Below are 57,022 nucleotides of genomic sequence, written 5' to 3'. Positions count from 1 at the left end.
CTCCCGTGGATCGCGCGCGCCGCGCTTTCCCTGCGCCGGAACGAACCGAGGGCGCTCGCGCGGCTGGTGCTCGCCTGCGCCCCCGCGGTGCTCACCCCACCCGGCGGCGTGCTGGCCGCGCTCACGGCGATCGCGCTGGCCGGACCTCGAAAGCTCGGTCACACCATCGGTCTCGCCGTCGTGCTCAACCTGCCGTGGCTCGTCCCGACGCTTCTGCGCGACGGCGGCACGCTCTCCGATCCTGCCGGGGTGGCCGCCTTCAGCGCACGCGCGGAAAGCTGGGGCCCGGCGATCCTGAGCGTGCTCGGGCTCGGCGGGATCTGGAACGGCGACGTCGTCCCCGGCAGCCGGGCCGCGCCGATGGCCCCGGTGCTGACCCTCGTCACGGTCGCCGTGGCGCTGGCCGGGCTCCGCCCGTTGGCGGGGAGATGGGGGACGCCGCCGGCGAGAGCGTTGCTGCTGCTGGGAGTTCTCGGCGTCGTGCTCGCCGCGCTGGCGACACTGCCGCTCGGCGAGCCCGTGCTTTCCTGGGCCATGGGCCACGTTCCCGGTGCGGGACTGCTGCGAGACGCGCAGAAATGGGTTGCCTGGTGGGCGCTTCCGGTAGCGCTCGGGTTCGCGCTCGCGGTCGAAGCCGCCGCCGCACGTCTGCGGACCGGGTCGGCCCGCATCGCGCTCGCCGTGGCGGCCGCGCTCTTTCCCTTGCTCACCATGCCCGATCTCGCCTGGGGCGGTTGGGGAAGGCTCGAAGCGGTGCGTTACCCGGAGGACTGGAACGCCGTCCACCGGGTGCTCGCGGAAGACGACCGGCCCGGCGACGTGGTCGCGTTGCCGTTGTCCACGTTCCGGAGTTTCGCCTGGAACGACCACCGGACACAACTGGACCCGGCGCCGCGGGCGCTGCCCGAGACCGTTCTCGTCGACGACACGCTGCGGGTCGGCGGCGAGGAGATCTCCGGCGAGGATTCCGGAATGGACCGTGTCCGCGCCGCGGAGTCGCCGGAAGACCTGTCGGCGGCGGGAATCGGCTGGATCCTGGTCGAACACGGGACGCCGGGTCGGGTCGACCCGCGGTTGCTGACCGGCGCGGAGCCGGTGTGGTCCGGTGACTGGCTCACCCTCTACCGCACTCCCGGTGAACCCGCCGTGACCGGGACGCGATCACCGATCCCCGTGGTGCTGGCAAACGGAGTAGCGCTGCTGTCGATCGCCGCCGCACTGTTGTGCCTTAAGTTACCGGTGCGTACATTGAGCCGACGCAGGAATTCCCTGTCGCGGAAGGAGTAGGTCTTGGGCACCCTCATCGGCGCGGCCGCCGCCGTCATCATCGGGCTCGCAACGGCCGCAGGGGGGAGTTACGCGCTGACGAACTCCGCCGATCCGGACGCCGCGCCCCAGGTGCAGGCGAAGATCAAGGAACAGTTCAACCCGAACTCCAGCCCAGAGCACGTCATTTACGGCAACCGCTGAGCCGATGTCCCAGCTCGCCTCCGACCAGGCCGGCCGGGTCGTCGGGCTCTACGGCGACCCCACCGTTTCCTGGAGCATTCTCCTGGAGGCGAGGCTGTCTTCGGTACTGACGCCGGAAAAGGCGCGGATGCGGCTGGCGGTCGCGGTCATGGAGCGGCCGTGGCTCGGAGCCGCTCCCGAAGTCGAAGCCGTTCCCGGGAAAGAACTTCCGGCGATCCGCGATCGTTTCGCCGAGGCGCCGTACGAACGCGGCGCGCCGTTGCTCCGGGTCGCGGTCGGCATCGACGAGCCTGTCGTGCTGATCGCCGCGCACCACGGCGCGCTCGACGGTCTCGGCCTGCTCGCCGTCCTCGGACTGGTTCTCGACATCCCCATCTCGTCCGCCGCCAAGGGAATCGGCACACGCACGGCGGATCGGTCCTTTCTCACGTCCGCCTTCCACAGGCTCGCTGAAGCGCTTTTCGCGCCCCCGGCGAGGATCACCCCGGAACGAGCCGAAAGTGGCAGAGGGGACGTGTTCAGCGCCAGGATCCTGCCTCGCTCACGGCTCGGGTCCTCGGCTTTCGCGGCGGCCGCCGCCAACCTGACCGAGACGTGGAATGCCCGGCACGGTGAGAAAGCCGACAGGGTGGTGGCCGCGGTCGGCGCCTCGTGGCGAGGCGGCGCCGCACCCGAACCCCTGCACGACAGCGCGTTCTTTCGCCTGCGGCTCGGCCGGAAGCCCACGGTCGCCGAAGTGGGCGCGCTGCTGGCCACGCAGCCGCCGGAGCCCGATTTCCCCGCCCGCAGCAGCAGGATCGCCCGGTTGGGCACGCGGCTGCTGGCGGGCAGGCTCGGTTCGACCTGTCTGGTTTCCAACCTCGGTGTCGTTTCGGCCGCGGACGCGGTCACCTCGATCGCGTTTTACCCCGCCGCCAGCGGCCGCTCAGGAGTGGCGTTCGGCGCGGTGACCGTCGGGGAGACGAGCACCGTCACCGTGCGCGCACGCCGCAAGGACTTCGACGACGCCGCCACGGCCGGGCTGGCCGACGGGATCGTGGAAGCCCTGCGGCGTCTGTGTTTGTAGGTGAACCCGCGTCCGCGATCGACGTCGGCAGGGCGCGAGCTGGTCTTTCAGGTCACGCAGGTGGTGAAGGCGCCCTGCCACCGCGATAGCCGGGGCCTTCGGCCGTGGCGGGTTCACGCGTATGGTCACCTTGCCGGACAAACCTCAGCTCCGCCAACAGGCGTCAGGACCCTGGGATGGGGGACGGCCACCCCGGCCACGTCGCGCACGAGTGATTCGAAGCGGCTCACGCTGTGCTCCCAGTCGAACAGGCTCGCCCACGTGACGCCGGCCCTGCCCATTTCGTTCCGCCGTACCCGGTCGGCGAGCAGTCCGTCCACTTGCGCGGTGAAATCGGCGAAGTCGTCGGCCAGCAGCCCGGTCTTGCCCTCCACAATGGATTCGGCCACCCCGCCCGCCGCCCGGTAGGCCACGGACGGCACGCCGTGCGCGGCGGCCTCCATGATGACGATTCCCCAGCCTTCCTTGACCGACGGGCACAGGTGCAGCCAGGACCGTTCCAGGATCTCGTGTTTCTCGTTCTCGTCCACCCAGCCGTGCAGCCGCACACGGTCCTCGACGCCCCTGTCGCGGGCGTGCTCGCGCAAGACCTCTTCCCAGGGGCCCTGGCCCACGATCTCGAGCCGCAGCGTCGGCCAGCGCCGCGTCAGTTCCGCGACGACGTCGATCGCGTGCTCGATCCGCTTGTGCGGCACCAGCCTGCTGACCGCGACCAGCGTCGGTTCGGTCTCCCGGACCGCCTTGCCGCGCGGGGGAGTGTCCAAACCGTTGGGTACCACGGTGATCCGCGAGCCTTCGATGCCGAGGCCCGTGAGTTCGCCTTTGGTGATCTCGGAAACCGTGACGTAGCGGCAGTGCCGGAACAGCCACGGCGCCAGCCGTGACTCGATCCACCAGCCGATCCGGCCCAGTGTCTCGCCGAGCGCGCTGATCCACTGCTCCCGGTGGACGTGGTGCACCAGCACGAGAACCGGGCAGCCCGCCACGAGCCTGGCGAAGAACGGCATTCCGTTCTGTACGTCGACGACGAGATCGGCGTGTGCCTGCCGGATCGCCCTGAGCGCGTGGAGGTAGACACCGAACTTGTTGCCACGGCGGCGATAGCGGACACCGTCGCGCCATTCCCCGGCGTTCGCGCCCGGATAAGCCGCGCACTGGATCTCGACCCGGTAGCCGGCTTTGGCGAGTCCCTCGGCCATCCGCTCGACGTACCGCTCGGAGCCGCCGCCCTCCGGATGCCCGGTGTCGCGCCAGTTGACGAGCAGCACACGTGGCCTTTCCATCGTGGTTCTCCCAACCTGTTGGCGACAATGCTAGGTTACCGGTGCGTACACGGTAGATGAATCATTCTCGGAAAGCGATGGTTCGATGGTCGGTAATCGATCGGTGACTCCTGCAACGATGCCTCATCGCGCCACTTTGCGTAGATCGGTGACGTTGTTCCGGGCTTTTCTCACCGAGCAGACGGATCCGGACGGTTTCTACTCGGTGCTCGCCGAGGATTCCGTCCGGCAATTGGCGCGGCACACTCCGTTGGACGGCCGGACCATCGTCGACGTCGGCGGCGGTCCTGGCTATTTCTCCGACGCCTTCCGTGCTGCCGGTGCCACGTACCTGGGCATTGATCCCGACGTCGGAGAGTTGACGGCGCGGGGCGAGGCCGGTGAGAACATGGTCCGCGGCAGCGGGACGAAACTGCCGGTGCGCACCGGATCGGTGGACATCTGCTATTCGTCGAACGTCCTCGAACACGTTTCCGAACCCGACGTCATGCTGGCCGAGATGTGCCGGGTGACCAAACCCGGCGGAACGATTTTCGCCTCGTTCACGCCGTGGTATTCGCCGTGGGGCGGTCACGAGACGGCGCCGTGGCATTTCCTCGGTGGCCACTACGCCCGGCGGCGTTATCTCGAAAAGAACGGGAAGGAGCCGAAGAACAAATTCGGGGAGAGCCTTTTCGCCTTTTCCGCCGGCGCGGCCATCCGGTGGGGGAAGGCCGCGCCGCTCGCCGATCTCCAGGAGGTCTACCCGCGCTACCATCCCTCCTGGGCCCAGTGGATCGCACATGTCCCCGGAGTCCGGGAAGTCGCGTCATGGAATCTGGTGATGGTGCTGCGCAAGCGTCAGTGACGCGAAGGGGAAGGGCGCCGCTTCGCCAGCAGGAAGACCCCGAGCGCGAGGAAGACCGCGCCGGCGATCCCGAGCACGATCGGCCCGGTACTTCCGATGAAGTCCAGCTTGCCCTTGTTCTCGCCGACCTGCTTGACCATCGCGTCGACGGTCGCGTCGGTGAAGGTCAGCTTGCCGTCGAAGACCACCGTGGGGGTGGGGTTCGCGGCCGACCGGAGTTCCTGGTGCGACCGCTGCTCCTGCTTGACCTGGATCCCGGTGACCGGCTCGATCCAGCTGGTGATGGTGCCCTGGTAGAACTGGCCTGCCTCGACGGAGTCCCCGGTTGCGCCGATGAGCGAGCCGGGCACCTTCTTCGTGGAGATCTTCGTGTCGGGGATCTCCTGGACGAACCTGTAGACCTCGACGCCCTTGATGTCCTCGACACCCTTGAACCGGGCCTGGACGGCGCGGCCGGTGTTGTCGTCGTAGACCTGGTAATCCTTCTGCTCGGTGTCGAAGGGGAACTTGAAGTTCAGGCCGGGCTGCGGCTTGTACTCCTGGATTTCCTCGGGCTTTTCGCCTTCCTTTTCGGGCTTCTCCTTGAGTTTGGTGACGAAGCTGCTGTTGGCCGAGCACTTCGCCTCCTGGTCGCCGCCCGGCGGCACGTAGCCTTCCGCGGTGCGGCGGTCGAAGCAGACCTGACGTTTACTCGCGCTGACCACGGTCTGATCGCTGGTGTCGACGACCGACACGGCCAGCAGCCACACGGCGACGTCCGTGCCCTCCCGCATCTCCGGCGGCGCGAAGTTCGCCGCCACGTGGGCGGTCGCCCTCAACTTGGCGTCGTCACGGATCTCCGTGACGGTCTTGCCGTCTTCGGTCTTCACCGCGAGCACCTTGGACGCGGTGCCTTCGAGGACCGACGTCGATTCCTGGTTCAGTGGCACCTTGGCGAGTTCGGGTTTCACGTAGGTCGGCAGCAATACCGCGCCGGCGACGGCGAACACCCCTAGGGCCAAGAAGATCAGGCTCAACGTTCGTCGCAACGGTCCTCCTGGTGAGACCACGGAAACATCCACATTACCCATCGGTAATCGGTCGCCAGATAGTGGCTCGCGGGCCGGTCAGCGTCAAAGGTGTGACCCACGGTCACAGGCAAGCCGTGCGACCGGAAGGCGGTACGGGCGCCGCCATTCGGCGCAGGCAGCCAAACATGTTTGTTCTCGGGAACAACGTGAGCGGGACCACCATCGGACGACTTCCGGTGCGTGGAAAGGAACTCTGTGCCGCAGGACCCGAACGATCCCCGCGCGCTGGACATCGGCGCCTACTCGGATTCCATCACCGACGTCGAACTCCGCGACGCGGTCGCCGACGTCGCCGCGCTGCTTTCATTGCACGGCAACGTGATTCGCGATCTCGACGCCAGGAGATCACGGTGGCGTCCCGGGCGGCGGTCCCCGCATCCCGACATCGTCCTGTCCGCGGCCGGGCGCCGTCCACAGTGGACGAGGTCCGCGAATCCCGAGGTGACCCTGCCGGTCGCCACGACCGCGCGAGGCCGCACCCTCGCGGTGCGGCTCACCGCGAGGCCCGGTCTCGGGCACACGCTGCTGGACCTCGCGAGGATCATCGACGCCGACATGGCGCCGGAGAGACGGGTCTAAGCATCCGCCAGGCGGACCGCCTCCAGTGCGACGTAGAGTTCGCCGACGTCGACCGGGTCGGACAGGTCGCGCCTGGTCAGCTCCTGCACCCGGCGCAGCCGGTACCGGACCGTGTTCGGGTGGACGATCAGCCGGTCCGCGGCTTCCTTGGCCGAGCCGTGCCCAGCGAACCACGCGACCAGTGTGTCGAGCAGGACCTGCCGTTCGGGCTTGGGCAGCACCAGGAGCCCGGCCAGTACCGAGCGCAGGACGTCCCGCGACATCTCCGGCGCGCTCGCGACCAGCGTGGTGACCGGGGAGTCGCCGAAGACGGCGACCCCGGCGGCGCCGGTGGCCAGCGAGCGGCGGGCGATCCGGGCCCGGTGGACCGCGTCCGGTACTTCGAGGAACCCGTTGAACGGCCTGCTCATCCCCACCGCCAGCGGCAGGGTGCCCAGGACGTCGCGCAGCCGCCGGACGTCCTCGACGCGGTCGATCACCACCAGCCCGACCTCGGCGCCCGGGCGCCAGGCCGACTTCCAGCGCCGCGCCCGCAGCAGGGCCTCGACACCGGGCCGTTCCTCCGGCTCGACGGCTTCGGTGACGACGGCGACGAAGGTGCCCGCGGCCGGGAGGTCGAGTTCCTTCGCGGCGTTCTCGAGTTCGGCCTGGGTGGCGAACCGGCCTTGGAGCAGGCCGTCCAGCAGGGCGAGCTTCTCCTGGGAGAGTTCGGCGGCGACCTCGCTGTACGCCGTGGTCAGCGCGTCGGAGTAGAGATCGATGGTCTTCCACACGTTGGAATTGATCTCCACCGTGCGCGCGGGGTTGATGAATCCCGGACCCGCCAGTTCCAGCAGTCGTTCGTAGACGAAGATCCCGCCGATCCGGAACGCGCGGAGCACGGACGGCAGCGGGATACCCTGCCTGGCCTGGGCCAGCCCGGTCTTGCGGGCCGCGTCGAGCGGCAGCCCCCGCCCCTCGACGAGCGCGGTCAGCGCCCGCTCGAGATTCGCCCGGCAGACCTTCCGCAACTCGTCCGGCGCGGTGCTGTCCACCTGGTGGTAGAACTCGTCCTCGTCGCTGAGCAGCCGGGCGAGGCGGTCACTGAACTCGGGCAGCCGGGTGAGCATCGCCTGCATGAGCACACGCTGCTCCCTGGGTGCGGGAGTAGCGAGAGCTTCGGTGCCCATCCGTCAACTCTAACCCGCTCGAGCGGCCGCTTTTTGTCACGATACGACGAAAGGGCGCTTTCAGGTGCTGAGCGCGGCTGACAAACGGGAGGGACGCTGCCGGACGAGGACCCCCGTCGTCCGGCAGCGCCCGAGGTGGCCCGAGATCAGTGGTTGATCTTGAACCACGGCTGCGACCAGCCGAGATAGGTGTAGTTCCACGCGTTCTTGATCTCCGAGATCGTGGTCTCGGTGAAGCTGCCGGGGCCGTGGATGTCGTTCGACAGGAACTTGCCGCCACCGATGGAGATCATCGTGTGCCCGGTGCCGCCGTTGCTGAAGAACGCCAGCCCGCCCGCGGGGACCTGGGTGTCGCCGGGGTGCTTGTACGAACCCGGGATCTGGGTCCAGTGCACGTAAGCCGTTTCCGAACCGCTCGCGGTCCAGCCGTAGGCCCACGAGTTGATCCGGTCGCACCAGCGGTAGTAGTCGGGATCGTTGTTGGTGTGCACGTGCGCCTTCGCCCACGCGACGGCTTCGGCGCAGGTCCGGGGGTTGCCGGTGCCCGCCGTGGAGCAGGAAAGGGTGCTGCCGGCGCAGTCCGGCGCGACCCGGCCGTCCGAACCGGTGTAGACGTAGGCGTCGCTGATGTAGCCGCCCTTGGACGGCACGTAGTCCCAGATGTCGGTGGTGCCGTACTTCCCGGTCACCGTCGAGCCGTTCGTCTGGCAGTCGATCGTGACGGCGGTGCCGCTCGCGACGGTGCCGACCGAACTCGCGCTGGTGCTCGGGCTCGATCGCACGGTCACCGCCACCCCGGAGTCGGTGTTCACCGTGCCCGACGCCGCGAGCGCCTCGCCCGCGCCGCCGAGCATGATCGCCCCGGCCAGCGCGATCGTGCCCACCGCGCCTCTGACGATCCTCGATCGGATCTTCATCTCTGTCCTCCAGTGGTTTCCCCGAATAGGAGGACAGGATGGGGGATCCTCGTACAAGGGCCGTACAAGAAATCGATCGTCCGAAGTGGACGGTTCTATGCCGGGACGAGCTCCGGTTCGGGGACTTGTCCGACGATCGGGGCATCACTCGCGTAACGGGCGTTTCGCTCGGTGAGCAGGACCCGCAACCGTGCGACCGCCCGGAACTGGGCAGCGCGGACCGCTCCCGCGCTCGGCAGGCCGAGCCGTTCGGCCGTCTCCTCGGCCGAAAGACCGAACACGAACCGGAGCGCGAGCACCTGCCGGTGCGGCATCGGCAATCTCGCCAGCAGGACCCCGGCCTGCAGCCGGTGCTCCAGCCGTTCGATCTCGTCCGGGCCGCGGCGGGCCCAGGACGTCAGCCCGTCGCCGATCTCCGGGACGGAGGCGACCGGCTCGCGGGAGCGGTGCCGGTGCAGGTCGGCCACCTTGTGCCCGGCGATCCCGAGGACGAACGCGAGGAACCGGTCCGGGCGATACCGGTAGCGGGGCAAGGCGATCAGGACCGCCTGCAACACCTCCTGCGCGCAGTCCTGTGCGTCGCAGGCGCCCGCTCCGGTGCCGCCGAGCCTGCTCGCGCAGTAGCGGAACACGTGCGGGGTGAGAAAACCGGCCAGTTCCCGGATCGCGTCCGGATCACCGGCCACGGCCGCCCGGACCAATCTGCTGTCCGGGTTGGGCAGCCGTCCCGCCGTGGCGGCGGCACGGGAGTCCGCGGGTACCGTCGAGGGCGCTACCTCGTCCAAGTCTGCACTCCTGGTTCGGGGAACTGTCCGCCAAGGTGCGCCCGTCATCGGGGACTGGGACTTCGTGCGCGGTTGACCACCTTGCCGTTCCGTGGAGGGGATGTCCACACGACAGGCCGGAAGTCATCCGAACCGCGCAATGTCTACTGTGGACGGTGAAGGGGTGGCACCTTGAAGCAGGACAGCACCGGGGGATAGGCGGTGGTGTCGGTGCTGAGGAGATCCGACGTCCAGACGAGGCAGTGCGCGAGCACCCGGATCCGCTGGTCGAGATCGGCGTTCTCGCAGGCCTCGCCGATCTGGTCGGCGCAGGTGTCCCGGTCGTCGCGGACGCTGGCGGCGATGGCGCGGACGATCGCGGCCACTGCGGGGTCGAGTCTGTCGGGACGGACCGTCAGGCCTGTGGGATCCCGCAGGCGGAGGGTGAACGGTTCACCGATCCGCAGCGAACGACGACGATCCTTGGCCGCCAAGGAGAAGGTGTCGACCAGTCGTCCGACGACGTCGCCGAGCGCAGGTCCTCGCCGGGTGGAGGAGGCGATGGACACCAGCGCGGTGGCGAGCCGATCGGCTTCGCCCGATCTGGTGAGCGAAAGGAGATCGCGGGCGACGGTGTGTGCGCGCTTGGCAGTGGGTTTCATGTCGGGCCCCTCGTTCGTCGTGCCGCCATCCGATACCCCACAGGGCGACGGCTAAACATGAAGGTCCGTCGGATTGGCGCGGGTGGGGGCGCGGGTTGGGCCGTTCGGCCCAGGGGCTGAAGGGACTTTCCCCGCATGCGACGCGACGAAAGGGCCCTTGACCGCGTCACATGCGGTGAAGGGCCCTTTCGGCCTAGCGCGTGAGCAGGTCTCGCAGCGCCTTCACTACCTCCGACGGCGATTCCTCGGCCATGAAGTGGCCCGACGTGACCGTCCGGTGGTCCAGGTCCGTCGCCCACGCCTGCCAGAGCGCGACGGCGTCGTAGCCGAGTGCGGCGCCCCAGTCCTGCTGGAGCACGGTGAGCGGCATGGTGAGCCGGTTGCCCGCCGCGCGGTCCGCCTTGTCGTGCTCGACGTCGATGCCCGCCGACGCGCGGTAGTCGGCGACGATCGAGGTCACCGCGTTCCGTGACGCCTCCAGGTACGCGGCCCGGACGTCGGCGGGGATCGCGTCGCCGCGCCGCGTCCACGCGTCGAGGAAGTGGCCGAAGAACACGTCGGGCGCGGCGGCGATCAGCTGTTCGGGCAGTCCGGGCGGCTGAGCCATCAGGTAGAGGTGGAAGCCGACCGCGGCGCCGGTGCCGTGCAGCACGTCCCACATGTCCAGCGTGGGCAGCACGTCGAGGATCGCGAGGTGGCTCACCTCGTCCGGGTGGTCGAGGCCGGCCCGCAGCGCAACCAGTGCTCCCCGGTCGTGCCCGGCGAGGGCGAACCGGTCGTGGCCGAAGGCCTTCGCGACGGCGACGACATCGGCCGCCATCGTCCGCTTCGAGTAGGTCTCGCCGGTGTCCGCGGGCTTGTCACTTCCGCCGTATCCTCGCAGGTCAGGGCAGAGGACGGTGTGGTCGGCCGCCAGATCCGCCGCCACGTGCCGCCACATGAGGTGGGTCTCGGGGAAACCGTGCAGCAGCACGATCGGGCTGCCCGTCCCGGCGACGGCGACGTCGAGTGACACGCCGTCCGCGACGGGCACCCGCTGGTAGTCGAATCCGGTGATGCGCATGGGTACCTTCCTGGTCGTTCCGTGATGACCGCCAGCGTCCCCGGCCCGGATCAGCACCCGGTCAGCGGCGGCCGAGCGGCCGGGGCGACGATGATCACCGTCGGTGAAGAGGGAGGTGACGATGAGGTTCGGGGTGCTCGGCCCGCTCGTGGCCGAGGACGCGCGAGGGGACGTCGGGCTCAAGGGCCCGCGGCACCGGGCGGTGCTGGCCAGGCTGCTGATCGCCCGCGGCCGGGTCGTACCGGTGGAACGCCTGGTCGACGATCTGTGGGAGCGTCCGTCCGAGGGTGCGGTCGGTGCCGTCCAGACCTTCGTCGGCGCCTTGCGCCGCGCGCTGGAGCCGGATCGCGCGCCCCGTGAGCCCGCGCGACTGCTCGTCACGGTCGCCCGCGGCTACGCCCTGCGCGCGGATTCCGTCGACGCCTGGGATTTCGAGGCCGCCGTCACCGCGGCCCGTGAACTGCTCGATGCCCGCAGGGCGGACACGGCACTGTCGCGAGTGGACTCCGCGCTCGCGCTGTGGCGTGGTCCCGCGTACGCCGAATTCGCCGAAGAGGGCTGGGCACGTGGCGAGGTCTCCCGCCTGACCGAACTCCGCTCGCTGGCGGGCGAACTCCGTGCCGAGGCCCTCCTCGCGCTCGGACGGGCCGCCGAGGTGATCCCCGAGCTGGAACCGCGAGTGCGCGAATATCCGTTGCGGGAGAACGGTTCCCGGCTGCTGGCGCTGGCGCTCTACCGCTCCGGGCGGCAAGGCGACGCGCTGGCGGTGTTACGCACCACTCGCGAACTCCTCGCCGACGAACTCGGCATCGATCCCGGCGCCGCCCTGCGGGACCTGGAAGCCGACATCCTGGCGCAAGCGCCCAGACTGGCATCGTCCGCGCCCAAGATCGCCGAACGGCCACTGGTCGGGCGCGACGCGGAACTGGCCAGGCTCGAGGAAGCCGTGACACGGTCGCGGCTGGTGCTCGTCTCCGGTGACGCCGGGGTGGGGAAGACCGCGCTCGCCGAGGCGTTCTCCGCCCGCCTCGCCGCGCGCGGCTGGACCACGGCCTGGGGGAGCAACCCCGACGACGAGGGCGCGCCGCCGGCCTACGCCTGGACCCGGATCCTGGCCACGCTCGCCGACGCCGGGTACGGCGTGGCGCCGGCGGCGGAGCCGGTGACCGAAGATCCCCTGGCCGCGCGCTGGCGATGGCATCGCGCCGTCGCGTCCTCTCTGTCCGCTGCCGCACCACTGCTGATCGTCCTCGACGACCTGCACTGGGCGGGTGAGGAGACGCTGGCGTTGCTGACCTCGGCGCTGGCCGAGCCGGTGCTGATCATCGCGACCTATCGCGGCACCGATCCGCCCGCACGGCTGACGGACTTCCTCGGCCGGGCCGCACGCCACGAGCCGACGCGGATCTATCTCGGCGGCCTGCCCGAGACCGAAGTCGCCGGCCTGGTCAGGGTCACGACCGGGGAAGAGATCGACCCGGACATCGCCGCGGTGATCCACCGGCGCAGCGGCGGGAACGCCTTTTTCGTCCGTGAACTCGCCCGTCTGCTGGCCGCCGAGGGCCCGGCCGCCTTGGACGCGGTGCCGCCGGGAGTCCGCGACGTCGTCCGGCACCGGGTGGACGCGTTACCGGACGAGGTCCGCGGAGTGGTGCGGCGGGCAGCGGTGATCGGTACGGACGTCGATCTGGACGTGCTCGAGACCCTGGTGGGGGAAACCGCGCTCGACGCGGTCGAGATCGCGGCCCGGCGCGGATTTCTGACCGAGCGCGCGCCGCACCGGTTCCGGTTCGCGCACGCACTCGTGCGGGACACGCTTTACCACGATCTCTCCCGTTCGCGGCGAGCCCGCGAGCACGGCGCGATCGCCCAGGTGCTGGAACTTCTTCACCCGGACGACGTCGATGCCCTGGCGCACCATTTCCTGCTTTCGGGGGAGCACGACGACCGGGCCGCACAGTACGCGCAGGCCGCCGCCGAGCGGGCCGAAAGTCGTTTCGCGTCGACCGAAGCGGCGAGGCTCTGGGACGCCGCACTCGCCGCGTATGACCGATCCGGCGCCTCCGGCACCGGGAAGCGGCTGGAGCTGATCATGGGCAAGGCCCGCGCTTCGGCCGTCGCCGGTGGTCTCGGCCGGTCGCGGCGGTATCGGGCCGAAGCGTTGGAGCTGGCGGAGAAGCTGGACGATCCGCTGTCGACCGCGCGGATGATCGGTGCCTTCGACGTCCCCGCCATCTGGACCGAAAGCGACGACAGGGAGCTCGCTTCCCGGATCGCGGGCGCCGTCGAGCGGACCCTCGCCGCGTTACCCGCCGAACGCGTGGCCGAGCGGTGTCGTTTGCTGGCCACACTCGCCGTCGAACTGCGGAACGCGGGCGGACAGCGTGCCCGCGAGGCGGCCGGGAAAGCCGAGGCGCTCGCCCGCCGGCTGGAAGACCCGGCGCTGCTGGCGTTCGCGCTCAACGCCCGGTTCCTGCAGTCCTTCGACCGCGCGGGGCTCGCCCCTCAGCGGGCCGGGATCGGCGCCGAACTGGTCGACCTCGCCACGCGCCACCGGCTGGTCACGTTCGAGGTGCTCGGACACCTCGTGCTTTTGCAGGCGAAGAGCGCGCTCGCGGATTTCGCGGCCGCGGACCGGCACGCCGCGTCGGCGGACGAGCTCGGTGAGAAGTACGGCCTTCCGCTCGTCGGCGTGTTCACCCGGTGGTATCGCGCGATGCGGACCGCGATGACCGGTCCCGGCGGGGAAGCCGCCTATCGCGCCGCGGCCGCGGGTCTCGCGGGAACGGCCATGCCCGGAGTGGACAACGGGATCCTCGCGCTCGCCCTGTTCTGCGACCGGATCCAGCGAGGCTTGCCGCCGGAAGCACGGGAAGAGGACTACGGCGCTTACGAAAGCTGGTGCCGCCCGGTGCTCCCGATCCCGGACTCGCCGCGGGACCTGCTGTACGAGGCCCGCACCTGTCTGCATGCCGTCGTCGCGATCGAACTCGGTGACCGGACGGCGATGGAACGCCTGTACGCCGAACTCCTGCCCGCCGGGGACGAGATCGCCGGGGCAGGGAGCGGGATGCTGACTCTCCGCCCGGTCGCGTACTACCTCGGTGAGCTGGCCACCGCCCTCGGCCTGCGAGAAGCGGCCGCCGAGCACTACCGGAAGGCGCGGGCCATCGCGGTGAAAGCCGGTTCACCGCATTGGGGTTAGCTCACTGCTCCCGCATCGCGCGGCGGATCTCTGCCAGCTTGTCCTTGGCGGCCTTGTCACGGTCGGCGATCTTCTTGTCCAGCGAAGCGACGTCTTCCTTGCCGCCGAGGCCGGCGAGTTCGGTCGAGCCCAGCGAGGTCGTGTACCGCTGCTCGATCCGGTCCCGCACGTGGTCGAACGAAGGCACGCCGCTCTCGCTGTAATCCGGCTCCGGGACCTCGACCGGCGCCGTAGGGGCGTCTTTGACGATCTCAGCCTCGACGATCTCGGCGTCGATCACTTCCGGCTTCTTGTCCGGGCTGTTCTCGGTCATCGTCCACTCCGTCCTGCGTGCCACGGCACGGCTTCGGTCATCAACCCGAGCATGCCCGAAACCAGCCGCATCTGGTCGACCGTGCGGATGTCGGCTTCGACCAGCCGCGGCGAGCAGACCACGATCGCGAGCGCCTGCGCCCGCGAGAGCGCCACGTTGAGCCGGTTGCGGGAGAGCAGGAAGTCCAGGCCACGCGGCAGGTCGACCGCCGAGGACGAGGTCATGGTGGTGATCACCACCGGCGCCTCCTGTCCCTGGAACCGGTCCACGGTGCCCACCCGCACGCCGGGATGTCCGGCCTGGTCCAGGGCACGGGCCACGACCCGGGCCTGCAGGTTGTACGGCGCCACGACCAGGATGTCCTCGTCGCCGAGCGGCCGGGGCTCGCCGTGATCGGTCCAGGCGCGGCCGTGGAGTTCGGCGACGAGGGCGGTGACCGCCTCGGCCTCCTCGACCGACCGCGTCGTGTTGCCGTGATGGTCGACTTCGGCGAGGTACAGGCCCGCCTCGACGCCGTCGATCGCCCGTTCGGCCGCCGAGGGATGCGAGTGCAGGCGGCCCGCGTAGGACAGCCGCGACACCGGAGCACAGACAGCCGGATGCATCCGCCGGGTCTCGTCGAGGAAATATCCGAGCTCGGCCGGGATGATGTCCGCCTCACCGATCAGGTGCCCGAGCGCGGACGCTTCGGCGCCCGCGGGATGCGTGCCCTGCACGACCTGCGGCAACTGCTGCGGATCGCCCAGCAGCAGGAGGTTCTTGGCGCACATCGACACCGCGAGCGCGTCGGCGAGGGCGAACTGGCCCGCCTCGTCGATGATCAGCAGGTCGAACGGCTCTTCCCGGATCGCGGCGTTCGCGAACGTCCAGGCGGTCCCGCCGACCAGATGGCCGGTGTCATGCTCCTCGCGCCATTTCACCAGCGCGGGATTGGTCTTCGGCTGTTCCCACGGCGCGGCCGGATCCGGCGTCCGCTTGGCGCGTTTGGCGCACGGCAGATCCGGCGCGTTCTTGAGCGCGGCGGACAGGACGTTCTCCACGGCCTTGTGACTGGTCGAGGTGACGGCGATCGTCTTGCCCGCGCGCACGAGTTTCGCGATCAGCCTGCCGGCCAGATAGGTCTTGCCCGCACCCGGCGGGCCTTGGACGGCGAGCGCGGAGCCGTCGAGCGCCTCGACGGCCTCGATCACCGTGCTCACGAGATCCGTCCCTGGTTCGGGCAATGTCCGGTCGTCGCGCAGCCGAGGCGTCGTCCGCCGGAGCAGGTCGACACCGGGATGCGCGGGCAGCACCGGCAGCGTGTCGACGACGAGGCGGGCGAGGTCCGCGACAGCGTCGTCCTTGGGCGAGGGGCGGACCGGGCTTCCGGGCAGCACCGCGACCGGCCGGTCGGCGGTGGTCTCGTCGGGTGGGCAGCTTTCCTCGAGGGTCAGTTCGACGGCGGTGGCAGAGACGACCTTGGCGTCCCGCGCGGCCGCCCCGTACCGCAGGCGGACGTCGTCGCCGGGGGCGAAGGGATGCGGCCGGTCCGGGTCGCAGCGGAGCACCAGCGAGCGTTTCGCCTTGCGGACCCGGCCCGAAGGCGGCACCCATTCCCCGGCTTCCCACGAAATCGGGACGGTGCAGGCGTTGTCGGTCTCCAGATCACCGAGCGGGGCGGCCAGCTGGCGGAAGTACTCCCACCACGCCGGATTCGTCTCCCTGCGGTGGTAGCCGACGGACGCGGCGAGCAGCGCGCGGGCGCGGTCCTCACCGGTGAACCCGGCCGGATCGTCGGGCAGCCCGTCCAGCAGCGGATCGACCAGCGCGGCCAGTTGCGCGGCGCGTTCGGCGCGTTTCTGAGCGGCGACGTCCTCTTCGGTCTGCCGGAGCAGAGCGTCCACATCGGACTCTTCCGGCGGCTCGGCGAGCGCGATCCCTTCCTCCACGCGGATCTTGTGGAGGAACTCGAACAACCGCAGCGTGGAGACGCAGTCGTATTCGTTGTAGTCGCTGATCCCGCGCAGCACTTCGTCCGCGTGCTCGGTCTCGCCGGAAGCGGTGAGCGTCAGGTATTCCTCGTAGGCCTCGATACTCGACACCGCCGTCTTGACGTCGCCGTCACGGGCTTCGGGCATGTAGAGAGGTTCGAGGTACTTGATGGAGTACGACCGCTGCGACACCCGGAGTGCCTTGCGCACCACGGAATACAGGTCCACCAGACCGCCGCTGCGCAACAGGTGGTCGACGGCGTCCTCGCGGGTCCCGTGCACGGCGGCGAGCCGCTTGATCGCGGTGACCTCGTACGGGGCGTAGTGGTAGACGTGCGAACCGGGATGCTCGGTGAGCCTCGCGGTGGCGAAGTCGACGAACTCTTCGAAAGCCCGCTTCTCCTGTGATCGATTGTGCGCCCAGAACGGCGTGAACTTCGTGCCGTCGTCGTCGGTCACGGCGCCGAAGAGGTATTCGAGCCCTTCACCCGCCAGTGCGTACGGGTCGCCTTCCATGTCGAAGAAGACGTCACCGGGCGCGGGCGGTGGCAGCTCGGCCAACGCGTCCGGATCGATGACCTCGTAGGCGATCTGCCCCGTGGCGTCCTGCCGGACCTGGATCGCGGCCTGGGCGCGCAGCGTGGTGAACGACGTCGCCGAGATGTCGCGCGGCCGGTCTTCCGGTGCGGCGGCCGCGAGCGCGTCGATGGTGCCGAGTCCCGCGGCGACGAGTTTGCGCCGCTGGTCGCCGCGCATCCCCGCGACCAGCGAAAGATCGCGATCGGCTTCGCGGGCGCTCGCGCAGTGCGCGGCATAGGAGCAGCCGCCGCACGCGGGCCGCTCGTCGGCCCACAGCGGGACCGGCAGGGTCGGCGGCCGGTTGCGCAGCCGGGCGCGGAGCCGGTCCACCAGCGGGAGGAAGTCGTCGACGCGGAACGAACGCGTGCTGTGATCGCCGAGCAGCAGGTGCATCCGCGGACCGGCGGGCCAGCCCGCCCGGCGCAGGGCGTCGGCGTACGCGGTCAGCTGGACGACCGCGGCGGGCTTCGCGTGCCTGGCCAGCTTCGTGTCGTAGACCTCGTAGCGGCCTTCGTCGTCACGCATCAGGAAGTCGGCCCGGCCGGAGAACTCGCCGTCGTGGAAGACCGCCTGGTAGATCACCGGGGCACCGGCCCGTAACGCCTCTTCGGTGGCTTTCGCGGCGACGACCGGGTCACGTTCGTCGATCTCGACGACGGCGCTCCGCTCGCCGCGCAGCTTGTCCAGCGTCGCGGCCTCATGCGCGCGCCCGTGCGTCACCGCCAGCTGATCCGGCCCGGAGCCAGGCCGCGGCGCTCCCGGCAGGCCGGCGGCCAGCGCCTGGTTCAGGAGGCTGCGGTGCTCGCATTCGAGCAGGTCGGCGAGATCGGACGGGGTGTACATCGCCCGGGAGTCTTACACGGACTCCCGGAGGGACGGGCCCGGCACGCCGGAGTCAGCCCGAGGTGTGGTCGAACGTCAGGTGCGAGGTGATCCGGTAGCGGTCGCCGCGATAGATCGAGCGGGTGTACTCGATCACGCGGCCGCCGGCGTCGCGCGTGGTGCGTTCGAACAGCAGCGCGGGGGAGTGCTGCGGGACACCGAGCAGACCGGATTCGTCGGCGTCGGTGACGGTCGGTTCGATGATCTGCACGGCCGTCGCGGGAACGATCTCGTAGCGGGTGCGGAGCAGTTCGTAGAACGAGCCGGACTCGAAGCCCGCGGCCGTGATGTCCGGCACGAGGTCCTGGGGGACCAGGATCCGCTCGATCGCCATCGGCGCCTCTTCGACGACGCGGACGCGGGTGACGGCCACCAGCGTGTGACCCGGGGAGACCTCGAGCCGTTTGCCGAGCCGGGCGCCCGCCGGTGTGGTGGCGAAGTCGATCACCCGGCTGGTCCAGTGGCCCTCGGCGGGCGGGGCGAACTGCTCGCCGCCGGTCGCGGGCACGAGGTCCTGGGAGATCTTGCGCGGCGCGGTGAACGTGCCCCGGCCGTGCTCACGGACCACGAGACCGTCGCGTTGCAGTTCGTCGATCGCGGCCCGCAGGGTAGGGCGCGAGACGCCGATTTCGGTGCTCAGCGCACGTTCCGAAGGCAGGACCTCGCCCGGCTGGCGCCGCTCGATGAGCTGGCGTAGCCGATCCTTGACCTCTGTTCGCCGCATGATCACAGCCTACCCAGTGGTCGGCGTGAATTGGCTGGTGGACAGGTTGTCTAGACCTATTGACTTTACCACTTCCTGAAGCGACGGTGAAAGAAACTGACCAGTGGTAAAGGAGACGACGATGTCGAACACAGGGAAGTTCCGCTCCGCCGCCATCGCCGCGTTGTCGGTCGCCGCACTGGGGCTGGCGCCGGGTGACGCTGCCGGAGCGGCCGGTTGCGGGGCGTTGTTCGACGATTTCCACTACACCTCGTACACCGACGGACTCCTTTCCCAGCACGGCTGGCAGGTGCGCTCCGGGGCCGGCGGCCCTGGCGTCGGCGGTGCGCGCTGGGCTCCGGAGGGCATCACGTTCCCGACGTCCGGCGGCGACAAGGTGCTGCAGCTCGCCTCCGCCACCGACGGCACGCCCGCGGGGACGACGCAGACCGAGATCATGCAGCCCGAGCGGCGGTTCTTCGAAGGGACGTACGCGGCACGGATCCGCTTCTCCGACGCGCCGGTCTCCGGCCCCGATGGCGACCGGATCAACCAGACGTTCTTCACGATCAGCCCGCTCCGCTACGACAACGACCCGATCTACAGCGAGCTGGACTTCTCGGAGTACCTGCCCAACGGCGGATGGGGCGAGGCAGGGCCGGTGAACTTCCAGACCAGTTGGCACACCTACACGCCGGACCCGTGGTATGCCAGAACAAGAGCGGCAGCCAGCGCCGCAGCATCGACGGCTGGCACTCCGTCGTAGCGACCGTGTCCGACGGTCATGTGCGGTACTACATCGACGGTGCCCTCGTGGCCGACCACGACCGCGGCGGACCGTTCGACGTGTACCCGCGGCAGGACATGTCCTTGAACTTCAACCAGTGGTTCATCGACCTCACGCGGCACAGCGGTGGCACGAGCACCTACCTCGAACAGGTGGATTGGGTCTACTACGCGAACAACGAGGTCCTGACGCCGGAAGCCGCCGCCGAACGGGCCGCGTCGTACCGGTCCTCGGGTGTGCGGTTCACCGACAATCTCGCCGGCTGTTAAATGTGAGCGGGGTTCTGCGGGAGAACGAGGAGTGCGGTGGACGAGCGGGATCGGCTGGCGGAACGGTTCGAGGAACACCGGGCCAGGCTGCGGGCGGTGGCGTACCGGATGCTGGGCTCGACCGGCGAGGCCGAAGACGCCGTCCAGGACACGTGGCTGCGGCTCAACCGCACCGACGCGGGGGAGATCGAGAACCTCGGTGGCTGGCTGACCACGGTGGTGGCGCGGGTGTGCCTGAACGTGTTGCGCTCGCGCGACCACCGGCAGGAGGAACCGCTCGACGACCGGCTTGCCGAACCGATCGACTCCTCGGCCGATCCCGCCGCCGATGCGGTGCTCACCGACTCGGTCGGGCTGGCGATGCTGGTCGTCCTGGAAACGCTCGCGCCCGCCGAACGGCTCGCGTTCGTCCTGCACGACATGTTCGCGGTGCCGTTCGACGAGATCGCCCCGCTGATCGAGCGCACCCCGGCCGCCGCGAGACAACTCGCGAGCCGCGCCCGGCGCCGCGTCCAGGGTCGCTCGGCCGCCGCGGAACCGGACGTCGCGCGGCGGCGCCAGGTCGTCGACGCCTACCTGGCCGCCGCACGGGGCGGCGACTTCGAAGCACTTCTGGAACTGTTGCATCCCGATGTCGTTCTTCGCGCGGACAAGGCGGCGGGCCCCTCGCGCGAGCCGATCTTCCTGCGGGGTGCCAGTGTGGTGGCTCGCGGTGCGGCGGCCGCTTCGGTGCGGGCGGCGGTCACTCGGTTGGCGCTGGTCAACGGCGGCGTCGGTCTGGTGATGGCCGACGAAGGACGGCCTTCGGTGGTCCTCGCGTTCACGTTCGCCGACGGGAAGATCAGCGAGATCGACGTCATCGCGGACCGGGAACGGCTGCGGGGGCTGGACTTGGTGATGGTGGACTGATTCCGGGTTGCGGTTCGGTCGCGAACGAGCATCGAGGACTTCGCCGCTCGGATCGAGCCGTTAACGGTCTTCCGTCGTGGTCCGCCTTCTTTCGCGTTCCGGCGGCTGGCCGGAGTGGCCCAGGTCGCCGCGGTCAATGAGCAGTTGGTGTTGCACAACCGGCTCACGCACAGCCTGAAAGCCGCGCAGAGGGGCCGAAGACTCGTGCAGCACCTGCGCTTTCAAGTGGCCGATCCGGAAGCGGGATTCCCGGTGGAGTCCGATTTGAACGAGGACGTCGTCGAGACGGCGGGACTCGTGCACGACATCGGCCACCCGCCGTTCGGCCACATCGCCGAGGAGGTCCTCGACCAGCGTCTCAATCTGACGCGGGCGACGCTGAACACGATTTTCAAGTACCGGTGTCTCAAACCCCGTGGCTCGTGCAAGACCACCGCGTTGCGGACTGATCGTGGTTACGGTGACAAATGGAGTGCCTATCAGACCGAGCGGGACGATTTCTTGTGGGCGCGGGAGAACAGCCGCGGAGAGCTGAGATCCGCGAACGCGGTCCTGATGGACTGGCCCGATGACATCAGCTACGCGACCCACGATCTCGAGGACTACTTCCGGGCGGGTCAAGCTCGGACTCCGCCGTTTGAAGGAGCACAAGGGATTCGACGAGACTCGCTTTCGGAATGAGCTCGACACGGTCATCGACGAGTTCGGCGAGCACCTGCACTCACAGTGGTTCTCCGTGATCGACAGGCCGGCGCCGGCGATCCACCAGGAAGGTCAGAAGAGGATCATCGGCTCGCTCTTCGATCGCTTGTTCACGTGCCTCGAGAAATCGCCGAGCAGTCCGAAGATCCCCATCCAGCTCCGGGTGATCTACCGTGACATCAAGCGTGACGATGAGGCGAAGGGGACCTTCGAGGAGAACAGGGAGGCCCGCTGCGCCCCGGGCGGTCACCGACTACATCTGTCTGCTCACCGAGGCACAGGCCGTCGGTCTCGGGGAGCGGTTGACGGGGCGGTCGCAGAGTTCGATGTTCGGTCCGTGGTTCAACTGAGTGAGGGCATGCCGAGGGGCCCGTCGCCGGTGGTGGACGGCGGGCTCTCCGGGTTCAGTTGTGGATTGTGTTGCGGCGGGGATTTTGTAGCGGGTCGAGGTACTGCGGTGGGATGAACTCGGGTCGGCCGTCGGCGGTCATGCGGACTTTCCAGCCGGATTGTCCGTGGATGACCATGTGGTGGTAGCGGCACAGCAGACACAGGTTGCTCAGGTCGGTGTCGCCGAGTTCGCTCCACGGGAGTAGGTGGTGGGCTTCGCAGTGTTTGGGTTTCCGGTGGCAGCCGGGGAATGCGCAGCCGTGGTCGCGGAGGTTGAGGGCTCGGCGTTGTGCTGGGGTGACGGTGCGGGCGGCGCGGCCGATGTCGAGCGGCTCGCTGTCGGAGCCGAGCACCGCGGGGATGATCTTCGCGTCGCAGGCGAGCATTCGCGCGTGCCGGGCGGTGATCTGGGAGACGCCGTCCACGCACGCCGTCCCCAGTCCTGAGGTCAGGGTGTCGAGGGGGATGGTGACGACGATGGTGGTCCGGTCCCCGGAGAGGGTGGGGGCTTTGTCGTTGGTCATGGCGTAGTGGATGGCGTCGAAGAGTGCGTCGCCGTGGCGTTCGGCGGGGGTGCGGGAGTCGTGGTTGCCGTCGTCGTCGACGGGTCTTCGTTGTCCCCAGGTCTCGAACAGGGCGTTCGCGCGAGCCCCGAACTCGGGGTCGAGCAGGCCGTTCAACCGCCACCAGCCGTCATCACGTTTGCGGAGATACACCTCGCGCGACGGGGGTTTCAGGTCCTCGTCTTTCGGTTCTTTCCCGTCGGGATCCATACGGGCCAGGAGTTCCGCCCCGGCGTCGATGATCGCTTGCGGGCCGGCGTGGCGGGCCAGGTTCACCAGGATCTGTTCCGCCCCCGCCCGATCCTCTGCCGACACCTCAGGCGGGATTTTCTTCAGCACCGCCAGGATCGGATCCAGTTGCTGATGGCCGAGTTCGCCCTCGGACGCGGAAGCACCCGCGAGTGGAGCGAAAGCGGGTGCGGGGGTGCCGTCCAGATTCCGGCTTTCGTTCAACGCCAACGCCCGTGTCACGGTGTCACGTGCTTCTTTGGGGGTGATGCGGGCGGTCTCGGCGAACCAGCCCGCCGTGGAGCCGTGTCCGTACAGCTCCATCGGACCCCGGGATTCGATCTCGACCAGGAGCTGCCCGACCTCCGCCAGCGCCTGTCGTGCCACCGACAAACGCTCGACCACACCGTGCGCGAGCTCCCGCGCACCGGCACGCCACACCTCCTGCGGCGGTTCGAGGATTCGTCGACTGGACACCCCGCCATAATACCAGTGAATCGAACGCATATTCGATCCAGGAAAAACTTTTCCCGAAGGTGGAATTAAGGTGTTTCGCATTCAAAGTGCGCGAATAACACTCTTGGGTGAGGGGTGGGGTGGTCGTGAGTCGGGTTCTCTTGGGGGGGGGGGTACTTCAGGCGGCCCGAGCGGCGGACCGTGGCGATCCTCGTGAGTGGTAAGGACGGTTCTAACCGTCCTTACCACTCACGAGGATCGCCACTCCGCCACGCCGGAAACCCGCCTAAGGTGACCGTGACGCCGCAGTCACTCCCGGGAGGCAGGCATGTCGTTGTTGGCCCAGCTGAACACCGCGATCACCACGGGCGCGATCGAGGTCGTCGACCTCACCGCCCCGTTGAGCGCGAGCACCCCCGTGCTCCAGCTGCCGGAGCCGTTCGCGAACACGATCCCGTTCGGCCTGGAGGAGATCAGCCGGTACGACGAACGCGGACCGCGCTGGTACTGGAACAACATCCACACCGGTGAGCACACAGGGACCCACCTCGACGTCCCCGTGCACTGGCTGTCGGGAAAGGACGGCCACGACGTCTCCGAAGTGCCGCTGCGCACGCTGGTCGCCCCGGCCGTGGTGCTCGACGCGTCGGCCCGCGCGGCCGAAGACCCGGACTTCCTGCTCTCCACGGAAGACATCCGCGAGTGGGAGCGCGTGAACGGGCCGCTGCCCGACGGCGGCTGGCTGCTCTACCGCACGGGCTGGGACGCTCGTTCGCACGACCAGGACACCTTCCTCAACAACGACGAGAACGGTCCGCATACGCCGGGCGTCTCGGCGGAGTGTGCCCGCTGGCTCGCGGAAGAGGCACCGATCACCGGGTTCGGAGTGGAGACCGTCGGCACCGACGCGGGACAGGCGCTGAGCCTCGAACCGGCCTTCCCCTGCCACGAACTCCTTCTGGGCGCGGGAAAACACGGCCTCACCCAGTTGCGGAACCTGGCGAGCCTGCCGCCGACCGGATCGCTGCTGGTCGTCAGCCCGCTCCCGATCGTCGGCGGATCCGGCAGCCCCGCCAGGGTCTACGCGCTGGTCGAGCGGGCATGAAGGTCGCGGAGCTGGTCGGCCGCACGCTGGCGGATCTCGGCGTGGGTGCCGCGTTCGGGGTCGTGGGCAGCGGCAACTTCGAGGCCACCAACGGGTTGCGGGCGGGTGGGGTGCGGTTCGTCGCGGCGCGGCACGAGGGCGGCGCGGCGAGCATGGCCGACGCGTACGCGCGGATGAGCGGCCGTGTGCCGGTGCTGAGTCTCCACCAGGGTTGCGGGCTGACCAACGCGATCACCGGGATCACCGAGGCCGCCAAGAGCCGGACACCGATGATCGTCCTGGCCGGTGACACCGCGGCGTCGGCGGTGCTGTCGAACTTCCGGATCGACCAGGACGCGCTCGCGGTCGCCGTCGGCGCCGTGCCGGAACGCGTGCACGGCGCGCCCACCGCGGTCGCCGACACCGTCCGCGCCTACCGGACGGCGGTGCAGCAACGCCGGACTGTCCTGCTCAACCTCCCGCTCGACGTCCAAGCGCAGGAAGCTCCCGAAGCGGTCCCGGCCCCGGAAATCCCCGGGCCGGCGCCGGTCCGGCCGAGCACCGAGGCGGTCGCGAAACTGGCCGACCTCCTGGCCGAAGCGCGGCGGCCGGTGTTCATCGCCGGACGCGGCGCGCGGGCGAGTTCGGTGCCCCTCCGGGAACTCGCGGAGGTCTCCGGCGCACTGCTGGCGACCTCGGCGGTGGCACACGGGCTTTTCCACGGCGATCCCTTCTCACTCGGGATCTCGGGCGGCTTTTCGTCACCACAAGCGGCGGACCTCATCGAAAACGCCGACCTCGTGATCGGCTGGGGCTGCGCGCTGAACAGGTGGACCACCCGGCACGGCACGCTCCTCGGCCCAGCCGCCCGGCTGGTCCAGGTGGACGTCGAGGAGGCCGCGCTCGGCGCGCACCGGCCGCTCGACCTCGGTGTCGTCGGCGACGTCACCAGCACCGCCGCCGACGTCCACGCGGAACTCGACAGGCGTGGCCACCAAATGAGCCGCGAAGCCCCCACAAGCACCCGATGGAACGACGTCCCGTATAACGACCTATCCGGCGGCGGAAGGATCGATCCGCGCACACTCAGCCGTCATCTCGACGAAATCCTGCCCGCCGAACGCGTGGTCTCGATCGACTCCGGCAACTTCATGGGCTACCCGAGCGCGTACCTGTCCGTTCCCGACGAGAACGGCTTCTGCTTCACCCAAGCGTTCCAAAGTATCGGGCTCGGCCTCGGAACGGCGATCGGCGCGGCGCTGGCCCGGCCGGAGCGGCTGCCGGTGCTCGGGGTCGGCGACGGCGGGTTCCACATGGCGGTTTCCGAGCTGGAAACCGCCGTACGGCTGCGGATCCCGCTCGTCGTCATCGTCTACGACGACGCCGCGTACGGCGCTGAGATCCATCATTTCGGCGCCGCGGACATGACCACGGTCCGGTTCCCCGACACCGACATCGCGGCGATCGGCCGCGGATTCGGCTGCGCCGGTGTCACCGTGAGGTCGGTCGAGGATCTGGTCGCCGTCACGGAATGGCTCGACGGGCCACGGGACGCACCGCTCGTCATCGACGCCAAGATCGCCGACGATGGCGGCTCGTGGTGGCTCGCCGAAGCCTTCCGACACTAGAACGCGCTACACGCCCCAGTCCGGCCGCAGCGGCATGCCCGCGTCACCGTCCGGGCCGACCTTCACCCCGAGCACCTGGTGCAGTTCGATCTCCCGCCGCTCGAAAGCGAGCCGGCACGCGGCCATGTACAGCGCCCAGACGCGGCTCCGCCCGGCGCCCGCTTCGGCGACGGCCTCGTCCCAGTTCGCGTCGAGGTTGGCGCACCAGGCGCCGAGGGTGGTGGCGTAGTGCTCGCGGAGGTTCTCCGAATGCCGCACCTCCAGCCCGCTGTCGTGCATCGCGGTGGCGATCTCCCCGACGGACTCCAGTTCGCCGTCGGGGAAGACGTACCGGTCGATGAACCCGCGCGACCGGTGCGCCACCGAGGTGTCCGGGTTGGTGATGCAATGGTTCAGCATGCGCCCGTGCGGTTTCAGTTTCCCGGCGAGGAAACGGAAGTACGACGGCAGGTTGCGCGCGCCGATGTGCTCGGTGAGCCCGATCGACGACACCGCGTCGAAGTCCGTCTCGGTGACGTCGCGGTAGTCGAGGTGCTGCACTTCGGCCCGGTCCGCGAGCCCCTTGGTCACGATGTCCTTCTGTGCCCATTGCGCCTGCTCACGCGAAAGGGTGACGCCCAGCGCCTCGACGCCGTAGTTCGCGACGGCGTGCTCGACCATCCCGCCCCAGCCACAGCCGACGTCCAGCAGCCGCATCCCTGGCCGGAGCCCGAGTTTCCGGCACACCAGGTCGAATTTGTGCGCTTGCGCCTCTTCCAGCGACGCGGCGGCGGACGGATACGCGGCGCAGGTGTAGGCCATCGACGGGCCGAGCACCAGTTCGTAGAACCGGTTCGAGACGTCGTAGTGGTTGGAGATCGCGTTGCTGTCACGCGCTTTCGAGTGCCGCAGGCCGTCGACGGTGCGTTTGAGGCGGCTCGGCAGTTCTTCGGCGGGCGGGGCGACGCGGCGCAGGTGCGTGGGCCCGAGTTTGCGCAGCAGCCACAACCGGTCCGCCGGACTGAGCTGATCGACCTGGGCCACGAGCGCGCGCAACGCGGAGTAGAGATCGCCGTCCACGTCGAGAGCGCCGGCGACATAGGCGCGGGCGAGACCGAGGTCGCCAGGGGACGACATCAGGTACGTCAGCGCCAGGGGCGACCGCACCCGGATCGACACCGGCGCGTCCGCCGGGCCGCTCGTGCTGCCGTCGTAGGCGGTGATGGACACTTCGGCGCTCGGACCGAGCAACCGCTCGAAGATCTTCCCGACGGTGGTCGTCTCAGCCATGGTCGTCTCTCTTCTTCCCGGACCCGATCACCGCCGCCGCACGCACTTCGCGTACAGGTCGAGGAGGCGGCCGTCCGGGTCGTAGGCCGTCTTCAGTTTCCGATAGGCGTCACCGTTGTACAGGCGCCAGAACTCGTCTTCGGAATAGAAACTGTCGGAGTACAGCGATTTCCGCCCGCCGAGCCGGGTCACTTCGGCCTCGATCAGCCGATTGTGCGTATCCGGCGCCTCTCCGGGGTCCAACGGCACCGCCGACCAGAATCCGAAGTTGACGTACAGCGTGCCGGGGTCCATTTCGTACAGTGGCGAGTTCACGCCGCCCGGTCGCTGCTTCAGCGGGCAGATCCACACCGGGCTGATCGGGATCTCGCGGCGGAAGAACTCCAGGAACTCCGCGGCCCGCGAAAGCGGTACTTCGATGTCCTGGACGACGGTCTCTTCCGGAGGAAGACGGCGCAGCCTGAGCAGCTTCGCGGCGATCCCGAACCGCCGGTCGAGAGCCACCACCTTCCAGTAGACCGAAGACCGCAGCAGCCGCCTGCCCAGCAGCAGCCGGGGGAGCCGGTGCTGCACGCCGAACGCCCGCGAGCACCAGAACCAGTCCGTGTCCCAGCGCCACAGGTAGTCCCGGGCGCTCAGGTGGTCGGTCCCGCGTTCGCGGATCGACTTGTAGTAGATGCCGAGCCAGGTGTAGTCGCTGGTCGCGGGCGCCGAGGCGGTGAACGTGCCCAGCGTCAAGTACTGCTCGCCCGGCCCGAAGACCGTTCCGTCCACGAAGTCGGCCGACCCGTCACGGCAGGCCTCGCCGAGCGCCGCGAAGTACTCCTCGGGGTCTTCGTACCGGATGTGGTCGAGCCGCACGTACGGTTTGACCGGCTCCAGTTCGATCTTCAACCGCAGTGCGTAGCCGAGCGTCCCGTACGAGTTCGGGAAGCCGTGGAACAGGTCGCTGTGCTCGTTGTCCGGCCGCGCGACGACGATCCTGCCGTCGCCGGTGAGCAACTCCATCTCCAGCACCGACTCGTGCACGAGACCGTTGCGGAACGAAGACGACTCGATGCCGAGGCCGGTGACCGCGCCGCCGAGCGTGATCGTCTTGAGCTGCGGCACGACCAGCGGCATCAACCCGTGAGGCAGGGTCGCGTCCACGAGTTGCTCGTAGGTGACCATGCCTTCGACGTCGGCCGTGCGCGCCAGGGGATCGACGTCGAGCACGTGCGTGAACCCCGAGACGTCCAGCCCCGGTGTGCTGGTCGCCGTCCGCGCCCGGAACAGGTTCGACGTCCGCTTCGCCAGCCGGATCGTGCCGTGGAGATCCGCGAGCTGTGCCCGGAGCGCTTCGGCTCGCGCTTCGTGTTCGGCGAACCGGACCAGCCGCGCCGTCGCCCGGGTACCGCTGTCGCCGCTAGCCATTCCTGATCGCCATCGGTTCATCGTGCCCCACCGAACCGCCTGGCGCAGCCCTTGATTTCTACCTGAGCCGGTGCAGCGGGACGGCGTTCGCCATGGCGGTGAAGCCCTTGTCGCCGGGATGGAGATGATCGCCGGAGTCGTACTCGGGTTTCATCCGCTGCGGGTCGGCGGGATCGCGGATCACCGCGTCGAAGTCGATGTAGGAGTCGAAGAGCCTGCTGGTCCGGATGAACCGGTTGACCGCCTGCCGGGTCTCTTCGAGTTGCGGCGTGTACGAACCCCAGCCCTTCCACGGCGTGATCGTCGCGCCCAGCACCCGCAGGCCGCGGTCGTGTGCCCGGACGGCGATCTGTTTCAGCGCCGAGATGATCTTGTCCGGATCGGCCTGGTGCGGGGTCTGCTGGATGTCGTTGATGCCCTCGAACACGATCGCCGTCCGCGCGCCGGACTGGTTCAGCACGTCCCGGTCCAGCCGCGCCAGCGCGTTGACCCCGGCGTTCCCGCCGTCGAGCAGCAGCCGGTTCCCGCTGATCCCGGCGTTGAGCACGCCCAGCCGCGCGCTGATCTTGTCCGCCAGCTGATCCGGCCAGCGCAGGTTCGCGCCCCAGGTCGAGTTCGCCCCGTCGGTGATCGAGTCGCCGATCGCCACGACACTGCCCCGCAGTCCCGCGCCGCGGACGTCCACTCCGGACACGTAATGCCAGACCGCGGTCTTTTCCGGGAACGCCGCCGCCGACTCGTCGGCCGCCTTGTCGCCGTCACGGGTGAAGTACGAGTTCTGCATCGCCAGCGGGTGATAGGTGACCGGACCCGACGGCGTCGGCGTGTACGTGGTGACCAGGAGGTCGCCGTCCCTCGGCACGGTCAGCGCCGCGCCGTCGCTGACGATGTCGGCGCCCGGCGGCACGGTGATCTCGCGGTCGCCGCCGAAGGTCAGCGTGCGCATCGTGCCGGGCACGGCCTGCGGGGTGTCCGGGCCGGCGGCGACCGCGACGGTCACCCGGCCGAACAGCACCGGCGTCCGGCCGAAGGCGTTGGACAGCCGCACGCGCACCTCGTGCCCGCCGGCGCTGGTGTGCACGATGTTGCGGATCGAGAAGTTCGGGTAGCCGTTGTCGGTCCCGGCCACCCCGGCCGCGGGCGCCGCCGCCCAGGTGCCCACCCAGCCGCTCGTGGCGGCGCTCTCCACTTGAGCCGGAGCCGCCGCGGCGACTCCTGGTACGACACCCAGAAACAGGATTCCCGCCACGGCGAGATGCTTCACGCGCATGTCAGTTTCGCCTCCACCCAGTCGGCTCCACTCATCGTCAGTGAATCACCGACGGCCGGTCAACGTCCTGGACAGGACAGGTTTCTGTCGGAGGTGGCGGTTAGCCTGAACGCCATGACACCTGCCGCTCTCGCGAAGCTCTGCCTCGGCCTCCCCGGTGCCCGGGAGGAGTTCCCGTTCGGCGAGGACAACAGCGTGTTCAAGGTCGTGGGCAAGATGTTCGCGCTCAGCCCGCTCAAGGCGAAGCCCTTGCGGGTCAGCCTCAAATGCGAGCCCGATCTGGCGGTCCGGCTGCGCGCGGAGCATCCGGCGATCGCCCCCGGCTATCACCTGAACAAACGGCACTGGAACACCGTCCGGCTGGACGGTTCACTGACCGACGACTTCGTGCGGGAGATGATCGAAGACTCCTACGACCTCGTCGTCGCGGGCCTGCCGAAACGGGAACAAGAGAAGCTGAACTGGGTCGCGCTCAGCCAGGAATGAGCGCCGGAGGTTTCATCCGGATTTCATCCGACCGTGCCCGCCCGGCCTCCTACCGTGGGCGGAGGCGGGTGCCGCCCGCCGCACGATGACGCGCTTCCCGGGACTTCCTAGGCTGATGCCGTGCTGGAGATCTTGCGGGACCGGTTCCGGGCACGGGTGCAGGCCAGTCTCACCCGGGCCGGGCTGAGCCTGCCGTGGTGGGGGGCGTTGTGCGCCAGCGCGGTGAGCTTCGTGTTCACGGTGGTCGCGCTGATCCAGCGGGACGCCCTCGTGCCGCCGGAGCCGATCGCGCTGGCAGGCCTGATCGTGATCGCGCCGTCGCTGATCTGGGTGACCACCGACTGGATCATGCCGTGGGTGCGGATGACGGCGCTGATCATCGCCGCCTCGGTCCTGCTCATCGAGCCCGTGCTTCCGGATTTCGCGCCTTTGCTGCTGCTGGTCGCGGCCACCGAAGCGGGCAGTGTCCTGCGGACGACGTGGGGGATCGCCCTTGTCACGGTCGCGGGCGAGGCGGTCTTGGTCGTGGCTGGGATCTGGGGCGGGCTGATCGGCGGGCCGGTGTACATGGTCGCGATCCTGCTCGGCCTCAGCGGCGGGCTCATGGTCCGCTGGTACACCAGGGTGCTGGACGCCGAACGCGGCAACCGTGACGCCTCCCGCGACAAGGCCCTGCTCGCCGAACGCCAGCGCATCGCGCGTGAGGTGCACGACGTCGTCGGCCATTCGCTCAGCATCACCCTGCTGCACCTGACCGGAGCCCGGCACGCGTTGCAGCAGGACCGTGACGTCGACGAGGCGATCGAAGCGCTCACCGAAGCCGAGCAGGTGGGACGGGCCGCGATGGCCGACATCCGCCGCACGGTCGGTCTGCTCGCCGATTCCCCGTCGGGCAGCGCCCCGCTGCCGGGGGTGGAGGACATCGCGACGCTGGTGGAACGCACCCGCAGTGCCGGTCTGGCGGTGCGCTATACACAGGAAGGCGACCTCGGCCGGGTAGGCGCCTCGGAAGGATTGGGCCTCTACCGGATCGTGCAGGAATCACTTGTCAACGTCGTCAAGCACGCCCCCGGCGCGACCGCGGAGGTCCGGCTGAACGCCGGCCGGTCGGGTTTGAAGCTCATCGTCAGCAACACCCTCCCCGCGACCGTCCGGCGCGCCGCCGAGGACGGTTCGGGACTTGCGGGGATGGCCGTCCGCGCCGCCCAGCTCGGCGCCGATCTCAGCGCGGGGCCCAGCGGCAGGCAGTGGATCGTGCGGGTCACCGTGCCGGGAGCCAAGCCGTGACCGCCGCCGAGATCCAGGTGCTGCTGGTCGACGACCAGGAGCTGGTCCGATCCGGGCTGCGGCGCATCCTGCGGCGCCGTGACGGGTTCGTCATCGCGGGGGAATGCGGCGACGGCTCGGAAGTGCCCGCGGCGCTGGCCGCGCACGAGGTCGACGTCATCGTGATGGACCTGCGGATGAAGAACGTCGGCGGCGTCGAGGCGACCAGGCGGCTGCGGCGGTCCGGTGGGCATCCGCCGGTGCTCGCGCTGACCACCTTCGACGACGACAACCTCTTGGCCGACGCGCTGCGGGCGGGCGCCGCCGGGTACGTCCTCAAGGATTCCCCCGCCGAAGACCTGATCCGGGCGGTGCGGGCGGTCGCCGCGGGTGACGCGTGGCTCGACCCCGGGGTCACCGGCCGGGTGCTCGCCGCCTACCGGCAGGCCGCCGGGAACGGCAGCGGCGGGCGTTCGCCGGAACTGCTGACGCCGAGGGAACAGGACGTGCTCCGGGCGATCGGCCGCGGGCTGACCAACGCGGAGATCGCCGCGGCACTCGTCATTTCGGAGGTGACCGTGAAAAGCCACATCGGCCGGATCTTCACCAAACTCCAGTTGCGGGACCGGGCGGCGGCGATCGTCTACGCGTTCGACCACGGGATCGTGGTGCCGGGCTAGTGCGGAACGAAGGGGGGATCATGTCGGATTCGAAGCTTCGGTTCGAGGTGCTCGGCCCGTTGCGGGCCTGGTACGGGGAGACCCGGCTGGACCTCGGTCCGGTCCGGCAGCAGGCCGTGCTGGCCGCGCTGCTGCTGCGCCCGGACGTGACCGTCAGCCATTACGAACTCACCGACGGGCTCTGGGAGAAGCCGCCGGAGTCGAACGTGCTGCCGGTGTACGTCCGGCGGCTGCGGCAATGCCTGGACACCTCGGGGCGGAAACCGCGGGACTCGGTGATCGTGTCCGACCGCGGCGGCTATCGGTTCGCCAGCGATGGGGTGCGGCTGGACGTGGTACGGCTGGAGGAGGTCGCCGCCGTCGCGGCCACCGCCGAGGAGTCGGGCGATCTCGTCGCCGCGGTGGACACCTTCGCCGACGCGCTCCGGCTGTTCCACGGCGAGCCGCTGACGGGGCTGCCCGGCGCGTTCGTCCATGGCGAGCGGCGACGGCTGGAGGAACGCAGACTTCTGTTGCTGCGCCGGAAATTGCGGGCACAGCTGAAACTCGGCCGGTTCGACGAGGTGATCGGCGAGCTGTCGGCGCTGGTGTCCGCCGACCCGCCGAGCGAGCCGCTGGCCGCGTTGCTGATGCGGGCGCTCTACGGCGGAGGACGGCAGGCGGAGGCGCTGGAGGTGTTCACCGACGTCCGCGAGCGGCTGGTGGACCAGCTCGGTGTCGAGCCGGGCGAGGAACTGCGGCAGGTGCAGGAAGCGGTGCTGCGCGGGGACGAAACGCTGCTCGGCGTCGCGCCGCGCAAGGAACCGTCACGCCGGATCCGCAACGAACTGCCCGCCACCAACGGCGAACTCGTCGGCAGGGACCGGGAACTCGCGCTGCTCGTCGAGGACGGCGATCCGGAGTCGGTCGCGGTCGACGCGGTCGACGGCGTCCCCGGCGCCGGGAAGACCACGCTCGCGGTGCGCGCGGCCCACCGGCTCCGCGAGTCCTATCCAGACGGTGCGTTGTTCGTGGACCTCCACGGCTACACCGAAGGCCGTGAGCCGGTGACGCCGGAGCGCGCGCTACGGCGGCTGCTGCGCGCGGTCGGGGTCGAAGACGGGGCCATGCCGGACGATCTCGACGAACTGGCCGCGTCGTGGCGGGCGGCGACCGCGCAGCTGCGGTTGCTGCTGGTGCTCGACAACGCCGAGTCCGCCGGGCAGGTGCGGCCGCTGCTGCCGTCCGGGCCGGGCAGCCGTGTGCTGGTGACCAGCCGCCGTCGTCTGTCCGGTTTGGACGCCGACCGGCGCGTTTCCCTCGGCGCACTGGGCCTCGAAGCGGCCGAACGGCTGCTCGGCCGCATCGTGGGAGCGCCGAGGGCGGAGGGGGAGCGGTTCGCCGTGCGCGCGCTCGCCGGGCTGTGCGGGCGCCTGCCGCTCGCGCTGCGGATCGCGGGCGCCCGGTTGCAGAACCGTCCGATGTGGACGTTCAAGGACCTGGTGGACCGGATGTCGGACGACGAGCGCAGGCTCGGCGAGCTGACCGCCGAGGACCGCAGTGTCGAGGTGGCGCTGCGCCTGTCCTACGAGCAGCTGCGGCCCGCCGAGCAGAACGCGTTCAGTGTGCTCGGCCTCTCGCCGACGGCCGAATTCGACCGGCTCTCGGTCGCCGCCCTGCTGGACTGTTCGCCCGCCGAAGCCGAGCGGCGGCTGGAAAGCCTGGTCGACGCCAGCCTCGTGCAGGAGCCTGCGAGCGGTCGCTACCGGCTGCACGACCTGGTGGCGGTCTATGCCCGGCGGCTCGCCGGGGAAATGCCCGAAGAGGCCGCCGAAGCGGCACGGAAACGGGTGTACGGGCTGTATCTCGGCGCCGCGCGCCGGGCGAGCGAATGGGGTGTCGCGCGGTTCCCGGTGGAGTCCGGCGGATCGTTCACCGGGCAGCGTGACGCTTCCGCCTGGCTCGACGCCGCCGGTGACCTTCCGGAGGTGGTGACCCAGGCGGCCGAAGCCGGGCTGGACGACCTCGCGTGCTCGATCGCCGAGGGCCTGGTCGACTATCTCGCGCGCCAGCAGCGCTACCACGAATGCCGGACGGCGCTGCAGATCGCGCTGCCGCTGGCAGAACAGGCCGGAGACGAACGCCTGGTCTCGTCGCTGCGGTTCTGCCTGGGCTACGCCTACGCCATGCAAGGACAGCTGGACCGTGCGCGCGGCTGGTTCGACGACGCGCTGCGGGCGGGGCAGGCCTCCGGTGACCGCGGGGCGGAGGCGCGGGCGCTGGGCGGGCTCACCATGGCGGACCTGATCGCCGGACGGCACGAGCTCGCGCTCCCGGGGATGCGGCGGGGGATGGCTCTGGCCGAGGAGGTGGGGGACAGCTGGCTCGCCGAACGATCGCTGTCCGCGCTCGCCTATCTCGCCTACCTGCGGGGCGAGCACGAAGAAGCGCTCGTCCATCTCGGCCGCGCCCGTGAGCTGAGCGAGGAGATCGGCAGCCCCGGGATGCTGGCCAGGGTGCTGTGCCACAGCGGTACCGTCCGGCTCGAAATCGGCAGGTTCGCCGAGGCCGCGCTGGATCTCCGGCGGTCCGTCGAGATCGCCGAGGAGACCACGGACGGTCTCCTGACCGCGACCGGCCTCGCCCGGCTGGGCGCCGCGGAACTGGAACTGGGGAATCTCGACGCGGCTTTCGAACTCCAGCGGCGGGCGCTGACGGCGGTCACCGAGGAGACCATCGTCGGGATGGAGTCCGAGATCCGCAACCGGCTCGGCCGCACCCATCTCGCCGCGGGCGATCCAGTGGCCGCCAGGGAGCACTTCGAGTGGGTGCTCACCACCATCGGACCCGACGGCGATTCCGCGCAGCGCACCCTCGCGCTGGAAGGTCTGGACCTCACCAGACAGTCGGTACGCCGGCGTTGACGATCGTGAAGCGGTGTCCCGCCATGCTCGTCCGCCAGCGCGCGAAATAGGCGTCGGCGGCGTCCGCCAGGTGCACCCCGGCGCGGACCTCGTGGACGGCGTAAGCCCACTCCGCGGCGTCGCACAACACCAGTTCCCGCGGCGCGCCGCGCTTCCGGAGCACAGAAGAGCAGAGGGCGCCGCGCCTGCCGACGTTGCTGTTCTCGAGGCAGCGACGGAGGTCTTCGACGGCGTGGGCGGCGGTGTCGAACAGCGTCCACCGGTACTTGGGCGCCGGGCGGCCGTCGGCCCATGGCGTGAAGAACGCCGCCCAGCTCCAGCCCGGTCCGACGAGCCCGTACCGTTCCCCGGGACTCGGCGCGTCGTCCCGGGGTGTCACCGTGTTGTACGGGGTCCGGCTCGCCGGGCTCATGCACGTCTCCTCGTGGACCAACCGGTCCGCGGCCGCGGATCCGTGTCCGGAACCGTAGGGCGGAGCCATGAAATCCCGATGAAACGCTTGCGACGCCTCAGTCTCGCGCGGGAACGACGAGGGAGGCCATCACCTTCGGGATCAGCTCGCTGACGAACCGGCCGTCGGAGGGGCTCGCAGAAGGTCGCCGACGGGAACAAGCAGCTCGCGGACAGGTCGAAGGAACTGGCGAGCGGCATCGGCTCGGCGGCCGACGGCGCGCCGAATCGGGCGCCTCCGAGCCGGCCAAAGGCCTCAACGACGGCCCGGGCAAGGTGCCCGACTACACCCCAGACCGAACGCGACCACCTCGAACAGGTCGCCGCCACGCCCGCGATCGCCGGCACTGTGGGTGTGCGCACTGGCGACGTATCAGGTGATCCAAGCGGTGCCGTCGAGCGTGCTCACCACCCGCGAAGCCAGCTGGTGGTGCTCGTGCTCGCGGCTGGGACGTTTACCGTGGTCAACCAAGCGCTGGTGGCGATCTTCAAACGCCCTGGCCGCTTCGCCGCTCTCGCGATCCTTGTCCTCACTGTCGGCGCTTCGCTGGTCTCGACGGTGCCTGGGTTCTTCGGGACCGTGCTGGCGATGATCCTGGTGACCGATCGGCGGCGGTCCTTGCCGGGGCGGGAACTGCGGCTGGCTTGACCGGCGTCAGTTCCCCTTCTTGTAGCTGTCCCTGAGGGTGTCGGAGATAAAGACCGCTGGGTTGTTGCTGGCCAGGTAGCCGAGGATCATGCCTTCGTGGAGTGCGTTAGCCGTCGTCAGCGGTTTCGCACTGTTCCAACTCCGCCCGAATTCGGGGTCGACACCGCGGGTGCCGATTCCGGCGAGTGTCGTCGACGACCAGTTTCCGTTGCTGGTGTCGTGATCGTAAGATACTTGTCCACCCACTGGACCAGCTGCGGTCACGCCGCCGTGATGTGACTCCCCACCCAGGTCCTTGCCGTTTCGAATCGGGTTGTTGTCCCCGTCGAAGCCGGCCGTCACACCGATACCGGCGGACCCGCCCAATCCGGGTGTGGTGAGGCTGAGGCTCGACCCGTTGACAATCCAGAAGTTGCCCTCCTGATCGCGAACGAGGGCCACGTTATAGCCGACGGAGAACCCTAGGACGGACCCGCTCGCGCCGATCGCCGGGCCGGCGGTCCCCGCGCCGAACGTGAGCGTCCACGCCGAGTCGAACGCGTCGCCCGCCGCCTGCTTGATGCGGTCCATCAGACCCGGTCCGGATTCAGACGCCAGTGCCTCCCCTCCGACCAGGTCTCGCAAGTAGGCGGCGATCGCGGCGGCGAACTGCACGGCGAGGGCAGGTGAGTGGCGCCGGAGTTCGTCATAACGCACTTCGTTCTGCGTGATCACTCTGATGATCGTCTGCTTGACCCTGGTGAGCTCGGCGGCGTACCGCTCGGCGATACCGGCGAGCCGGGCGGCGTCGGCGCCGCAGTGTGACCAGTCCGCGCCATTGGCGTCGATCTTGTCGGCGAACACGCCGCCGGCCTCGTCAAGCCAGGCGTCGCGTACGGCGTTCGCGTTGCCGTGCAAGCGATTCCCACTGTCGTCCGCGTTGCGTGCCAGATCGCGCAGGCGTTGGCTCAGCAGGGTGGCGTTGTCCTCGTTGTCCGGTGGCCATGAGTCGTACAAGGCTTTGACGGCGGACCACAGAATCGATGCCGGTTCCCCGATCATCCGAACCTCACTCGCAGCAGCTCGGCCTCGGCGTGCGCGTCCGCGGTGACGTAATTGTCGACGCACAGCTGACCGGCCACGCCGAGATCCCCGGTCCGCTGCCGACTCGTGTCGACCCGCTGTTCGAGCGAGACGCGGCTCGCCTCGTACTCGGTTTTGAACCGCGCTCCCATCGGCCCGCCCCCGAGAGTGCCTGATAGCCAATCGATGTCGGCGCGCACAGCCTGGCACGCGACTCCGGCGTCCTCGCCGATCGCCGTCAGTGCCTTGACTTGGTAACCGGTCGCGTCGACATACATGTTCAGGCCGTCGCCCACGATTCCCCTCCCTGACTTCGTATCGAGTGTCCCGATGAGGCGACTGTCCGGCGAGTGGTTGGCCGGTTGCGGCCACGCACCGGGTCCACGGCTCTCACGGTCATCACTCTTCGGTGGGAAATGAACTGGTTGGCAGTGACGTAAAATTACGAACAGGGGTTCTCCGGCAGCGTTCGAACGGTACTGCGACGACGTCGTCGTGCACTGTGTCAGCGAGAAACAGGCCAAGTATGTTCGGAATGTGATCGCGGCACGGCTATGGCGGTTCGGTCTCCGGTTGCATCCGGGGAAAACCAAGATCGTCCATTGCCTGCAAGAGGACCGGAGTCGAACCAGGCATAGCGTGGAATTCACGTTCCTGGGTTACACATTCCGGCCACGCTATGCGCGACTAAATGACGGTCGCTGGAAATCCGGGTTCCTGCCCGCAGTGAGTAAAGCTGCCAAAAAGTCGATGGCGGCAGTGATCCGCGGGTGGCGACTCGGACGTCGGACCGACCTGAGTTTCAGAGAGATCGCCGCGATGATCAACCGCGTCGTGGCGGGCTGGATCAACTACTATGGGCGCTTCTACAAATCACTGTTGATCAGCTTCCTTGCCGATCGGATCAATCCTCATCTGGTCCGGTGGGCCATGCGGAAGTTCAAACACCTGCACCGGTGGCCATCGAAAGCCCGGAAGCGTATCGCCCAGATCGCCAGCCACTACCCGGGCATGTTCGTACATTGGCGACACGGAGCACTCCCGGCAGGTTCGACAACGGGAGCCGTGTGACGCGAGAGTGTCACGCACGGTTCTGAGAGCGGCGGCGGGTGAAACTCCCGCCGCCGACTCACCACCGCCTGATCCACCACGGCGACTGGCAAGTCCAGATGGCGGCCGACGGACTCCCGGAGTTCATCCCACCCCAGTACCTGGACCCACTCCGAAGATCTAGACGCAACATCCACGCATGACCCGAGGAGCCCGCCACCCAGCGACGGGCCCCTCGGCATGCCTGCGGACAGCAGCGGGTCAAGGTGGTCGTGAGTGGCGATTCGTGTTCTATTGAGGGGTAAGGCAAAGGTGTCGTGTCGAGTGGCGGGTCCGTGAAGGCCTTTGCGCGAGTACCGACGCGCTCAGTCGGCCGAAAGACCGGCGGTGATGGGAACGCGTCCGGATCGCCGAGCGGGGACCAAGGCCGCCAGCGGAGCCGCGAGCAGGGCCGCCGCCACCAGGACTCCCAACCGTCCCCAAGGCGGCACGAACAAGATCGGCTCACCGCCGCCCGACGCCACCTCCGTGATCAGCCACGCGGACGCGATCCCCACGAGCAGCCCGCACGCCGCACCGAGAACCGCGACGAAGATCGACTCCGTCGTCAGCGCGGCACCGAGCCCGCCGCGCGTGAGACCGAGGGCGCGCAGCAGCGCAGACTCCCGCGTCCGCTCCAGGACCGACAGCGAAAGCGTGTTCGCGATCCCCGCGAAAGCGATCACCACCGCCAGCGCGGTCAGCGCCCACATGAGGTTCAGCGTTTCCCGCAGCGGCGCGGCCGCCTCTTCCTTGAGCTCCTGGACACTGCTCAGCTTCGCGACCGGCGTGCCGGACAACGCCTTCTCCAGCGAAGGCCGGACCTGCTCGGGATCGGCGACCTTGACGAGGACGCTCCCGTCGTAGTTCTCCCCGTGCATGGCGACCTTCCCCTGCTCCGCGAGATCGACCAGCGCGAATCCCAGATCGACGCCCGGCGCGTCCACGCTGTCGTAGATCGCCACCACGCGCAGGGAGCGCACGGTGTCGCCGACGGCGAGTCCGGTCTGCTCGGCGAGCTCCTTGCTGATGGCGATCTGGCCGGGGCCGAGCCGGCCGAGGCTCCCGGAGAGCACGGTCGGGCGCAAGAGGTCGCCGCTGACGGCGGTCAGCTGATACGTGCCGTACTCGCCGAGGTCGCCCGAGAACGCGTGGCGGGTCCCGGTGGCGGTCACGCCGGGTACCGCGGCGAGGGTGTCCGCGAGCGTGGCGGGCAGTGGCCTGCTCGACACCACCGAGGTGACGGTGAAGTCGGCCGCCAGCTGCTCGTCCAGCCCTTGGCTCCGGCCCGCTTCGACCCCCGCCGCGACGGTGGTCGCGAGCGCGACGACGGCGAGGCCGATGGTCAGCGCGGCGGCGCTGGCGGCGGTGCGTTTGGGGTTGCGGTCGGCGTTGAGCGCGGCCAGGTCGGCGGGCTGCCCCGGCACGAGCGAGCCGAGCGCTCGGACGACCGGTCCCGCCACCAGCGGTCCGGCGGCCAGCGTCGCGCCGAGCAGCGCGACCATCGCCACCATGGCGAGGGCGGCGCCATCCTCCATTGTGGACTGAAGGGCCAGCACACCGGACCCGATGCCCGCGGCGAGCAGGATCATCGCGACGACGGCGCGGAGCCGTCCGGCGCGTTTGGCTTCGGCGGGCGTCCGGAGTGCTTCGATCGGCGCGACCCTGGTCGCGGACCACGCCGGGATCGACGCCGCGAGCGCGGTCACCAGGACCCCGATCGCGAGGGCGGCGACGATGGTGCGCGTCGTCAATGGGAGATACACGGTCTCCTGACCCGCGACGGCCTGCAGCGCGGCGGCGACACCCAGCCCGCCGAACAGCCCGGCCATGGACGCGATCGCGCCCACTACCGCCGCCTCGACGAGCACACTGCCGAAGATCTGCCGTTTGCCGGCGCCTACGCAGCGCAGCAACGCCAGTTCGCGCGATCGCTGGGCCACGAGGATGGTGAAGGAGTTCGTGATCACCATCGCGGCCACCACCATCGCGAGAACCGCGAAGGCGGTGAAGAACTTCGCCAGACCGGCCGTGTACGGCGCGGTCTCACTGAGCAGCCGGGCGGCGGCTTCCTTTCCCGTGGACACCGAGACACCCGGCGTCTTCTTCAGCTCCGCGACGAGCCGTGCCTTGCCCGCATCGGAGGAGGCGCGCACGACGATCTCGCCGAACGTCGCCTTGGAGGCCAGCTGTCGCAGCGTTTCCTGCGGTACCACCAGCGTCGCCCCGCCCAGCCCGGCGTCGCCCGGACGGCTGAACGTGCCGACCAGCGTCAGCGTGTGACGGCCACCGGTTTCGTCCAGCACGGTCACGGGGGAGCCCAGCGCGAAGCCTTCGGCGCTGTTCTTCTCCATGGCGATTTCCCCTGCGGCTGCAGGGAAACGGCCATCGACGAGGTCGTACGGGCGCAGCTTCTCGTCGGTGCTCAACGCGGACGCGGCGGCGTCACGCGGACGTCCGTCCGGGCCGAGCACCGGCGCGCTGATGGTCGCCCGGCCCTCCGCGGCGGCGACTCCCGGCACCTGCCGGACCGCCACCAGCGTCGTGTCGTCGAGGTCGGCGCCCCGCTTGGCCTTGATCGAGGCGTCCACGCCGCGCGTCTGGTAGGCGACCGCTTCCCGCAGTCCCGCGCCGACGGAGTCCGTGAGCACGAAGGAACCGGCCACGAAGGTCACGCCGAGGGTGACGGCGATAGCCGACAGCAGCAGCCGCAGCGGCCTGGCCTTGAGCCCGGCGAGCACGGTTCGCAGCATCACGCCCCCAGACCGGTCAGCGCGCCGAGCACGGCGTCGGCGGTCGGCCGGGGGATCCGCGCGGCGATCCGGCCGTCGGCCAGCAGCACCCCGTGGTCGGTGTACGAGGCCGCCACCGGATCGTGGGTCACCATCACCACCGTCTGGCCGAGTTCGCGGACCGAGGTGCGCAGGAAGTCGAGCACCTCGGCGCCGGACCGCGAATCGAGGCTGCCGGTGGGCTCGTCGGCGAACACGACGTCGGGCCTGCCGACGAGCGCGCGGGCGCACGCCACCCGCTGCTGCTGGCCGCCGGAGAGCTCACCCGGCTTGTGCTTCAGGCGCTGCCGAAGCCCCAGGGTGCCGACGACGGTCTCGAACCACGCCGGATCCGGGCGGCGGCCCGCGAGCCGGAGCCCGAGCAGGATGTTCTCCTCGGCGTTCATGGTCGGCAGGAGGTTGAACGACTGGAAGACGAAGCCGACCCGGTCGCGGCGGATCCTGGTCAGCTCGGCGTCGGACAGGCCGGTGAGCTCGGTCCGTCCGATGTGGACCCGGCCGGCGTCGACGGTGTCCAGTCCGGCGAGGCAGTGCATGAGGGTCGACTTGCCCGAACCCGACGGGCCCATGATCGCGGTGAACCGGCCACGCGGGAAGTCCAGCGAGACGCGGTCCAGTGCCTGGACCGCCGTGTCGCCCCTGCCGTAGACCTTCGAGACATCGATCGCGCCCGCGGCGGGACCGTCCATTGTGTTCATTCCCCGAGCATGGCGGGAACCACCTGAACGGTTCCTGAAACAACCTGAAGAACGCTTCAGGAACCCCGGCGGTGATCTGCGAAGATCGAGTCATGCGCGTGCTCGTGGTGGAAGACGAAATGCGGTTGGCCGAGACCCTCCAATGGGGACTCGAGGCCGACGGCTACGCGGTCGACCTCGCCCACGACGGTCTCGAAGGGCTCGAACTCGCGCAGCTGTACCCGTACCAGGTGATCGTGCTGGACATCATGCTGCCGAAGCTCAACGGCTACCGCGTCTGCGCGGCACTGAGGGAACGCGGGGTGACCACGCCGATCCTCATGCTGACGGCGAAGAACGGCGAGTACGACGAGGCCGAGGCGCTCGACACCGGCGCCGACGACTACCTGAGCAAGCCGTTCTCGTATGTCGTGCTCACCGCCCGCCTGCGGGCCCTCACCCGCCGGGGCGCGGCGGGGTCGGCGGGCGTGCTGGAGTTCGGCGACCTCGTGCTCGACCCGGCGAAGCGGACGTGTCGCCGCGCCGGGACGCCGGTGTCGTTGACCACCAAGGAGTTCGCGGTCCTGGAATGCCTGCTGCGGCACGGCGGTCAGCTGGTGACGAAACGGGACATCCTCGACCAGGTCTGGGATCTGGCGTATCGGGGCGACCCCAACATCGTCGAGGTATACGTGAGCGCGCTGCGGCGCAAACTGGACGCTCCGTTCGGACGGCGCACCATCGCGACCGTGCGCGGCGCGGGCTACCGGCTGGAGGACGGATGAGCGGATGGTGGCCCTCGTCGGTGCGCCGGAGCACCGCGCTCTCGGCGGCACTGCTCTGCGCGGTCGTGTTCACCCTCGGCTGGCTGGGCACCCGCGAGCTGCTGAGCAGGCAGCTGGCGGGCACCGCCGTGAACACGACGCGGGTCCAGCTGGACCGGCTGGCCGACGGCTACCTGATCGGGCGACCGGCTCCGCCCACCGGTGATGCCCTGTTCGAGGTGGTCGACGAGTCCGGACGGCCGGTGGCGAGCAGCGAGAATCTGCGCCGCTGGGATCCCGCGTGGACGCCGTTGCCGCCCGCGCCCGCCGGGGCGCCCGCGGACTGGACGGTCACCACCAAGGCCACGCTGAAGCCCGGCGACCATCCGCAGTGGCGCGAATATCGCGAGTACACCGTGGTGGGCAAGGTGATCGACAGCGGCGGGCAGCGGCTCACCGTCTACCTGTTCGTGCTGCCGTGGGACACGCTCCGGACGCTGGGCACCTTCGACGACACGCTGCGCTTCTTCGTCCCGCTCGCGGTGCTGGTCACCGCGCTGGCCGCGTGGCTCGCCGCCGGTCGGGCGCTGCGGCCGGTGGAGGCGATCCGCCGTGAGCTGGCCGAGGTCAGCGGGAGCAGACTCGACCGCCGGGTGCCGGTGCCGCCGTCCCGAGACGAGATCGCCCGGCTGGCCACCACCACGAACGCGACCCTCGACAGGCTGCAGCAGGCCTATGAACAGCAGGAACGGTTTGTCGCGGACGCCAGCCACGAATTGCGCAGCCCGCTCGCCGGCCTCCGCGCCGGCTTGGAGGTCGCGCTCACCCACACCGAGCGCGCGGATTGGCCTGCCGTCGCCCGCCGGTCGCTGCTCGACGTCCAGCGGCTGCAACGCATCACGGCCGACCTCCTCCAGCTGGCGGGCGACCCGGCCGGGTTTCCGGAAGGCGTCGTCGACCTCGCCGACGTGGTGGGGGAGCAGGTCGCCGAACGCGCGCTCGACCCCGGCCCCGAAGTCGTGTCCGATGTGGATGGACCGGTGCCGGTGTCCGGCGAACCCGTCCAGCTGGAACGCCTGTTGCGGAACCTGCTCGACAACGCCGTGCGGCACGCGCGGTCGTCCGTCACCGTCCGGCTCCGGCGTGAGGCGGGGGAGGCGATCCTCGAAGTGAGCGACGACGGCCCCGGCATTCCCCCCGCCGATCGCGAGCGCGTCTTCGATCGGTTCGCCCGGCTCGACGACGCCCGCGCGCGGGACGCGGGCGGTACGGGTCTCGGTCTGACGCTCGCTCGCGACATCGTCGTCCGGCACGGTGGATCGCTGCGGGCGGAGGACGGCGCTCCCGGTGCGCGGCTGGTCGCCCGCCTACCCCTCAGGGGTATGTGACGAGCGTCGCTCCCCGATACCCCGCTGGGGTACCTTCAGGCTCTTGCGGTACCCCCCTGGGGTATGTACGTTGTGTTCATGAGCGGCACACGAGCCGCCCCGGATCACGAGGAGAGCCACGATGAGCGAGACGACCTACACCGTCACCGGGATGACCTGCGGCCACTGCGCGACTTCGGTCACCGAAGAGATCACCAAGATCGACGGTGTCGCCGACGTCCGGGTCGATCTGCCGACCGGCGCCGTGACCGTCATCGGTTCCCGTGAACCCGCGGTCGCGGACGTCCGCGCCGCCGTCGAAGAAGCCGGATATCACCTGACCGCCTGAGCGGCTCCCCGATCGCGGGTGGCACCCGCACTAAGGACTCCCACGATGAACACAGCAGCGAAGCTTTCCGCCTACGGTGTGGTACTCGCCCTGGTCGCCGGTGGCGGCTGGGTGGCGGGCACCGCTGTCGGTCCGTTCGCCGGTGCGGCCGGCGTGCCCGGTGGCGAGGACGCCGGGCACTCGGACACCCACGGCGGCACCGTCGCGGAAGCGGCGCACGGCAAGCAGGACCACGAACCCGCCGGGCTCGCGTCGTCCAGGGGCGGCTACACCCTCACGCCCACCACCACGACGCTCGTCCCGGGGACGACCCGGCCCTTCACCTTCTGGATCCTCGGCGCCGACGGCGCGCCGGTGACCGCCTACGACGTCGAACACGAGAAGCGGATGCACCTCATCGTCGTCCGCCGCGACACCGCGGGCTTCCAGCACATCCACCCCGAACTCGGCGCCGACGGAACCTGGTCCGTGCCGCTGGCGGTCGGTGACGCGGGGGTCTACCGCGTCTTCGCGGACTTCAAGCCCAGCGGCGGCGAGGCGACGACCCTGGGGGCCGACCTGTTCGCCGGTGGGGACTTCCGTCCCGCCGAGTACCGGACCGCGCACGTCGCGGAGGTCGACGGCTACCAGGTCCACCTCGACGGCGAACTCACGCCGGGAACGTCGTCGAAGGTGACCCTCACCGTCACCAAGAACGGCCGTGAGGTCACCGACCTGCAGCCGTACCTGGGTGCCTACGGTCACTTGGTCGCACTGCGCGGCGGCGACCTCGCGTACCTGCACGTCCACCCGGACGGCGAACCCGGCGACGGCCGGACCCCGGCGGGTCCCGCGGTCACGTTCTTCGCCGAGGTCCCGACGGCGGGCACCTACCGGCTGTTCCTGGACTTCCAGCACGAGGGCAAGGTCCGCACCGCCGAATTCACCGTCACGACAGGGGAAGGGAGTCACCGATGAGCGCGGACACCACCTCGGTGGCCACGTCGGAAGTCGAACTCGCGATCACCGGGATGACCTGCGCCTCGTGCGCCATGCGCATCGAGCGGAAGCTGAACAAGCTCGACGGTGTCACGGCCACGGTCAACTACGCCACGGAGAAGGCGAAGGTCAGCTACCCGGCCGGCATCGAGCCGCGGCGGCTGGTCGAACAGGTCGAGGCGGCCGGGTATTCGGCCGCGTTGCCCGCGGTGGAGAAGGAAGAACCCGCCGAGGCGGCCGACCCCGCCGACCCCACCGCGCCGCTGCGGCAACGGCTCATCGGTTCCGCCGTGCTTTCGGTGCCGGTGATCGTTCTCGCGATGGTGCCCGCGTTCCAGTTCACCTACTGGCAGTGGATTTCGCTGACGCTGGCCGCGCCGGTGCTGGTGTGGGCGGCGTGGCCGTTCCACAAGGCGGCGTGGGCGAATCTGCGCCATGGTGCGGCCACCATGGACACGCTGATCTCGATGGGCACGCTCGCCGCGTTCCTGTGGTCGTTGTACGCCTTGCTGTTCGGCACCGCCGGCACGCCGGGGATGACGCACGCCTTCGAGCTCACCGTGCAGCGGATGGCGGGCGACGGCAACATCTATCTCGAGGTCGCCGCCGGCGTCACGACGTTCATCCTCGCCGGGCGCTACTTCGAAGCGCGGTCCAAGCGGCGGGCGGGCGCGGCCCTGCGCGCCCTGCTCGAACTCGGCGCGAAGGACGTCGCGGTGCTCCGCGACGGCAAGGAAGTGCGTGTCCCGATCGGTGAACTCGCGGTGGGCGAGGAATTCGTGGTGCGGCCGGGGGAGAAGATCGCGACCGACGGCGTGATCACCGAAGGCGCGTCGGCGGTCGACGCGAGCATGCTGACCGGTGAAAGCGTTCCGGTGGAGGTCGTCCCCGGTGACACGGTGGCGGGGGCGACGGTCAACGCGGGCGGCAGGCTCGTCGTCCGGGCGACCCGGGTCGGCGCCGACACGCAGCTGGCGCAGATGGCGAAGCTCGTGGAGGCGGCCCAGACCGGGAAGGCTCAGGTCCAGCGGCTGGCGGACCGCGTTTCGGCGGTCTTCGTGCCGATCGTGATCGCGCTCGCCGTCGGCACGCTGATGTTCTGGCTCGGCACCGGTGGTTCGGTGGCGGCGGCGTTCACCGCGGCGGTCGCCGTGCTGATCATCGCCTGCCCGTGCGCACTGGGCCTGGCGACCCCGACCGCCCTGCTGGTCGGCACCGGACGGGGTGCGCAGCTCGGCATCCTGATCAAGGGCCCCGAGGTGCTGGAATCGACCCGCGCGGTCGACACGGTCGTCCTCGACAAGACCGGCACCGTGACCACTGGGCAAATGTCGCTGGTGGCGGTCCACGTCGCCGAAGGCACCGACGAGGAGACGACGCTGCGGCTGGCCGGAGCGCTGGAGAACGCGTCGGAACACCCGATCGCACAGGCCATCGCCCGTGCCGCACGGGAACGCACCGGGGAACTCCCGGCCGTCGAGGAGTTCACCAGCCTCGAAGGCCTTGGCGTACAAGGAATCGTCGGCGGTTCGGCGGTTCTGGTCGGCCGGAGCGCGTTGCTGGAGCAGTGGAGCCATCGCCTGACGCCCGAGCTGGCGGAGGCCAAGGCGGCGGAGGAGAAGCTCGGCCGGACGGCGGTCGTGGTCGGCTGGGACGGCGAGGCCAGGGCGATCCTGGTCGTCGCGGACACCGTGAAGCCGTCGTCCGCGGAAGCGATCTCCCGGTTGCGCGGCCTGGGGCTCACCCCGGTCCTGCTGACCGGCGACAACGAGGCCGTGGCCCGCGCGGTGGCGGCCGAGGTGGGGATCGACACCGTGATCGCCGAGGTGCTGCCGAAGGACAAGGTCGACGTCGTCAAGCGGCTCCAGGGTGAGGGCAAGGTCGTGGCGATGGTCGGCGACGGCGTCAACGACGCGGCCGCGCTGGCACAGGCCGACCTCGGCCTGGCGATGGGCACCGGCACCGACGTCGCCATCGAGGCCGGGGACCTGACCCTGGTCCGCGGCGACCTGCGGGCGGCGGTGGACGCGATCCGGCTTTCGCGGCGGACGCTGCGCACCATCAAGGGCAACCTGTTCTGGGCCTTCGCCTACAACGTCGCGGCGCTGCCACTGGCCGCGGCGGGGCTGCTCAACCCGATGATCGCCGGTGCCGCGATGGCCTTCAGTTCGGTCTTCGTGGTGTTCAACAGCCTGCGCCTGCGCGGGTTCCGGAGCATCACCGCTTGACGGCCGGACCAGACCTCCTCCAGTATGAACACGTGTTCATGAACGCACGTTCATAACGGAGGAGGTTCTGGTATGCCCGGCATCGTCAACACCGCCCAGGCGGAGGCGTGGAACGGCTACGAGGGACGGCACTGGGCCGAGCACGACGAGCGCTACGACGCGGTGAACAGCGGGTTCAACGAGTTCCTGTTCGACGCGGCTGGGATCGGCGAGCGGGACCGGGTGCTCGACATCGGCTGCGGCAACGGACAGGTCACCCGGCTCGCCGCCGTCCGCGCTCCGCTCGGAGGCGCGACCGGGATCGACCTGTCCGCGCCGATGCTCGCCACGGCGCGGGCCCGCGCGGAGGCCGAACGTGTCGCGAACGTGGTGTTCGAGCGAGGCGACGTCCAGGTCTTCCCGTTCGGGGAGGGCGTTTTCGACGTCGCGCTCAGCCGGTTCGCGGTGATGTTCTTCGCGGATCCGGTCGCGGCCTTCGCGAACGTGCGCCGGGCGCTGCGGCCGGGAGGCAGGCTCGCGTTCCTGTGCATGACCGAACTCGCCGGAACCGATCTGGGTACCGTTTTCGGCGCTCTGGCACCGTTCCTGCCGACTCCGACCGGTGCGGACGGGACCGGGCCGACGTCGTTCGCCGACCCGGTGCGGGTCCGCTCGGTGCTGACGGACGCCGGATTCCTCGACGTCACCTGCGACCGTGTCGAGGCCGATCAGGTCTGGGGGAGCGACGTCCCGGACGCGGCGGACTTCATCGCGGGCTGGGGCCCGGTCAAGTATCACCTCGACCAGGCCGGCACCGAAGCGGCGAACGGCGCGCGAGAAGCGCTTTCGGCCGCGCTTCGGCCTTTCGGCGGGGCCGGCGGTGTCCGGCTGCGCGGCGCGGCGTGGCTCGTCACGGCGTCGGCGCGGGCCGAGTCCTGATGTCACCGAGAAAAGCGGCGGCCCTGCGTCACACTGAAGACGGCCGGAGCCTGCGCGAGCACCTCATCGCCACGGCCGCGGACCTGATTTCCGCCCACGGCACCGCGGAACTCACGGTCCGTGCCATCGCGCGCGCGGCCGGGGTCGCCGACGGCGTGCTGTACAACCACTTCACCGACAAGGAGGAGTTGCTGGCCGCCGCTTTGGCGGAACACGTGCGGAGGGTCGAAGGCGAACTCGGCGAGCTGCCCGTGCCAGGTTCCGATACGGTCGAGGCCAACCTCCGCATCCAGCTGGCGTACGGGTTGGCTCTGCACAAGGAGATCCTGCCCGCGTTCGCCGGGTTGCTGACCCGTCCCGCCGTGCTCGCGCGGTTCGGGGAACTGGCCGAGGACGGCGAGACCTGGCGCGATCGCCTCGCCGGATATCTGCGTGCGGAAAAGGAACTGGGCAGGCTGGGCGGCGATGTCGACGCGGCGGCGGCGATGCTGGTCGGCGTCTGCCACGAAACGGTGCTCTCCGCTCTGCTCCCGCACGGTCCGAAGGTGACCACCTCGCCGGGGACGGAAGCCGTGGTCAAGACGGTGTTGGAGGGCATCGCGGCCCGTTGACTCCGTGTCGGGTTCGACACGGGTTGACCGGCGGGCGTTCTGGGTAACCCGGATGTGCGACTTCAGCAGGGAGGTCGCGCGCGACGGGAAGGGTGACTCCATGATCAGCATCGCGGAGCATCCGGTGCCGGGAACCTGGGTGCTCGACCTGCGCGCCACGACGCCACGGGCGTTGCCGGACATGCGCGCCTGGGTGGTGAGATGCCTTCCCGACCTCGGCGAGGGTCATCGCGACGACGTCCTGCTGGCGGCGACCGAACTCGTCGCCAACGCCTACGTCCACGGCGGTGGTGCACGGCACATCCAGCTGTGGCGCGGCGTATCGCCGTGCGCGGTCCGTATCGAGGTCGCGGACGTCAGCGTCGAACAGCCCCGGGCGCGTTGTTCGCAGATCGAGGATCCCCGCGGGCGCGGCCTGCTCGTCGTCGACGGGGTGGCCGTGCAATGGGGCGTCCGGCGTGAGCCGGTGCGGGGCGGGAAGATCGTCTGGGCGCATATCCGCTGCGACGGCGGCTGCCCGGAAGCGCTACCGCGCGTGCGCGCGAAGCGCTCCCGGAACTGACCGGACTTAGGCGGCGCGGCGTGCGGTGAGCAGGCCGAGCGCGGAGATGGCGGCGAAACCGAACAGCAGCCACCTCGCCGACGTGATCACCGAGGAGCCGCCGAGGTTGACCAGCAGGCCGGCGACCGCCGCACAGAACGCTGTCGACATCGTCAGCACCGTCGCGATCGCGGCCGCCGCCTGACCGCCCTCGCCGTCGCGTCCTACGGGCCGAAGCGCTGACGAGCTGGCTCACCGACCAGCCCAAGGACAGCGCGGCGGCGAAGAATCCCGCCGCCGCGGGCGGAAGCCCGCCCAGCCGCTGGCCGAACAGCGGCAAGAACATCTCCACCGCGACGCCGGAAGCCAGCACCATGATGGTCAGGTAGATCCACCGCGGTCGCGAGCCTCGCCGGTACACCGAACCGGGCAGCACGCTCGCGGCGGCGCGATTCTCCTCGCTGCCGTAAGGATTGCGCTTCGCATCCTGTCGGCGCGGGGAGCCCCGGTGATCGGACAAATCGGACGTGAATCACGTCACATTTTCGTGCGGCCCTCGATGGCGGCGCGGGCGGCCTCGACCGATTTCCGGACGACGACTTCCGTGGAGTAGCCCTGTTTCGTGAAGACGCCGTCGAGGTAGAACGTGCCGTAACCATGTGCCTGGGTGAACAGCTGCTCCATCAGTTCGAGGCCCTCTTCCGGCCGGTCGGCGACGGTGAGGCAGAGCATGACGAACTGGTCGGTCAGTCGGCGGGTCTGCTCGTGCAGTGCGGCGTGCTCAGGGCCCTGCAGGCCGTCCGAGTAGATGATGTTCATCCCGGCCCGGCGTTCGATCAGGTATTCCGTGTACGCGCCGGCGGCGGCCGCGAGTGCCGCGACGGGTTCGCTCTCGGCCTCGATCGCGTCGTGCACCCTGTCGGCCAGCTGACAGGCGACGGTGGCCGCGATCGCGGCCATCAGGCTCTCCTTGTCCGGGAAATGCCGATAGGGCGCGCCTGGGCTGACCTTCGCGCGCCTGGCGACCTCGGCGACGGAGAACGCGCCCAGTCCCTGTTCGGCGATCAGGTCGAGCGAGATCCGCACGAGTTCGGCGCGAAGGTCGCCGTGGTGGTACTTGCCGCCCATGTCGTGGATCACACCGTCCCGGTCGCGGAATATGTAAGAGCCCTCTTACGCTAGTTGTAAGTGACCTCTTACATGGTCTCACTGTTTCTCGGAGGGTTTCATGACGACGACCACGCACGCCATCGCCGCGCCGTCCCCGGGCGCCGCTCTGTCGCCGACGACGATCGAGCGTCGCGACCTGCGTCCGGACGACGTGCTGATCGACATCGCGTACGCGGGGATCTGCCACAGCGACATCCACCAGGTGAAGGAGGACTGGGGCAGCGCGATCTTCCCGATGGTGCCCGGTCACGAGATCGCCGGCGTCGTCGCCGCTGTCGGCTCCGACGTCACGAAGTACCGGGTCGGGGACCGCGTCGGGGTCGGTTGCATGGTCGATTCCTGTGGCGAGTGCGAGTACTGCCTCGCGGGCACCGAGCAGTTCTGCCTCAAGGGCAACATCCAGACCTACAACGGCGTCGGTTTCGACGGCGAGAACACCTACGGCGGCTACAGTCGTCAGATCGTCGTGAAGGACGCTTTCGTCTGCCGCATCCCGGAAGGGATCGGCCTCGACGTCGCCGCCCCGCTGCTGTGCGCGGGCATCACCACCTACTCCCCGCTGAACCGCTGGGGAGCCGGGCCGGGCAAGAAGGTCGCCGTCGTCGGCCTCGGCGGACTCGGCCACATGGCGGTCAAGATCGCGGTCGCCATGGGTGCCGAGGTCACCGTGCTCAGCCAGAGCCTGAAGAAGCAGGAGGACGGCCTGAAGCTGGGCGCGAAGGACTACTTCGCGACCGGTGACGCGTCGACGTTCAAGGAGCTGCGCGGCCGCTTCGACCTGATCCTCAACACCGTTTCGGCGACGCTGCCTGTCGACTCGTACCTCGGCATGCTGCGAGTCGGTGGAGCGATGGTGAACGTCGGCGCGCCCGGCGAACCGCTGTCCTACAACGCCTTCTCGCTGCTCGGCGGCAACAGGGTGCTCGCCGGTTCGATGATCGGCGGGATCGCCGAGACCCAGGAGATGCTCGACTTCTGCGCCGAGCACGGGATCGGCGCGGAGATCGAGACGATCTCGGCCGACCAGGTGAACGTGGCCTACGACCGGGTCGAGAACAGCGACGTCCGCTACCGGTTCGTCATCGACGCGGCGACCATCGGCGCGTGATTCGGCCGGGCCGGTCGTGAGTGGTAAGGACGGTTCTAACCGTCCTTACCACTCACGACCAGCCCGCGCCTCACATCAGCAGCAGGGGCACCGTGTTCATCGCGGTGTGCGCGGCGATCGGGGCCCACAGGTTGCGGTAGCGCGACCACAGGTAGCCGGTGAACAGGCCGAAGAACCCTTGGAAGGCCACGATCGCGCCCAGGGTGAGCGGGAGTGATCCCTGTCCGTGCGTCGGCAGGTGCAGCCACGCGAACAACAGTGACGCCAGCAGGATTCCCGGCCACCGCCCGAAAAGTGCCTCCAGCCGGGTCTGCAGCATGCCGCGGAAGAAGACCTCTTCGAGGACGTTCGCGGTGAAGAAGGTCAGCGTCGCGCCCACCGCCAGGTACACCGGGTCCGGGTAGTCCTCCGCGGTGGGGAGCGGCGGCGCGAGCGGGCCGAGGACGTAGAGCCAGCCGAACACGAGTACCGCCGGGATCGGCGCGAGCCATCGCCAAGCCTGCCGGGGCCGCCACGTGAGCCGGAAGGGATCCGGTTCCCCTTGCGTACGCAGGGTTCGCAGAAGAATCAGTGGCAGCACCAGGTACGCCAGCGGCTTGGCGAGCGCCCAGATGTCGCGGACCAGTGCCTGCTGTCCCGCCGCCGAAACCAGGAACAATGCCAACGGCCACAGGAAGGCGATGAGCGCCAAGGCCGTCGCCTGTCTGCCCAGTCCGCGCCGGTCGGTCACGTGGGGGAGCAGTTTCGGCGCGTGGAGCGGGATCCCGTGAATCAGCAGGATCCCGGCCAGCGCGGGGATCAGGGCGCCCGCGAGGGAAAGCTCCTTGTCCGAGTCCGCGGACGGCTTGATCGTGTCGTGCCCGGTCGCCAGCAGCAGCGCGGGCGCGGCCACGAACACCGCGAGCCCGCCGAAGAGGATTTCCCAGGCGACACCCGGGCGCGTGCCGGTTTTTTCTGTCACCGGGCAAGGATCTTCGAAGCTGCGTGAGTCCGCGTCATCACTTCGGAGGACTTCAGCCGACCGCGATGACCTTTTCCAGGCTGCGCAGGCACAAAGTGAGCGCCTCGTGCTTCGGCGTCTTCTCGCGCACCAGCCCCCACGCCGTATAGAGCAGGCTCCAGAGCAGTTGCAGCAACCATTCCTTCGTCATCGCCGGATCGATCGAGCCCTCGGCGTGCCCGCGTTCGATGAGCCGCAGCAGGAGACGGTCGTCGTCGCTCTCTTCCTCCCATTCGGGCCGGGTCATCAGATCCGGCATGGTGAACAGCAGCTGGAAGACGTCGGCGTGTTCGAAGTACTCCTGGCACAGTCTCGCCAGCACGGCCGGAACCGGGCCGTCGTCGAGCCGGGCCCGTTCGGTGCTCTGGGAGATCTTGTCCAGTGCGTCGTGGCTGATGGCGTCGATGAGGTCCGAACGCTCCGCGAAGTACCGGTGCACCGTGGTGCGCCCGACGTTCGCCGCCGCCGCGATGTCGGCCAGCGTGGCGCTCGGTTGCCTGGTCAACGTCTCGATGGCCGCGTCGAGAATCGCGCGCCGGGTCCTCGCCCGGACACCCGTCTCGGTGGCCACACCCTCACTCATGGCCGGTACCGTACCTCGCTCTCCGATATGGAACTTACTTGACGATTTTAGAACACGCGTGTTCCATTGAGAACCATGAATACTCCACGGTTGAAGGTGCTGTGGTCGTTCGCGCGACCGCACAAGGGGGCACTCGCGATCGGCCTGGTACTCGCCCTGCTCGGTTCCGCGACCGGTCTGGCCACGCCCATGGTCACGAAGTGGGTGCTCGATTCGCTCGGTTCGTCGGCGTCGCTGGCGGGTCCCGTGACGGCGTTGCTCGGCCTGATGCTGGTCGGCTCGGTGATCTGGCTGTCGCAGTGGATCCTGCTCGGCACGGTCGGCGAGCGGGTGGTGCTGAAGGCGCGGGAATCGATGGTTCGGCGGTTCTTCCGCGCGACGATCCCGGCGATCACGAAGCGGCCGACGGGGGAACTGGTCACCCGCGTCACCTCGGACACGGTGCTGCTGCGCGAGGCGGCGTCTTCCAGTGTGATCGGCCTGATCAACGGCGTGGTGATGCTCGTCGGCACCCTGGTGCTGATGAGCGTGCTCGACCCGGTGCTGCTGGCGACGACGGTGGCGGCCGTGCTCGTGGTGATCGCGCTGTTCACCTGGCTCATGCCCGCCATCGCGAAGGAACAGGAGAAGGCACAGGACCGCGTGGGCCGTCTCGGCGGTGTCCTCGAGGGCGCGCTTCGGGCGATCCGCACGGTGAAGGCCAGCCGTGCCGAAACCCGGCAGTCCGAGCGGATCCTGGTCGACGCCCAAGCCGCCACCGTGCACGGCGTCCGCGCGGTACGGCGGCAAGCAGTCGCCTGGGTGGTGGCCTGGACGGGCATCCAGGGCGCGACACTCGTGATCCTCGGTCTCGGCGCCTGGCGTGTCGGCGCGGGCCTGCTCGAAGTGTCGAGCCTCATCGCGTTCCTGCTGTACGCGTTCGCGTTGATGGAGCCGATCACCGAGCTCAGCCAGAACATGACCGCTCTGCAGGCGGGGATCGCCGCGGCCGGGCGGATCCGGGAGATGGACGCACTGGAGATGGAGGAGGACCGGGCATCGACCCGGCGGGAACCGGTCGGGGAGCAGGACGGCCCGGTACTGGAACTGCGCGGGGTGACCGCGGGCTACGGCGGCGACCCGGCATTGCGGGACGTGTCGCTGAAGATCCCGAGACGCGGGCACACCGCGATCGTCGGGCCGTCCGGCGCGGGTAAGACCACGATGCTGTCGCTGATCATGCGGTTCGTGCGGCCGGAGTCGGGGGCACTGCTGTTGGACGGGCGTGAGTACGCGGACCTGCCGTACGCGGAGGTGCGGACTCGGCTGGCCTACGTCGAGCAGGAGACGCCGATCGTGCCGGGGACGATCCGGGAGAACCTGCTCTTCACCCATCCGGACGCGACCGAGGAGGAGGTGCGGCGGGCGCTCGGCGAAGTCCGGCTGGGCGACAAGATCGCCGCACTCGACGACGGTCTGGACACCCCGCTTTCGTCGACGTCGGTGTCCGGTGGGGAACGGCAGCGGATCGCGCTGACCAGGGCGATCCTGCGCACGCCGGACGTGGTGCTGCTGGACGAGGCGACCGCGCAGGTCGACGGCCGGACCGAGAGCGCGATCCACGACTGCATCCGGCGGCTGGCCCGCGAGGGCGCCGTGGTGACCGTGGCGCACCGGCTGTCCACGGTGATCGACGCGGACACCATCGTGGTGATGGAGGAAGGCCGCGTCCGGGCGAGCGGAAGCCACGAGCACCTGCTCGCCACCGACACGCTGTACCGGGAACTGGTGGAGGCGCTGCGGATCGCGGGGGAGGCGGCCCCGGTGCCCGGCTGATCCGCTCAGGCGGAGACGGCGCGGACGCCCGGCGGCATCTCGCGGTTGACCTCGTCGAGCCGGGTGGCGACCGTCCGGCAGGGTTCACAGTCCGCCAGGTGCGTGGTGATCAGGTTCGCCCGGCGGCCCGGTACGCCGCCCCTGAGCCACGCGCCCATCCGGCGCCGCGCTTCCTGGCAGCACGGCGTTCCCGCCTCGGGGACCTGCGCCTGCAGGAAGGCCTGGCGCAGCCCTTCGCGGGCCCGCAGGGCCAGGACGGAGGCGCCGTTGGGGGAGACCCCCAGCAGCGGGGCGACCACCTTCGGCGAGTCGCCTTCGGCCTCGGTCCGCCACAGCACGGTCCGCCAGCGGCCGGGCAGCGCGCAGTAGGCGGTCCACGCCAACCAGGCGTTCGAGCGGAGGATGAGGAGTTCTTCCGCGCCTACAGCCCCGGCGGCTTCTTCGACCGCCGGGGTCGTTCCGTACAACTCGACCCGCTTGTGGTGGCGGCTCCACTTGGCCGCGAGATTCCGGATGGTGACCGCGAGGTAAGGACGGAGGTTCTCCCTCGGGCCGCCGCCGTCGCGGATGATGCTCAGGACACGCACGAAGGCTTCGGCCACGAGGTCGTCCCGTTCTGCGGGCTCGGCGACCCAGCCCGCCGCGATCCGGCGGAGCGGCTCGGCGTGCCGCCGGAAAAGCGCCTCGCCGGCGGCGATGTCACCGGCGCGGAAGGCGTCGAGCAGCGTGGCGTCCGCTGTGGTGTCGTCGACGTCATCCCTCATCGCGGTCTCCCGGACGGGCCAATCTGAATACCCTCGGTGGCACTCTGCTGCCAAAAGTAACCGGTACGGCAGTGTACCCAATAACCGGCCACGGATAAACTCCGGGGGATGACGCCTGAAGCCGACGCGCCGCGGCCGGACGGCCGGGCGGCGCGCTGGGCGGGACAGCGGGAGCGCCGTCGACGGGAGTTCGTCGACGCGGCGCTGCGCGCGATCGCCGAGCACGGCCCGGAGGTCTCCACCGAAAAGATCGCCGACGAGGCGGGGGTGGCGAGAACCCGGGTGTACAAGCATTTCGACGACGCCGCCGATCTGCAGCGCGCGATCGCAGACCGCGCCGTCCGCCTCATCACCGCCGAACTGGCCCCGCTGTGGGACCCGAGCGGGACGCCGATGCAGCTGATCACCGTCGCGGTGGGCGCGCACACGGGCTGGCTCGCCGAACACGGGAACCTCTACCGCTATCTCGCCCGGCACTCCCAAGCCGGGCGGCGCGGTGGCGACGCCATCACCGATGTCAGAACGGCGATCGCCCGGCAGCTCACCGTCCTGTTCGAGCACTACCTCGACACCTTCGACCTCGACGTCCGGATCGCCGAACCGCTCGCCTTCGGGCTGGTCGGCCTCGTCGACACGAGTGCCGCGCGCTGGCTGGAAAACCCGCGCGACATCGAGCTCCCGGAGCTCGCGGCCTTGCTGGTGCGGTGGATCTGGCGGGTCATCGACGACACGCTCCGGGAACGCGGGATCGAACTCGATCCGGACTCGCCGCTGCTCGTGCCAGGCGCCTGAGCGTCGGTCACCGTTCACAACGCGCTGCCCGCTCCGGCGGACCGGGAGGTCGTCGGCGGGATCGCCGGGCCGGTCGTGAGTGGTAAGTGTCGTTCTGGCGGACCGGTATTTGCTGACCTACTGGACCGACCCCGTCTTGGTGCCGCGGTGGAGCTGGTGCGGGCGGGCGGCGTGCCGGACGCCGGGTTTGAGTGGCACAGCCTTGATCAACGGAGGATCGGGGACGGTGAGTGTCCCGGATCCTCCGTTGATCATGGTCCGGGACGGGGTCACCCCGTGTCGATGAAGGAATTGGGACGTTGAGTGTCCTAATTCCTTCATAGACGATCCCGATACCCGCTGGGATCGTTGCCCTCGCGCAGGTCAGCAGCAGGTAGGCAAATACCGGTCCGTTCTAAGAGCGTGTCTTGGAACCTGACTGGGTGGTCCTGGCGCGCTTAGTGGCGGGTCAGGCGCCTGGTCATCATAGT

General features: G+C 69.6%; 53 protein-coding genes (1 of these 53 cut by a window edge). 29 read left to right on the top strand and 24 right to left on the bottom strand.

Going from position 1 to position 57,022, the window contains the following annotated elements:
* The 3 genes in view from H074_RS38335 to H074_RS38325 are tightly spaced (at most 4 nt apart) and all read left to right on the top strand, a layout consistent with a single transcriptional unit that may run on beyond the window.
* Positions 1-1,287: the 3' portion of an MmpA family trehalose lipid delivery protein gene (locus H074_RS38335; RefSeq protein ID WP_007035485.1), read on the top strand. 405 nt of this gene lie to the left of the window's left edge; only the last 1,287 of its 1,692 coding nucleotides appear in the window; its start codon lies off the left edge, out of view; its stop codon occupies positions 1,285-1,287.
* Positions 1,288-1,290: 3 nt separating this feature from the next.
* Complete coding sequence (locus tag H074_RS38330; RefSeq protein ID WP_037348252.1) at positions 1,291-1,470, top strand: hypothetical protein; 180 nt, start codon at positions 1,291-1,293, stop codon at positions 1,468-1,470.
* A 4-nt stretch (positions 1,471-1,474) separates the two neighbouring features.
* Positions 1,475-2,536, top strand: coding sequence for a hypothetical protein (locus H074_RS38325; RefSeq protein WP_007035484.1), 1,062 nt, complete (start codon positions 1,475-1,477; stop codon positions 2,534-2,536).
* Positions 2,537-2,661: 125 nt separating this feature from the next.
* Here the strand turns inward: H074_RS38325 and H074_RS38320 are convergent, their stop codons facing one another.
* On the bottom strand, positions 2,662-3,804 hold the full coding sequence (locus H074_RS38320; RefSeq protein ID WP_007035483.1) for a glycosyltransferase family 4 protein: 1,143 nt from the start codon (positions 3,802-3,804) through the stop codon (positions 2,662-2,664).
* Between the two features lie 163 nt (positions 3,805-3,967).
* On the opposite strand from H074_RS38320, the gene H074_RS38315 reads away from it, so the two are divergent.
* Positions 3,968-4,666, top strand: a complete 699-nt coding sequence (locus H074_RS38315; protein ID WP_007035482.1) for a class I SAM-dependent methyltransferase — start codon at positions 3,968-3,970, stop codon at positions 4,664-4,666.
* Here H074_RS38315 and pgfA read toward each other — a convergent pair.
* Entirely contained in the window at positions 4,660-5,694 is a 1,035-nt protein-coding gene (pgfA, locus tag H074_RS38310; RefSeq protein ID WP_039924568.1) for a cell envelope lipid trafficking protein PgfA, read from the bottom strand. The genes H074_RS38315 and pgfA overlap by 7 nt on opposite strands.
* A 237-nt stretch (positions 5,695-5,931) precedes the next feature.
* Here pgfA and H074_RS38305 point away from each other — a divergent pair, with 237 nt between their 5' ends.
* A complete protein-coding gene (locus tag H074_RS38305; RefSeq protein ID WP_007035480.1) occupies positions 5,932-6,315 on the top strand; it encodes a hypothetical protein in 384 nt (127 codons plus the stop codon).
* Here the strand turns inward: H074_RS38305 and H074_RS38300 are convergent.
* From H074_RS38300 to H074_RS38280, 5 genes are all read right to left on the bottom strand, one after another.
* Positions 6,312-7,484 carry a PucR family transcriptional regulator gene (locus tag H074_RS38300; protein ID WP_039924567.1) on the bottom strand — a complete coding sequence of 391 codons (1,173 nt, stop codon included), beginning with the start codon at positions 7,482-7,484 and terminating at the stop codon, positions 6,312-6,314. The two genes, H074_RS38305 and H074_RS38300, sit on opposite strands and share 4 nt — an antisense overlap.
* Positions 7,485-7,630: 146 nt before the next feature.
* Complete coding sequence (locus H074_RS38295; protein ID WP_007035478.1) at positions 7,631-8,401, bottom strand: hypothetical protein; 771 nt, start codon at positions 8,399-8,401, stop codon at positions 7,631-7,633.
* Positions 8,402-8,496: 95 nt separating this feature from the next.
* The gene (locus H074_RS38290; RefSeq protein ID WP_007035477.1) at positions 8,497-9,186 is read right to left on the bottom strand and encodes a sigma-70 family RNA polymerase sigma factor; all 690 of its coding nucleotides are present in this window, start codon (positions 9,184-9,186) and stop codon (positions 8,497-8,499) included.
* Between the two features lie 143 nt (positions 9,187-9,329).
* Positions 9,330-9,827 carry a hypothetical protein gene (locus H074_RS38285; protein ID WP_007035476.1) on the bottom strand — a complete coding sequence of 166 codons (498 nt, stop codon included), beginning with the start codon at positions 9,825-9,827 and terminating at the stop codon, positions 9,330-9,332.
* A gap of 193 nt (positions 9,828-10,020) precedes the next feature.
* A complete protein-coding gene (locus H074_RS38280; RefSeq protein ID WP_007035475.1) occupies positions 10,021-10,890 on the bottom strand; it encodes an alpha/beta fold hydrolase in 870 nt (289 codons plus the stop codon).
* Between the two features lie 121 nt (positions 10,891-11,011).
* Between H074_RS38280 and H074_RS38275 the strand changes: the two genes are divergently transcribed.
* A complete protein-coding gene (locus tag H074_RS38275; RefSeq protein ID WP_200865859.1) occupies positions 11,012-14,095 on the top strand; it encodes an ATP-binding protein in 3,084 nt (1,027 codons plus the stop codon).
* A 1-nt stretch (position 14,096) separates the two neighbouring features.
* Here H074_RS38275 and H074_RS38270 read toward each other — a convergent pair whose 3' ends face one another.
* The 3 genes from H074_RS38270 to H074_RS38260 are packed head-to-tail and all read right to left on the bottom strand — an operon-like array spanning position 14,097 to position 18,563.
* Positions 14,097-14,408 (bottom strand): hypothetical protein, encoded by a 312-nt coding sequence (locus H074_RS38270; protein ID WP_007035473.1) that lies wholly within the window; start codon positions 14,406-14,408, stop codon positions 14,097-14,099.
* A complete protein-coding gene (locus tag H074_RS38265) occupies positions 14,405-17,800 on the bottom strand; it encodes a TM0106 family RecB-like putative nuclease (RefSeq protein ID WP_007035472.1) in 3,396 nt (1,131 codons plus the stop codon). Before H074_RS38265 ends, H074_RS38270 begins: the two co-directional genes overlap by 4 nt.
* 52 nt (positions 17,801-17,852) lie before the next feature.
* The gene (locus H074_RS38260) at positions 17,853-18,563 is read right to left on the bottom strand and encodes a GntR family transcriptional regulator (RefSeq protein WP_007035471.1); all 711 of its coding nucleotides are present in this window, start codon (positions 18,561-18,563) and stop codon (positions 17,853-17,855) included.
* A gap of 121 nt (positions 18,564-18,684) precedes the next feature.
* Between H074_RS38260 and H074_RS38255 the strand changes: the two genes are divergently transcribed.
* From H074_RS38255 to H074_RS41935, 4 genes are all read left to right on the top strand, one after another.
* Positions 18,685-19,308: a LamG domain-containing protein gene (locus H074_RS38255; RefSeq protein WP_235096993.1), complete on the top strand. Its 624-nt coding sequence runs from the start codon at positions 18,685-18,687 to the stop codon at positions 19,306-19,308.
* A 5-nt stretch (positions 19,309-19,313) separates the two neighbouring features.
* Entirely contained in the window at positions 19,314-19,598 is a 285-nt protein-coding gene (locus H074_RS41940) for a LamG domain-containing protein (RefSeq protein ID WP_235096992.1), read from the top strand.
* A 36-nt stretch (positions 19,599-19,634) separates the two neighbouring features.
* Positions 19,635-20,507, top strand: coding sequence for a sigma-70 family RNA polymerase sigma factor (locus H074_RS38250; protein WP_007035470.1), 873 nt, complete (start codon positions 19,635-19,637; stop codon positions 20,505-20,507).
* A 114-nt stretch (positions 20,508-20,621) separates the two neighbouring features.
* Positions 20,622-21,188: an HD domain-containing protein gene (locus H074_RS41935; RefSeq protein WP_007035469.1), complete on the top strand. Its 567-nt coding sequence runs from the start codon at positions 20,622-20,624 to the stop codon at positions 21,186-21,188.
* Between the two features lie 425 nt (positions 21,189-21,613).
* Here H074_RS41935 and H074_RS38240 read toward each other — a convergent pair whose 3' ends face one another.
* Positions 21,614-22,867 (bottom strand): HNH endonuclease signature motif containing protein, encoded by a 1,254-nt coding sequence (locus tag H074_RS38240; RefSeq protein WP_039924588.1) that lies wholly within the window; start codon positions 22,865-22,867, stop codon positions 21,614-21,616.
* A 307-nt stretch (positions 22,868-23,174) separates the two neighbouring features.
* On the opposite strand from H074_RS38240, the gene H074_RS38235 reads away from it, so the two are divergent.
* Entirely contained in the window at positions 23,175-23,951 is a 777-nt protein-coding gene (locus H074_RS38235) for a cyclase family protein (RefSeq protein ID WP_007035467.1), read from the top strand.
* Entirely contained in the window at positions 23,948-25,558 is a 1,611-nt protein-coding gene (locus H074_RS38230) for a thiamine pyrophosphate-binding protein (protein ID WP_007035466.1), read from the top strand. The genes H074_RS38235 and H074_RS38230 overlap by 4 nt, the downstream gene beginning before the upstream one ends.
* A 6-nt stretch (positions 25,559-25,564) precedes the next feature.
* Here the strand turns inward: H074_RS38230 and H074_RS38225 are convergent, their stop codons facing one another.
* The 3 genes from H074_RS38225 to H074_RS38215 are packed head-to-tail and all read right to left on the bottom strand — an operon-like array spanning position 25,565 to position 29,510.
* Positions 25,565-26,827: a class I SAM-dependent methyltransferase gene (locus H074_RS38225; protein ID WP_007035465.1), complete on the bottom strand. Its 1,263-nt coding sequence runs from the start codon at positions 26,825-26,827 to the stop codon at positions 25,565-25,567.
* 27 nt (positions 26,828-26,854) lie between these two features.
* Positions 26,855-28,240, bottom strand: a complete 1,386-nt coding sequence (locus tag H074_RS38220; RefSeq protein WP_007035464.1) for an FAD-binding oxidoreductase — start codon at positions 28,238-28,240, stop codon at positions 26,855-26,857.
* Between the two features lie 58 nt (positions 28,241-28,298).
* Positions 28,299-29,510 carry an SGNH/GDSL hydrolase family protein gene (locus H074_RS38215; protein ID WP_007035463.1) on the bottom strand — a complete coding sequence of 404 codons (1,212 nt, stop codon included), beginning with the start codon at positions 29,508-29,510 and terminating at the stop codon, positions 28,299-28,301.
* 114 nt (positions 29,511-29,624) lie between these two features.
* On the opposite strand from H074_RS38215, the gene H074_RS38210 reads away from it, so the two are divergent.
* The 4 genes from H074_RS38210 (at position 29,625) to H074_RS38195 (ending at position 34,845) form a co-directional block, all read left to right on the top strand.
* The gene (locus tag H074_RS38210; RefSeq protein ID WP_007035462.1) at positions 29,625-29,996 is read left to right on the top strand and encodes an MmcQ/YjbR family DNA-binding protein; all 372 of its coding nucleotides are present in this window, start codon (positions 29,625-29,627) and stop codon (positions 29,994-29,996) included.
* 120 nt (positions 29,997-30,116) lie between these two features.
* Positions 30,117-31,283, top strand: a complete 1,167-nt coding sequence (locus tag H074_RS38205) for a sensor histidine kinase (protein ID WP_007035461.1) — start codon at positions 30,117-30,119, stop codon at positions 31,281-31,283.
* Positions 31,280-31,942, top strand: coding sequence for a response regulator (locus H074_RS38200; RefSeq protein ID WP_007035460.1), 663 nt, complete (start codon positions 31,280-31,282; stop codon positions 31,940-31,942). Before H074_RS38205 ends, H074_RS38200 begins: the two co-directional genes overlap by 4 nt.
* A gap of 20 nt (positions 31,943-31,962) precedes the next feature.
* Entirely contained in the window at positions 31,963-34,845 is a 2,883-nt protein-coding gene (locus H074_RS38195) for an AfsR/SARP family transcriptional regulator (RefSeq protein ID WP_007035459.1), read from the top strand.
* Here H074_RS38195 and H074_RS38190 read toward each other — a convergent pair.
* Complete coding sequence (locus H074_RS38190; RefSeq protein WP_007035458.1) at positions 34,817-35,257, bottom strand: hypothetical protein; 441 nt, start codon at positions 35,255-35,257, stop codon at positions 34,817-34,819. The genes H074_RS38195 and H074_RS38190 overlap by 29 nt on opposite strands.
* 498 nt (positions 35,258-35,755) lie before the next feature.
* Here H074_RS38190 and H074_RS41925 point away from each other — a divergent pair, with 498 nt between their 5' ends.
* A complete protein-coding gene (locus H074_RS41925) occupies positions 35,756-35,944 on the top strand; it encodes a hypothetical protein (protein WP_235096991.1) in 189 nt (62 codons plus the stop codon).
* Between the two features lie 6 nt (positions 35,945-35,950).
* On the opposite strand, the gene H074_RS38180 is transcribed toward H074_RS41925, so the two are convergent.
* Positions 35,951-36,985: a WXG100-like domain-containing protein gene (locus tag H074_RS38180; RefSeq protein ID WP_007035456.1), complete on the bottom strand. Its 1,035-nt coding sequence runs from the start codon at positions 36,983-36,985 to the stop codon at positions 35,951-35,953.
* Positions 36,982-37,302, bottom strand: a complete 321-nt coding sequence (locus H074_RS38175) for a hypothetical protein (RefSeq protein WP_007035455.1) — start codon at positions 37,300-37,302, stop codon at positions 36,982-36,984. The genes H074_RS38180 and H074_RS38175 overlap by 4 nt, the downstream gene beginning before the upstream one ends.
* 145 nt (positions 37,303-37,447) lie before the next feature.
* Between H074_RS38175 and H074_RS39885 the strand changes: the two genes are divergently transcribed.
* Positions 37,448-38,077, top strand: a complete 630-nt coding sequence (locus H074_RS39885; RefSeq protein ID WP_268744790.1) for a group II intron maturase-specific domain-containing protein — start codon at positions 37,448-37,450, stop codon at positions 38,075-38,077.
* A 344-nt stretch (positions 38,078-38,421) separates the two neighbouring features.
* On the opposite strand, the gene H074_RS38165 is transcribed toward H074_RS39885, so the two are convergent.
* Both H074_RS38165 and H074_RS38160 read right to left on the bottom strand, forming a co-directional pair.
* Positions 38,422-40,848, bottom strand: a complete 2,427-nt coding sequence (locus H074_RS38165; protein ID WP_007035453.1) for an ABC transporter permease — start codon at positions 40,846-40,848, stop codon at positions 38,422-38,424.
* Positions 40,848-41,576 (bottom strand): ABC transporter ATP-binding protein, encoded by a 729-nt coding sequence (locus tag H074_RS38160; RefSeq protein WP_007035452.1) that lies wholly within the window; start codon positions 41,574-41,576, stop codon positions 40,848-40,850. Before H074_RS38160 ends, H074_RS38165 begins: the two co-directional genes overlap by 1 nt.
* A gap of 101 nt (positions 41,577-41,677) precedes the next feature.
* On the opposite strand from H074_RS38160, the gene H074_RS38155 reads away from it, so the two are divergent.
* From H074_RS38155 to H074_RS38120, 8 genes are all read left to right on the top strand, one after another.
* Positions 41,678-42,349, top strand: coding sequence for a response regulator transcription factor (locus tag H074_RS38155; RefSeq protein ID WP_039924565.1), 672 nt, complete (start codon positions 41,678-41,680; stop codon positions 42,347-42,349).
* Positions 42,346-43,716, top strand: a complete 1,371-nt coding sequence (locus H074_RS38150; RefSeq protein WP_007035450.1) for a sensor histidine kinase — start codon at positions 42,346-42,348, stop codon at positions 43,714-43,716. Before H074_RS38155 ends, H074_RS38150 begins: the two co-directional genes overlap by 4 nt.
* Positions 43,717-43,837: 121 nt before the next feature.
* Positions 43,838-44,044 carry a heavy-metal-associated domain-containing protein gene (locus tag H074_RS38145; RefSeq protein ID WP_007035449.1) on the top strand — a complete coding sequence of 69 codons (207 nt, stop codon included), beginning with the start codon at positions 43,838-43,840 and terminating at the stop codon, positions 44,042-44,044.
* 45 nt (positions 44,045-44,089) lie between these two features.
* Positions 44,090-45,001 (top strand): hypothetical protein, encoded by a 912-nt coding sequence (locus H074_RS38140; protein WP_007035448.1) that lies wholly within the window; start codon positions 44,090-44,092, stop codon positions 44,999-45,001.
* Positions 44,998-47,250: a heavy metal translocating P-type ATPase gene (locus H074_RS38135; protein ID WP_007035447.1), complete on the top strand. Its 2,253-nt coding sequence runs from the start codon at positions 44,998-45,000 to the stop codon at positions 47,248-47,250. The genes H074_RS38140 and H074_RS38135 overlap by 4 nt, the downstream gene beginning before the upstream one ends.
* Before the next feature lie 72 nt (positions 47,251-47,322).
* Positions 47,323-48,168 (top strand): class I SAM-dependent methyltransferase, encoded by an 846-nt coding sequence (locus tag H074_RS38130; RefSeq protein ID WP_007035446.1) that lies wholly within the window; start codon positions 47,323-47,325, stop codon positions 48,166-48,168.
* Positions 48,168-48,779: a TetR/AcrR family transcriptional regulator gene (locus tag H074_RS38125; RefSeq protein ID WP_007035445.1), complete on the top strand. Its 612-nt coding sequence runs from the start codon at positions 48,168-48,170 to the stop codon at positions 48,777-48,779. The genes H074_RS38130 and H074_RS38125 overlap by 1 nt, the downstream gene beginning before the upstream one ends.
* Positions 48,780-48,879: 100 nt before the next feature.
* On the top strand, positions 48,880-49,341 hold the full coding sequence (locus H074_RS38120) for an ATP-binding protein (protein WP_039924584.1): 462 nt from the start codon (positions 48,880-48,882) through the stop codon (positions 49,339-49,341).
* A 6-nt stretch (positions 49,342-49,347) separates the two neighbouring features.
* Here H074_RS38120 and H074_RS41920 read toward each other — a convergent pair whose 3' ends face one another.
* Together H074_RS41920 and H074_RS38115 are read right to left on the bottom strand one after the other, a co-directional pair.
* Positions 49,348-49,491: a hypothetical protein gene (locus tag H074_RS41920; protein ID WP_235096990.1), complete on the bottom strand. Its 144-nt coding sequence runs from the start codon at positions 49,489-49,491 to the stop codon at positions 49,348-49,350.
* Positions 49,492-49,857: 366 nt separating this feature from the next.
* Positions 49,858-50,460, bottom strand: a complete 603-nt coding sequence (locus H074_RS38115; protein WP_007035442.1) for a TetR/AcrR family transcriptional regulator — start codon at positions 50,458-50,460, stop codon at positions 49,858-49,860.
* 88 nt (positions 50,461-50,548) lie between these two features.
* Here H074_RS38115 and H074_RS38110 point away from each other — a divergent pair, with 88 nt between their 5' ends.
* A complete protein-coding gene (locus tag H074_RS38110; protein ID WP_007035441.1) occupies positions 50,549-51,598 on the top strand; it encodes an NAD(P)-dependent alcohol dehydrogenase in 1,050 nt (349 codons plus the stop codon).
* 70 nt (positions 51,599-51,668) lie between these two features.
* Here the strand turns inward: H074_RS38110 and H074_RS38105 are convergent, their stop codons facing one another.
* Both H074_RS38105 and H074_RS38100 read right to left on the bottom strand, forming a co-directional pair.
* Positions 51,669-52,559, bottom strand: coding sequence for a CPBP family intramembrane glutamic endopeptidase (locus H074_RS38105; protein WP_007035440.1), 891 nt, complete (start codon positions 52,557-52,559; stop codon positions 51,669-51,671).
* Between the two features lie 52 nt (positions 52,560-52,611).
* Positions 52,612-53,181, bottom strand: a complete 570-nt coding sequence (locus H074_RS38100; RefSeq protein WP_007035439.1) for a TetR/AcrR family transcriptional regulator — start codon at positions 53,179-53,181, stop codon at positions 52,612-52,614.
* Between the two features lie 75 nt (positions 53,182-53,256).
* Between H074_RS38100 and H074_RS38095 the strand changes: the two genes are divergently transcribed.
* Positions 53,257-54,996, top strand: a complete 1,740-nt coding sequence (locus H074_RS38095; RefSeq protein WP_235096989.1) for an ABC transporter ATP-binding protein — start codon at positions 53,257-53,259, stop codon at positions 54,994-54,996.
* A 5-nt stretch (positions 54,997-55,001) separates the two neighbouring features.
* Here the strand turns inward: H074_RS38095 and H074_RS38090 are convergent, their stop codons facing one another.
* The gene (locus H074_RS38090) at positions 55,002-55,760 is read right to left on the bottom strand and encodes a sigma-70 family RNA polymerase sigma factor (RefSeq protein WP_007035437.1); all 759 of its coding nucleotides are present in this window, start codon (positions 55,758-55,760) and stop codon (positions 55,002-55,004) included.
* A 108-nt stretch (positions 55,761-55,868) separates the two neighbouring features.
* Between H074_RS38090 and H074_RS38085 the strand changes: the two genes are divergently transcribed.
* Positions 55,869-56,552 carry a TetR/AcrR family transcriptional regulator gene (locus H074_RS38085; protein WP_007035436.1) on the top strand — a complete coding sequence of 228 codons (684 nt, stop codon included), beginning with the start codon at positions 55,869-55,871 and terminating at the stop codon, positions 56,550-56,552.
* The last annotated feature ends 470 nt before the right edge of the window (positions 56,553-57,022 follow it).

Origin of the sequence: Amycolatopsis decaplanina DSM 44594, assembly GCF_000342005.1 — a bacterium.
Lineage (GTDB): Bacteria > Actinomycetota > Actinomycetes > Mycobacteriales > Pseudonocardiaceae > Amycolatopsis > Amycolatopsis decaplanina.
This window is presented reverse-complemented; position numbering and strand designations above follow the sequence as displayed.

Coding starts and splice junctions, on each gene's coding strand:
- H074_RS38325 (WP_007035484.1), top strand. CDS start 1,475: ATGTCCCAGCTCGCCTCCGACCAGGCCGGCCGGGTCGTCGGGCTCTAC.
- H074_RS38300 (WP_039924567.1), bottom strand. CDS start 7,484: ATGGGCACCGAAGCTCTCGCTACTCCCGCACCCAGGGAGCAGCGTGTG.
- H074_RS38295 (WP_007035478.1), bottom strand. CDS start 8,401: ATGAAGATCCGATCGAGGATCGTCAGAGGCGCGGTGGGCACGATCGCG.
- H074_RS38285 (WP_007035476.1), bottom strand. CDS start 9,827: ATGAAACCCACTGCCAAGCGCGCACACACCGTCGCCCGCGATCTCCTT.
- H074_RS38280 (WP_007035475.1), bottom strand. CDS start 10,890: ATGCGCATCACCGGATTCGACTACCAGCGGGTGCCCGTCGCGGACGGC.
- H074_RS38275 (WP_200865859.1), top strand. CDS start 11,012: ATGAGGTTCGGGGTGCTCGGCCCGCTCGTGGCCGAGGACGCGCGAGGG.
- H074_RS38270 (WP_007035473.1), bottom strand. CDS start 14,408: ATGACCGAGAACAGCCCGGACAAGAAGCCGGAAGTGATCGACGCCGAG.
- H074_RS38265 (WP_007035472.1), bottom strand. CDS start 17,800: ATGTACACCCCGTCCGATCTCGCCGACCTGCTCGAATGCGAGCACCGC.
- H074_RS38260 (WP_007035471.1), bottom strand. CDS start 18,563: ATGCGGCGAACAGAGGTCAAGGATCGGCTACGCCAGCTCATCGAGCGG.
- H074_RS38255 (WP_235096993.1), top strand. CDS start 18,685: ATGTCGAACACAGGGAAGTTCCGCTCCGCCGCCATCGCCGCGTTGTCG.
- H074_RS38235 (WP_007035467.1), top strand. CDS start 23,175: ATGTCGTTGTTGGCCCAGCTGAACACCGCGATCACCACGGGCGCGATC.
- H074_RS38230 (WP_007035466.1), top strand. CDS start 23,948: ATGAAGGTCGCGGAGCTGGTCGGCCGCACGCTGGCGGATCTCGGCGTG.
- H074_RS38225 (WP_007035465.1), bottom strand. CDS start 26,827: ATGGCTGAGACGACCACCGTCGGGAAGATCTTCGAGCGGTTGCTCGGT.
- H074_RS38220 (WP_007035464.1), bottom strand. CDS start 28,240: ATGGCTAGCGGCGACAGCGGTACCCGGGCGACGGCGCGGCTGGTCCGG.
- H074_RS38215 (WP_007035463.1), bottom strand. CDS start 29,510: ATGCGCGTGAAGCATCTCGCCGTGGCGGGAATCCTGTTTCTGGGTGTC.
- H074_RS38210 (WP_007035462.1), top strand. CDS start 29,625: ATGACACCTGCCGCTCTCGCGAAGCTCTGCCTCGGCCTCCCCGGTGCC.
- H074_RS38195 (WP_007035459.1), top strand. CDS start 31,963: ATGTCGGATTCGAAGCTTCGGTTCGAGGTGCTCGGCCCGTTGCGGGCC.
- H074_RS38190 (WP_007035458.1), bottom strand. CDS start 35,257: ATGAGCCCGGCGAGCCGGACCCCGTACAACACGGTGACACCCCGGGAC.
- H074_RS38180 (WP_007035456.1), bottom strand. CDS start 36,985: ATGATCGGGGAACCGGCATCGATTCTGTGGTCCGCCGTCAAAGCCTTG.
- H074_RS38165 (WP_007035453.1), bottom strand. CDS start 40,848: ATGCTGCGAACCGTGCTCGCCGGGCTCAAGGCCAGGCCGCTGCGGCTG.
- H074_RS38160 (WP_007035452.1), bottom strand. CDS start 41,576: ATGGACGGTCCCGCCGCGGGCGCGATCGATGTCTCGAAGGTCTACGGC.
- H074_RS38155 (WP_039924565.1), top strand. CDS start 41,678: ATGCGCGTGCTCGTGGTGGAAGACGAAATGCGGTTGGCCGAGACCCTC.
- H074_RS38150 (WP_007035450.1), top strand. CDS start 42,346: ATGAGCGGATGGTGGCCCTCGTCGGTGCGCCGGAGCACCGCGCTCTCG.
- H074_RS38145 (WP_007035449.1), top strand. CDS start 43,838: ATGAGCGAGACGACCTACACCGTCACCGGGATGACCTGCGGCCACTGC.
- H074_RS38140 (WP_007035448.1), top strand. CDS start 44,090: ATGAACACAGCAGCGAAGCTTTCCGCCTACGGTGTGGTACTCGCCCTG.
- H074_RS38135 (WP_007035447.1), top strand. CDS start 44,998: ATGAGCGCGGACACCACCTCGGTGGCCACGTCGGAAGTCGAACTCGCG.
- H074_RS38130 (WP_007035446.1), top strand. CDS start 47,323: ATGCCCGGCATCGTCAACACCGCCCAGGCGGAGGCGTGGAACGGCTAC.
- H074_RS38125 (WP_007035445.1), top strand. CDS start 48,168: ATGTCACCGAGAAAAGCGGCGGCCCTGCGTCACACTGAAGACGGCCGG.
- H074_RS38120 (WP_039924584.1), top strand. CDS start 48,880: ATGATCAGCATCGCGGAGCATCCGGTGCCGGGAACCTGGGTGCTCGAC.
- H074_RS41920 (WP_235096990.1), bottom strand. CDS start 49,491: ATGTCGACAGCGTTCTGTGCGGCGGTCGCCGGCCTGCTGGTCAACCTC.
- H074_RS38110 (WP_007035441.1), top strand. CDS start 50,549: ATGACGACGACCACGCACGCCATCGCCGCGCCGTCCCCGGGCGCCGCT.
- H074_RS38100 (WP_007035439.1), bottom strand. CDS start 53,181: ATGAGTGAGGGTGTGGCCACCGAGACGGGTGTCCGGGCGAGGACCCGG.
- H074_RS38095 (WP_235096989.1), top strand. CDS start 53,257: ATGAATACTCCACGGTTGAAGGTGCTGTGGTCGTTCGCGCGACCGCAC.
- H074_RS38090 (WP_007035437.1), bottom strand. CDS start 55,760: ATGAGGGATGACGTCGACGACACCACAGCGGACGCCACGCTGCTCGAC.
- H074_RS38085 (WP_007035436.1), top strand. CDS start 55,869: ATGACGCCTGAAGCCGACGCGCCGCGGCCGGACGGCCGGGCGGCGCGC.